This is a genomic window from Sinobaca sp. H24 (assembly GCF_023845525.1).
Window position 1 is genome coordinate 56541 of sequence record NZ_JALBWT010000009.1, and the last position, 57671, is coordinate 114211.

General features: G+C 45.2%; 54 protein-coding genes, 8 pseudogenes and 1 riboswitch (2 of these 63 cut by a window edge). Of the genes and pseudogenes, 60 read left to right on the top strand and 2 right to left on the bottom strand.

Annotation, left to right across the window (positions count from 1 at the left end; translation table 11 throughout):
• From MMY81_RS13565 to MMY81_RS13575, 4 genes and pseudogenes are all read left to right on the top strand, one after another.
• Window positions 1–116 carry the 3' end of a metallophosphoesterase family protein gene (locus MMY81_RS13565; RefSeq protein ID WP_308215325.1) on the top strand. Its footprint begins 487 nt before the window's first position, so 116 of the gene's 603 nt are visible here — the last part of the coding sequence; its start codon lies beyond the left edge, outside the window; its stop codon occupies window positions 114–116.
• Between the two features lie 21 nt (window positions 117–137).
• Complete coding sequence (locus tag MMY81_RS13570) at window positions 138–512, top strand: MerR family transcriptional regulator (protein WP_252313332.1); 375 nt, start codon at window positions 138–140, stop codon at window positions 510–512.
• Between the two features lie 127 nt (window positions 513–639).
• Window positions 640–897 (top strand): annotated as a pseudogene (locus tag MMY81_RS35255) (cobalamin-dependent protein); the annotation flags it as partial.
• A 180-nt stretch (window positions 898–1077) separates the two neighbouring features.
• Window positions 1078–2070, top strand: a pseudogene (locus MMY81_RS13575) (YpdA family putative bacillithiol disulfide reductase).
• Here MMY81_RS13575 and MMY81_RS13580 read toward each other — a convergent pair.
• Entirely contained in the window at window positions 2065–3045 is a 981-nt protein-coding gene (locus MMY81_RS13580; RefSeq protein ID WP_252313333.1) for an asparaginase, read from the bottom strand. The pseudogene MMY81_RS13575 and the gene MMY81_RS13580 overlap by 6 nt on opposite strands.
• 65 nt (window positions 3046–3110) lie before the next feature.
• Between MMY81_RS13580 and MMY81_RS13585 the strand changes: the two genes are divergently transcribed.
• The 42 genes and pseudogenes from MMY81_RS13585 (at window position 3111) to MMY81_RS13785 (ending at window position 43071) form a co-directional block, all read left to right on the top strand.
• A complete protein-coding gene (locus MMY81_RS13585) occupies window positions 3111–3776 on the top strand; it encodes a PrsW family glutamic-type intramembrane protease (protein WP_252313334.1) in 666 nt (221 codons plus the stop codon).
• A 253-nt stretch (window positions 3777–4029) separates the two neighbouring features.
• Window positions 4030–4136, top strand: a riboswitch (SAM riboswitch).
• 120 nt (window positions 4137–4256) lie between these two features.
• Complete coding sequence (locus tag MMY81_RS13590) at window positions 4257–5360, top strand: methionine biosynthesis PLP-dependent protein (protein ID WP_252313335.1); 1104 nt, start codon at window positions 4257–4259, stop codon at window positions 5358–5360.
• 32 nt (window positions 5361–5392) lie between these two features.
• Complete coding sequence (locus tag MMY81_RS13595) at window positions 5393–7240, top strand: bifunctional homocysteine S-methyltransferase/methylenetetrahydrofolate reductase (protein ID WP_252313336.1); 1848 nt, start codon at window positions 5393–5395, stop codon at window positions 7238–7240.
• A gap of 19 nt (window positions 7241–7259) precedes the next feature.
• Window positions 7260–10616: a methionine synthase gene (gene metH / locus MMY81_RS13600; protein ID WP_374561871.1), complete on the top strand. Its 3357-nt coding sequence runs from the start codon at window positions 7260–7262 to the stop codon at window positions 10614–10616.
• Window positions 10526–10720 carry a vitamin B12 dependent-methionine synthase activation domain-containing protein gene (locus MMY81_RS35260; protein ID WP_374561915.1) on the top strand — a complete coding sequence of 65 codons (195 nt, stop codon included), beginning with the start codon at window positions 10526–10528 and terminating at the stop codon, window positions 10718–10720. The genes metH and MMY81_RS35260 overlap by 91 nt, the downstream gene beginning before the upstream one ends.
• Before the next feature lie 129 nt (window positions 10721–10849).
• On the top strand, window positions 10850–11530 hold the full coding sequence (cmk, locus tag MMY81_RS13605) for a (d)CMP kinase (RefSeq protein WP_252313337.1): 681 nt from the start codon (window positions 10850–10852) through the stop codon (window positions 11528–11530).
• Window positions 11527–12117 carry a lysophospholipid acyltransferase family protein gene (locus MMY81_RS13610; protein ID WP_252313338.1) on the top strand — a complete coding sequence of 197 codons (591 nt, stop codon included), beginning with the start codon at window positions 11527–11529 and terminating at the stop codon, window positions 12115–12117. The genes cmk and MMY81_RS13610 overlap by 4 nt, the downstream gene beginning before the upstream one ends.
• Before the next feature lie 89 nt (window positions 12118–12206).
• Complete coding sequence (rpsA, locus tag MMY81_RS13615) at window positions 12207–13361, top strand: 30S ribosomal protein S1 (RefSeq protein ID WP_252313339.1); 1155 nt, start codon at window positions 12207–12209, stop codon at window positions 13359–13361.
• 15 nt (window positions 13362–13376) lie between these two features.
• Window positions 13377–14432 (top strand): type 2 isopentenyl-diphosphate Delta-isomerase, encoded by a 1056-nt coding sequence (gene fni, locus MMY81_RS13620; RefSeq protein ID WP_252313340.1) that lies wholly within the window; start codon window positions 13377–13379, stop codon window positions 14430–14432.
• Window positions 14433–14572: 140 nt separating this feature from the next.
• Window positions 14573–15886, top strand: coding sequence for a ribosome biogenesis GTPase Der (der, locus tag MMY81_RS13625; RefSeq protein ID WP_252313341.1), 1314 nt, complete (start codon window positions 14573–14575; stop codon window positions 15884–15886).
• A 24-nt stretch (window positions 15887–15910) separates the two neighbouring features.
• Window positions 15911–16534 carry a glycerol-3-phosphate 1-O-acyltransferase PlsY gene (gene plsY / locus MMY81_RS13630; protein ID WP_252313342.1) on the top strand — a complete coding sequence of 208 codons (624 nt, stop codon included), beginning with the start codon at window positions 15911–15913 and terminating at the stop codon, window positions 16532–16534.
• Window positions 16535–16546: 12 nt separating this feature from the next.
• Entirely contained in the window at window positions 16547–17596 is a 1050-nt protein-coding gene (locus MMY81_RS13635; protein ID WP_252313343.1) for an NAD(P)H-dependent glycerol-3-phosphate dehydrogenase, read from the top strand.
• A gap of 39 nt (window positions 17597–17635) precedes the next feature.
• Window positions 17636–17833: a DUF2768 domain-containing protein gene (locus MMY81_RS13640; protein ID WP_252313344.1), complete on the top strand. Its 198-nt coding sequence runs from the start codon at window positions 17636–17638 to the stop codon at window positions 17831–17833.
• A 21-nt stretch (window positions 17834–17854) separates the two neighbouring features.
• Window positions 17855–18595, top strand: a complete 741-nt coding sequence (locus tag MMY81_RS13645; RefSeq protein ID WP_252313345.1) for a hypothetical protein — start codon at window positions 17855–17857, stop codon at window positions 18593–18595.
• A 162-nt stretch (window positions 18596–18757) separates the two neighbouring features.
• Window positions 18758–19303, top strand: coding sequence for a GTP cyclohydrolase I FolE (folE, locus tag MMY81_RS13650; protein ID WP_252313420.1), 546 nt, complete (start codon window positions 18758–18760; stop codon window positions 19301–19303).
• 26 nt (window positions 19304–19329) lie between these two features.
• Window positions 19330–19554 carry a trp RNA-binding attenuation protein MtrB gene (gene mtrB, locus MMY81_RS13655; RefSeq protein ID WP_252313346.1) on the top strand — a complete coding sequence of 75 codons (225 nt, stop codon included), beginning with the start codon at window positions 19330–19332 and terminating at the stop codon, window positions 19552–19554.
• Window positions 19555–19659: 105 nt separating this feature from the next.
• Window positions 19660–20472, top strand: a complete 813-nt coding sequence (locus MMY81_RS13660) for a heptaprenyl diphosphate synthase component 1 (protein WP_252313347.1) — start codon at window positions 19660–19662, stop codon at window positions 20470–20472.
• Window positions 20473–20484: 12 nt separating this feature from the next.
• On the top strand, window positions 20485–21198 hold the full coding sequence (locus MMY81_RS13665) for a demethylmenaquinone methyltransferase (protein ID WP_252313421.1): 714 nt from the start codon (window positions 20485–20487) through the stop codon (window positions 21196–21198).
• A 15-nt stretch (window positions 21199–21213) separates the two neighbouring features.
• Complete coding sequence (locus MMY81_RS13670) at window positions 21214–22074, top strand: UbiA-like polyprenyltransferase (protein WP_252313348.1); 861 nt, start codon at window positions 21214–21216, stop codon at window positions 22072–22074.
• Window positions 22071–22694: a UbiX family flavin prenyltransferase gene (locus tag MMY81_RS13675; protein ID WP_252313349.1), complete on the top strand. Its 624-nt coding sequence runs from the start codon at window positions 22071–22073 to the stop codon at window positions 22692–22694. Before MMY81_RS13670 ends, MMY81_RS13675 begins: the two co-directional genes overlap by 4 nt.
• Window positions 22675–23534 (top strand): annotated as a pseudogene (locus tag MMY81_RS13680) (menaquinone biosynthetic enzyme MqnA/MqnD family protein). The gene MMY81_RS13675 and the pseudogene MMY81_RS13680 overlap by 20 nt, the downstream one beginning before the upstream one ends.
• Before the next feature lie 11 nt (window positions 23535–23545).
• Window positions 23546–24514: pseudogene (gene hepT, locus MMY81_RS13685) on the top strand (heptaprenyl diphosphate synthase component II).
• A 122-nt stretch (window positions 24515–24636) separates the two neighbouring features.
• Window positions 24637–25080 carry a nucleoside-diphosphate kinase gene (ndk, locus tag MMY81_RS13690; protein WP_252313350.1) on the top strand — a complete coding sequence of 148 codons (444 nt, stop codon included), beginning with the start codon at window positions 24637–24639 and terminating at the stop codon, window positions 25078–25080.
• 159 nt (window positions 25081–25239) lie between these two features.
• A pseudogene (locus MMY81_RS13695) lies at window positions 25240–26073 on the top strand (CheR family methyltransferase).
• Window positions 26074–26203: 130 nt separating this feature from the next.
• A pseudogene (gene aroC / locus MMY81_RS13700) lies at window positions 26204–27378 on the top strand (chorismate synthase).
• Complete coding sequence (gene aroB, locus MMY81_RS13705) at window positions 27378–28466, top strand: 3-dehydroquinate synthase (protein WP_252313351.1); 1089 nt, start codon at window positions 27378–27380, stop codon at window positions 28464–28466. The pseudogene aroC and the gene aroB overlap by 1 nt, the downstream one beginning before the upstream one ends.
• Window positions 28463–28839, top strand: a pseudogene (gene aroH, locus MMY81_RS13710) (chorismate mutase). Before aroB ends, aroH begins: the two are co-directional and overlap by 4 nt.
• Window positions 28840–29054: 215 nt before the next feature.
• Window positions 29055–30572 carry an anthranilate synthase component I gene (gene trpE, locus MMY81_RS13715; RefSeq protein WP_252313352.1) on the top strand — a complete coding sequence of 506 codons (1518 nt, stop codon included), beginning with the start codon at window positions 29055–29057 and terminating at the stop codon, window positions 30570–30572.
• A complete protein-coding gene (gene trpD / locus MMY81_RS13720; protein WP_252313353.1) occupies window positions 30565–31590 on the top strand; it encodes an anthranilate phosphoribosyltransferase in 1026 nt (341 codons plus the stop codon). The genes trpE and trpD overlap by 8 nt, the downstream gene beginning before the upstream one ends.
• Complete coding sequence (trpC, locus tag MMY81_RS13725) at window positions 31583–32356, top strand: indole-3-glycerol phosphate synthase TrpC (protein ID WP_252313354.1); 774 nt, start codon at window positions 31583–31585, stop codon at window positions 32354–32356. The genes trpD and trpC overlap by 8 nt, the downstream gene beginning before the upstream one ends.
• Complete coding sequence (locus tag MMY81_RS13730; RefSeq protein WP_252313355.1) at window positions 32337–32984, top strand: phosphoribosylanthranilate isomerase; 648 nt, start codon at window positions 32337–32339, stop codon at window positions 32982–32984. Before trpC ends, MMY81_RS13730 begins: the two co-directional genes overlap by 20 nt.
• A complete protein-coding gene (gene trpB / locus MMY81_RS13735) occupies window positions 32977–34176 on the top strand; it encodes a tryptophan synthase subunit beta (RefSeq protein ID WP_252313356.1) in 1200 nt (399 codons plus the stop codon). The genes MMY81_RS13730 and trpB overlap by 8 nt, the downstream gene beginning before the upstream one ends.
• The gene (gene trpA, locus MMY81_RS13740; protein WP_252313357.1) at window positions 34173–34997 is read left to right on the top strand and encodes a tryptophan synthase subunit alpha; all 825 of its coding nucleotides are present in this window, start codon (window positions 34173–34175) and stop codon (window positions 34995–34997) included. The genes trpB and trpA overlap by 4 nt, the downstream gene beginning before the upstream one ends.
• Before the next feature lie 11 nt (window positions 34998–35008).
• Entirely contained in the window at window positions 35009–36115 is a 1107-nt protein-coding gene (gene hisC, locus MMY81_RS13745) for a histidinol-phosphate transaminase (protein WP_252313422.1), read from the top strand.
• A gap of 28 nt (window positions 36116–36143) precedes the next feature.
• Window positions 36144–37244 carry a prephenate dehydrogenase gene (locus MMY81_RS13750; protein ID WP_308215322.1) on the top strand — a complete coding sequence of 367 codons (1101 nt, stop codon included), beginning with the start codon at window positions 36144–36146 and terminating at the stop codon, window positions 37242–37244.
• Between the two features lie 283 nt (window positions 37245–37527).
• Window positions 37528–38784, top strand: coding sequence for a tetratricopeptide repeat protein (locus tag MMY81_RS13755; protein ID WP_252313358.1), 1257 nt, complete (start codon window positions 37528–37530; stop codon window positions 38782–38784).
• A gap of 15 nt (window positions 38785–38799) precedes the next feature.
• Window positions 38800–39258: a YpiF family protein gene (locus MMY81_RS13760; RefSeq protein ID WP_252313359.1), complete on the top strand. Its 459-nt coding sequence runs from the start codon at window positions 38800–38802 to the stop codon at window positions 39256–39258.
• Window positions 39259–39532: 274 nt separating this feature from the next.
• The gene (locus tag MMY81_RS13765; RefSeq protein WP_252313360.1) at window positions 39533–40033 is read left to right on the top strand and encodes a Rieske (2Fe-2S) protein; all 501 of its coding nucleotides are present in this window, start codon (window positions 39533–39535) and stop codon (window positions 40031–40033) included.
• 14 nt (window positions 40034–40047) lie between these two features.
• Window positions 40048–40722, top strand: a complete 675-nt coding sequence (qcrB, locus tag MMY81_RS13770) for a menaquinol-cytochrome c reductase cytochrome b subunit (RefSeq protein ID WP_252313361.1) — start codon at window positions 40048–40050, stop codon at window positions 40720–40722.
• A gap of 39 nt (window positions 40723–40761) precedes the next feature.
• The gene (locus tag MMY81_RS13775; protein ID WP_252313362.1) at window positions 40762–41601 is read left to right on the top strand and encodes a menaquinol-cytochrome c reductase cytochrome b/c subunit; all 840 of its coding nucleotides are present in this window, start codon (window positions 40762–40764) and stop codon (window positions 41599–41601) included.
• Window positions 41602–41682: 81 nt separating this feature from the next.
• Window positions 41683–42275: pseudogene (gene lhaT, locus MMY81_RS13780) on the top strand (lipoprotein heptaprenylglyceryl N-acetyltransferase LhaT).
• Window positions 42276–42390: 115 nt separating this feature from the next.
• A complete protein-coding gene (locus MMY81_RS13785; RefSeq protein ID WP_374561883.1) occupies window positions 42391–43071 on the top strand; it encodes a zinc metallopeptidase in 681 nt (226 codons plus the stop codon).
• Between the two features lie 60 nt (window positions 43072–43131).
• On the opposite strand, the gene MMY81_RS13790 is transcribed toward MMY81_RS13785, so the two are convergent.
• Entirely contained in the window at window positions 43132–44007 is an 876-nt protein-coding gene (locus MMY81_RS13790; protein ID WP_252313363.1) for a YitT family protein, read from the bottom strand.
• 126 nt (window positions 44008–44133) lie between these two features.
• On the opposite strand from MMY81_RS13790, the gene MMY81_RS13795 reads away from it, so the two are divergent.
• The 14 genes from MMY81_RS13795 to asnS all read left to right on the top strand — a co-directional run.
• Window positions 44134–44475 (top strand): nucleotide pyrophosphohydrolase, encoded by a 342-nt coding sequence (locus tag MMY81_RS13795; protein WP_252313364.1) that lies wholly within the window; start codon window positions 44134–44136, stop codon window positions 44473–44475.
• The gene (dapB, locus tag MMY81_RS13800; RefSeq protein WP_252313365.1) at window positions 44475–45275 is read left to right on the top strand and encodes a 4-hydroxy-tetrahydrodipicolinate reductase; all 801 of its coding nucleotides are present in this window, start codon (window positions 44475–44477) and stop codon (window positions 45273–45275) included. Before MMY81_RS13795 ends, dapB begins: the two co-directional genes overlap by 1 nt.
• Window positions 45276–45285: 10 nt before the next feature.
• Window positions 45286–45693, top strand: coding sequence for a methylglyoxal synthase (locus MMY81_RS13805; protein WP_252313366.1), 408 nt, complete (start codon window positions 45286–45288; stop codon window positions 45691–45693).
• Window positions 45693–46406 (top strand): bacillithiol biosynthesis deacetylase BshB1, encoded by a 714-nt coding sequence (bshB1, locus tag MMY81_RS13810; RefSeq protein WP_252313367.1) that lies wholly within the window; start codon window positions 45693–45695, stop codon window positions 46404–46406. The genes MMY81_RS13805 and bshB1 overlap by 1 nt, the downstream gene beginning before the upstream one ends.
• Window positions 46403–47545, top strand: a complete 1143-nt coding sequence (bshA, locus tag MMY81_RS13815) for an N-acetyl-alpha-D-glucosaminyl L-malate synthase BshA (RefSeq protein WP_252313368.1) — start codon at window positions 46403–46405, stop codon at window positions 47543–47545. Before bshB1 ends, bshA begins: the two co-directional genes overlap by 4 nt.
• Window positions 47529–48701 carry a tRNA nucleotidyltransferase/poly(A) polymerase-related protein gene (locus MMY81_RS13820; protein ID WP_252313369.1) on the top strand — a complete coding sequence of 391 codons (1173 nt, stop codon included), beginning with the start codon at window positions 47529–47531 and terminating at the stop codon, window positions 48699–48701. Before bshA ends, MMY81_RS13820 begins: the two co-directional genes overlap by 17 nt.
• Entirely contained in the window at window positions 48673–49656 is a 984-nt protein-coding gene (locus MMY81_RS13825) for a biotin--[acetyl-CoA-carboxylase] ligase (protein WP_252313425.1), read from the top strand. The genes MMY81_RS13820 and MMY81_RS13825 overlap by 29 nt, the downstream gene beginning before the upstream one ends.
• Window positions 49657–49868: 212 nt before the next feature.
• Window positions 49869–50708 carry a 3-methyl-2-oxobutanoate hydroxymethyltransferase gene (panB, locus tag MMY81_RS13830; protein WP_252313370.1) on the top strand — a complete coding sequence of 280 codons (840 nt, stop codon included), beginning with the start codon at window positions 49869–49871 and terminating at the stop codon, window positions 50706–50708.
• Window positions 50705–51592 (top strand): pantoate--beta-alanine ligase, encoded by an 888-nt coding sequence (gene panC, locus MMY81_RS13835; protein WP_252313371.1) that lies wholly within the window; start codon window positions 50705–50707, stop codon window positions 51590–51592. Before panB ends, panC begins: the two co-directional genes overlap by 4 nt.
• The gene (gene panD / locus MMY81_RS13840; RefSeq protein WP_252313372.1) at window positions 51585–51992 is read left to right on the top strand and encodes an aspartate 1-decarboxylase; all 408 of its coding nucleotides are present in this window, start codon (window positions 51585–51587) and stop codon (window positions 51990–51992) included. The genes panC and panD overlap by 8 nt, the downstream gene beginning before the upstream one ends.
• A 17-nt stretch (window positions 51993–52009) precedes the next feature.
• Window positions 52010–54805, top strand: a complete 2796-nt coding sequence (gene dinG / locus MMY81_RS13845; RefSeq protein WP_252313373.1) for an ATP-dependent DNA helicase DinG — start codon at window positions 52010–52012, stop codon at window positions 54803–54805.
• A 15-nt stretch (window positions 54806–54820) separates the two neighbouring features.
• Entirely contained in the window at window positions 54821–56134 is a 1314-nt protein-coding gene (locus tag MMY81_RS13850; RefSeq protein ID WP_252313374.1) for an amidohydrolase, read from the top strand.
• A gap of 10 nt (window positions 56135–56144) precedes the next feature.
• Complete coding sequence (locus tag MMY81_RS13855) at window positions 56145–56315, top strand: YpmA family protein (protein ID WP_252313375.1); 171 nt, start codon at window positions 56145–56147, stop codon at window positions 56313–56315.
• 514 nt (window positions 56316–56829) lie between these two features.
• Window positions 56830–57671: the 5' portion of an asparagine--tRNA ligase gene (gene asnS / locus MMY81_RS13860; protein WP_252313426.1), read on the top strand. The gene runs 448 nt beyond the window's last position; the window shows 842 of its 1290 coding nt (coding positions 1–842); it begins with the start codon at window positions 56830–56832; its stop codon lies off the right edge, out of view.

The window sequence follows — 57671 nt, forward strand, 5'->3', positions numbered from 1 at the left end:
GGACGCTTACCTTATCTGGTAAGCAATGGATATGGAACGACAACTTCTGCGCTTCGCTTTGGCGCAAGGGCAGAAGCTCATTTTATTACATTAGTACCGGTAGAGCATTGAAATAAAGAGGCGCGGGGGGAAAAGAAATGGAACCTACGGAAGGCAAATATAACATAAAAGCTATTTCCAATATGCTAGGTATCCAGCCGGGCACGCTTCGTGCCTGGGAAAGAAGATATAATATTGTTCATCCGGAAAGAAATTCAGCCGGCCATCGGCTGTATACGGAAAAAGACGCAGCAGTTCTCAAATGGATTCTGGGTAAAACAAGCAGCGGTTTCACTGTCAGTCAGGCGGTGGATCTTATAGATAAATTTGAAGATATAGACAGCACGACTGTTCATCCAATGGAAATAGACCATACGTATGCTCTTGCAGAAGAAATTCTTAGCCACCTGCTTCGTTTTAGAGAGGCTGATGCCAGGAAGCTCTCAATAAAGCTTTTTCAATGTTTACATTAGAAAAGGTAACGACGGATATATTGGAACTCTTTTAGTGAAAGTAGGTACATTATGGGAAAACGATCAGATTACTATCGCCCATGAGCATTATATAACTTCTTTTCTACGTACGAAAATTGGAAGTATTATGCACTCCTATAATGTGAAAGGATTTCTGCCTAAAGTGGTAACAGCTGCAGGTCCAAATGAAAGTCATGAACTTGGGCTGCTTTTTTTCACCTTATATTTAAAACGAAAAGGATTCGAGGTCGTCTATCTGGGTGTAGGTATCCCGGAAGAAGATTTAATACAGGTTATGCATGAAATAGACACTAATATCTTTTTTACCTCCTGTACACTGCTTGAAAACCTGGAAACGTCACTGAACTTCATTACGGAGATGGAAAATGGAGCATCCTCATTTAAACATTGGAATGGAGGGCATGCCGTTCAATACATGGATGTGGATAAAGCGCAGAAATACAGCCGTTTTCTGGTTGGTTCAAATGCGGAGGCATGGGAAAATGGATCAGCAACATATTATATAAGCAGATGGAAAACAAAAAGAATTAAAAGGGTGCAGCATATGAGTAGAGAAACAGTAGTAATTGTAGGAGCAGGGCCATGTGGAATAGCAGCTGCTATTGAGTTAAAACGCAGAGGATAGATGCGGGTTATCATTGAGAAACAGAATATCGTAGACGCTATTTACCAGTATCCAGTGCACCAGGTTTTTTTCAGCTCCAGTGAAAGGCTGGAGGTTGGGAATATCCCTTTCACATCGATTAACCGAAAGCCTACCCGCCAGGAAGCACTGGTATATTATAAGCGTGTAGTGGAGCAGGAAGATCTGGCGTATTCATTCATATGACAGTGGATTCGATTGAAAAGACATCCAGCGGTTTTTCTTGTTTCGTCCTGCACAATGACCGGTATACAAAAGGCAGTACACACCGGACTATGTTATTTATAGCGACCGGCTATTACGGTCAGCCGAACAAACTTGAAATTGAGGGAGGCAGCCTTCCGCATGTTTCCCCTATTTTAAAGAAGCCCACCCTTATTTTCATCGGAGTGTTGCCGTAATCGGCGGGAAAAATTCCGCCGTTGATGCAGCGCTTGCGCTTGAAAAAGCTGGAGCATTTGTAACCGTTCTGTATAGGGGCGCTTCCTTTTCAGAGCATGTGAAGCCTTGGATACTTCCGGACTTTGATTCGCTCGTCAGACAGGGGAAAATACATCTCTTATCCGAAGCAGACGTTACGGCTATTTCGGAAGAGGCCGTCGAGTATACACAATGACAAAAACAGAGCGTGGCCGGCAGATTTTGTATTCGCCATGACAGGCTATCATCCGGACCATACATTTTTGGAAAGGGCAGGAGTGCTGAACGGAGAAGCGGGGCGCCCTCATTTTAATAAAGAAAACAATGGAAACAAATGTTTCTGGGCTCTATGTTGCTGGCGTCATCGCAGCCGGTGATAATGCTAATGAAATTTTTATTGAAAACGGCAGATGGCATGGGGAACAGATTGCCTCTCATATTAAAGAAAAAGAAAGCTGGCCTTCGTCATTATGACGGCCAGCTTTCAAATGTATTGGTAAGTTCTGTTCCGGTAATTCCTGCTTCGAGGGCAATCATTAATTTAAGCCGGGCTTTTTGGCCATTTAATCCATTTGAAAAAATAACCCCTTTGTTTTTCAGCTGCATGCCTCCACCGGCATACTCATAAGTTGCCTGGACAATGCCGCTGTAGCATCTTGATACAAGAACAACGGGGATATTCCTTGCTATAAGCGACTCGATAGCGGGCACTATAGCGGGCGGGACGTTTCCCTGGCCGAATGCTTCAATGACGAGGCCGGAAGGAGAGGCGGACTCTAACAAGTCTATCGTTTCTCTTTCCATCCCCGCATAAGCCTTGAGAAGAAATACTTTCTTCGTTAAAGAGGAAATAGAAAACTGCTCTCTAACGGAAGGACTGTGATGAAAAAGAATACCGCGCCGCGTGACGAGACCGATTGGTCCAAATTGAGGACTCTGGAATGTAGCTACATTAGAAGAGTGCGTTTTCGTTACGTTGATTGCAGAATGAACTTCATCATTCATCACAACGAGCACTCCCTTTTCTCTAGCCTGCTCAGAAGAAGCCGTTCTAATGGCAGCCAGAAAATTGTAAGGACCGTCTGCCCCTAATTCATTGCTTGAACGCATAGCACCTGTCAAAATAATTGGTATTGGGGAACGATGAAGAAGATCGAGAAAGTAGGCTGTTTCTTCAAGCGTATCCGTTCCATGCGTTATAACAATCCCATCGTACAGGCCTTCAGCTAGTTTTTCGTTAATAAAAGCAGAAAGCTCGAACATATTTTCAGGCGTAATATGAGGGGAAGGAAGATGAAAGAACGGGATCACGGTAATGTCAGCTACCTGCTTGGCTTCTTCATGCCATTGATCCAGAGGGTTTTTTTCCCCCGGCGCTACGCTTCCAGTCTGCTTGTCTTCTTTCATGGAGATTGTGCCCCCGGTATGTATTGTTAAAATCCGCTTCATAAGAATACCTCTTTTCTATTAATGGTTAGCCGGCAATTACAGAGCAGGAAAGGACGGATGCGCGAGTGTTTGCTATCATAACTGCGGCCCTGGCGCCTTCGATCGCATTTTTAAGCTACTATTATCTAACACAGGAGACAACTTCTGGTTCCTTTTACAAAACGGTCCGTACTTTTCTCTTTGGCATGCTGCTTGTTTTTCCAATTGTGACAGTGCAATATGCGCTTACAGAAGAGACAAGTACGGAGGCTTCCGTCTTCTTTCAGGCTTTTTTATATGCCGGGCTGCTCGAGGAATTTTTTAAATGGTTTATTTTGTGCGCTGCCGTTATTCCTTTTATCCGGATCCATTCTATTTACGATACGACCCTTTATGCGCTTGCTGTAGGGCTTGGTTTTGCTGCAGCAGAAAATATTCTTTACCTCGCAGCGTATGGCGTGGATATAGCCTTTGGAAGGGCATTTCTGCCGGTGGCCAGCCATGCTCTGTTTGCCTGTACTATGGGATATTATATAGGGAAAGCCTCCTTTTTGAAAGGCGCTGCCGGAAAAATGTTCTTGTTTTTAGGCCTGGCGGTCCCGTTCGTTTTACACGGCACGTACGATTTGCTATTATTAATCGACCGGCAGTACATAGTCTATTTGATGCTGCCTCTAGGGTTTCTGATATGTTGGATAGCTGTAAGAAAAGAAGAAAAGGGAAAAAGGTTTAGGCAGATGGAAGGGGAATAGACGGCCTATGATAGAGGAAAAACGATATCGCGTCGTCATACGATGCCCGAGGTGCGGGGAGAAATTTGTTCTTAAAGGAAGCAGGAAAGAAGACGGTACGATCCAAACTGGTTTTGTCCGCTGTGTCTGCGGAAATAGCAGCCGTTTATATGTAGATACTGCTCCTGAATAAATTCAACAAATTCGCACAATTTGATTGCATTTCGATCGTTAATCTTGTAAGGTTTTACTACACAACTATATAAATAAAGCTTTCTTATCCAGAGAGACGGAGGGATCAGGCCCTATGAAGTCTCAGCAACCAGCCTACACAGGTCAGGTGCTAAATCCGCCGGGCAGAAGATGTCCGAGAGATAAGAAGAGGTGCTCTTATAAATCGCAGACCTTCTTCTTACTTTTAGAGGAAGGTCTTTTAGCGGAATGATAAATTAGGATACGCAGGCAACTATATAGTAATAAGCCACAAAAAGGGTGACAATAATGGATAAGAAATTTCACATCGAAACAAATCTAGTACAAATTGGAAATAAAGAAGACCCAAGAACGGGAGCCGTAAGCGCCCCTATTCACATGTCTACTGCTTTCCGTCACGAGGGATTAGGCGAGTCGACAGGGTTTGATTACTCCCGTACCGGCAACCCTACAAGAGACATTCTGGAGCGGGCAATCGCCGGATTGGAAAATGGTGCCAAAGGGTACGCATTGAGCTCAGGAATGGCTGCTATTCAAACGCTGTTTGCCATTTTTGATAAAGATGACGAAATTCTTGCTTCCCAGGATTTATATGGAGGAACGTACCGGCTTTTTGAAGAGGGATGGAAAAACTGGGGTATTACGATTGCATATGGCGACCCGAGAAACGTAGAGGCATTTGAACAAAAGATTACCGAACGCACGAAAGCCCTTTTTATAGAAACGCCGACCAATCCATTAATGCAGGAAGCCGATATTTCTGAAATGTCAAAATTGGCCAAGAAACACGGTCTCTGGCTGATTGTGGATAACACTTTTTACACACCGATTCTGCAGCGTCCGCTCGATATGGGTGCCGATATCGTTATACACAGTGCTTCGAAGTATCTGGGCGGCCATAATGATATTATTGCCGGATTAATCGTTACAAAAGATGAGCAGTTAAGCAGCCGGATTACGGCTTTTCATAACGGGATGGGTACAATACTGTCGCCTATGGATTCCTGGCTGTTAATGAGAGGGATGAAAACATTGTCCCTGCGCATGGAAAAGCATACAGAAAACGCACGGGCAGTAGCGGAGTTTCTGGATACACATCCAAAAGTGACGGACGTATTGTACACCGGAAAAGGCGGTATGCTTTCCTTTCGGATTGAAAATGAGCAGTGGGTCGACAGCCTGCTCCGCGGTCTGAACCTTATCACATTTGCAGAAAGTCTGGGCGGTGTAGAGAGCTTCATGACATATCCGGCCACACAAACACATGCTGATGTTCCGGAGGAAGTCCGGATTGCCAACGGCGTCTGTAACCGGCTGCTCCGTTTTTCTGTAGGTATTGAAAATAAAGAAGATATAATCGCGGATTTAGGGCAGGCGCTCGACCGCCTGTAAAAGAAAATCACGAATCAGGGGAGTGGCTCGTTGTGAATTTGGCAGAGGAATATTCAAAACGCATGTTAATTGGAGACGGGGCAATGGGAACGTATCTATATGAAAAAGGATACAGCGGTTCCTATGAAGCATTAAATATATCTGAGCCCGGCCTGGTTAAAAACATCCATAAAGAATATGTAGAAGCAGGGTCGGATATTATTCAGACCAATACGTATGCAGCAAATCGTATTAAGCTTGCCAAGTATCAGCTGGAAGATAAAGCAGCTGATATAAACAGACTGGGCGTTGAAACAGCCCGGGCAGCTGCAGAAGGCAGAGCTTTTGTTTTTGCCACAATAGGCGGTATAAAGGGCCTTCAGAAAATGGAAGAAAACGATGAAGATATACGCAGCGCTTTTTCTGAACAGCTGGACGCTCTGCTGAAAGCGGAACCGGACGGCATTATTCTGGAAACGTTCTATGATCTTCAGGAAATTTTATCGGTCATTAAGCTTGCGAAAAGCAAAACAAACCTGCCGGTGATCGCCCAGGTAGCGCTCGGTGAAGTAGGCGTTATGCACAGCGGGATGCCGCTGGGAGAAGCATTTAAACAAATGACGGCGGCCGGCGCGGATGCTGTGGGAGTGAACTGCCGAATGGGGCCGTATCACATCCTGCGGTCCCTGGAAATGACACCCCTCGATGAACATACCCTTTATGCGGTACATCCAAATGCAAGTCTTCCGGATATCGATGATGGACGTTTTGTTTACCAATCAAATCCAGACTATTTTTATGAAAAAGCCCTTGATTTTCAAAACCAGGGGATTGGTATTATCGGAGGATGCTGCGGTACAACACCGGAGCACATAGCTCAAATAGCTGCAGCTGTTAAAAACACAGCTCCAAAAACGCGGACGGCGCAGGCCGTGGCTCAAAAAGCCGGACAGTTTTCTATTGTAGAACCTCCTTCATCAGAGCCCAGCCTCAGAGAGAAAGCAAAGCAATCTGTAACGGTTATTGTAGAGCTTGATCCACCCAAGAAGCTGGCCACATCCAAATTTGTAGAAGGAGCTCAGGCTTTGTATCAATCCGGTGCAGACGCTGTTACAATGGCGGATAACTCATTGGCAAGTCCACGGATTGATAATTTGGCAATGGGAGCACTCGTTAAAAGCATGACACAGGCGCGGCCGCTGCTTCACGTAGCCTGCCGCGACAGAAACCTTATCGGTCTTCAGTCCCATTTGATGGGAATTAATGCTCTCGGCATTCATGATATTCTTGCTGTAACGGGTGATCCCACGAAAGTCGGGGATTTCCCCGGAGCTACTTCTGTATATGACGCTAACTCTTTTGATTTAATTCAATTAATGAAAGAAATGAACAAAGGATTGTCCTTTTCGGGAAAGTCGCTCGGCCAAAATACCACGTTTACAGTTGGCGCGGCATTTAACCCTAACGTGCGGAATGTGGACCGTGCCGTGCAGCGCCTTGAAAAGAAAATCACTGCCGGAGCCGACTACTTTATGACGCAGCCGGTTTTTGGAGAAGGACAGTTTAAAGAAATATACGAAGCAACAAAACATATGGATGTGCCGGTATATATCGGTATCATGCCCCTGGTGAGCAGCCGGAATGCTGAATTTTTACACAATGAAGTGCCCGGCATTAAGCTGACAGATACAATCCGCCGAAGTATGGCCGATTGCGGGGAGGACCGCGGCCGGGCAGCAGAAGAAGGTATCGCAATAGCGAAAACACTGATCGACGAAGCGATGGAATATTTTAATGGCATTTATTTAATCACTCCATTCCTTCGTTATGATATTACGTGCCGTCTAACTGAATACATTAGAGAAAAAGCATCGGTACGAATAGAAGAAAAAAGCAAGTGAACAGAGTGGAGGGGATCAAATGCTTAAAACAGCAATCCAGGACAGGCTGAAAACATCTATTTTGATTTTAGATGGAGCCATGGGAACGATGCTTCAAAACGCTGATTTAACTGCAGAAGATTTTGGCGGGGAAGAATATGAAGGGTGCAACGAGTATTTAAACGTGACCGCACCTCACGTTCTTGAAAAAATCCACCGTGACTATCTGGAAGCAGGGGCGGATATTATTGAAACCAATACATTTGGAGCAACAAGTATTGTACTTGCAGACTATGATCTGCAGCATATGGCAGAAGAATTAAATATTGCGGCAGCCAAGCTGGCTAAAGATGCGGTAAGAGAAATAGAAACAGAAGACTTTCCGCGTTACGTTGCCGGAGCCATGGGACCGACGACAAAATCTCTTTCTGTAACCGGTGGAACAACATTTGAAGAGCTCACGGAAACCTATCGGGAGCAGGCCTCCGGACTGATCAAGGGAGAAGTTGATTTATTTCTGCTGGAAACAAGCCAGGACGTCAGAAACGTGAAGGCAGCTTATTTAGGTATTCAGGAGGCTCAGAAGGAGCTGGGAGTCGAACTGCCGTTAATGATTTCAGGAACGATCGAACCTATGGGAACTACGCTTGCCGGTCAGTCCATGGAGAGTTTTTATATATCAATAGAACATATGAATCCGATCGTTGTCGGGTTAAACTGCGCCACAGGACCAGAGTTTATGCGAGATCACCTTCGCTCTCTTTCTGAGCTTTCGACGACGTATGTTCACTGTTATCCGAATGCGGGACTTCCGGATGAAGAAGGACATTATCACGAATCGCCGGAATCCCTGACGACTAAGCTCGAAGGCTTTGCTGAGAAGGGCTGGCTGAATGTAGTTGGCGGCTGCTGTGGTACGACTCCGGAACATATTAGAGTAATGCGCGAGGCATTAACTAAATTTGAACCTCGTACACCATCCGAGGGGCATCCTCACGTTGTATCCGGAATTGAGCCGCTTGTGTACGAAGAAGACATGCGTCCGCTTTTTGTAGGGGAACGTACAAACGTCATCGGTTCCAAAAAGTTCAAAAGACTGATTAACGAAGGTAAATTTGAAGAGGCTTCCGAAATTGCAAGGGCGCAGGTGAAAAAAGGAGCCCACGTCATTGATGTGTGTCTTGCTGATCCGGATCGTGAAGAGATGGATGACATTGAAGTATTTTTAAGCCACGTGATTAATAAAGTGAAAGTTCCGCTTATGATTGACTCCACGGATGCAGCGGTCATTGAAAAAGCGCTGACATACTCTCAGGGTAAAGCAATTATTAACTCCATTAACCTCGAAGATGGAGAAGAGCGCTTCGAGGATATTGTACCGACCTTAAAAAAGTTTGGAGCCGCTGTAGTAGTAGGGACAATTGATGAAACAGGAATGGCTGTCACGACGGAAAGAAAAGTAGAAGTGGCCGTGCGCTCCCATGATATTCTCGTCAATCAGTACGGGATGAATCCAAAAGATATTATATTCGATCCGCTTGTTTTCCCGGTCGGCACCGGAGATGCTCAGTACATCGGTTCCGCCGAAGCAACGATTAATGGAATTAAAGAAATTAAAAAGGCGCTTCCTGACTGTTTGACTATACTTGGAATAAGCAATGTGTCTTTCGGTCTGCCGCCTGTAGGAAGAGAAGTTCTCAACGCTTCTTTTATGTATTACTGCACCAATGCCGGACTGGATTACGCTATTGTTAATACGGAAAAGCTTGAGCGCTTTGCGAGTATTCCGGAGAAAGAAAAAAAGATGGCTAAAGAGCTGTTGTTTGAAACATCAGACCAGACTTTGGCTGATTTCACCGCACATTACCGCGGTAAAAAGGCAGAAAAGAAAACAGTCGAACAAAATCTTTCTTTAGAAGACAGGCTGGCTGAATATATCGTAGAGGGAACAAAAGAAGGCCTTTATAAAGACCTTGATGAAGCCCTGACCAAATACGATGAGCCATTAAGCATCATTAACGGTCCGCTTATGGTAGGGATGGATAAAGTAGGAAAGCTGTTTAACAATAATGAGCTTATTGTAGCAGAAGTTCTGCAAAGCGCCGAAGCGATGAAAGCAGCGGTATCTCACCTTGAGCCGTATATGGAAACAAAAGCAGCCGATGATACAGGTAAAGGGAAAATACTGCTTGCTACCGTTAAAGGGGATGTACATGATATTGGGAAAAACCTTGTGGACATCATTCTTTCCAATAACGGCTTTAAAATAGTGAATTTAGGTATTAAAGTGACTTCCAATGAACTAATCGAAGCGATCGCTAAAGAAAATCCGGATGCGATTGGCTTAAGCGGCCTTCTTGTGAAATCGGCCCAGCAGATGGTACTGACTGCCCAGGATTTAAAAAACCAGCAGATTTCCATTCCGGTTATGGTAGGCGGAGCTGCTTTGACTAGAAAATTCACGGAAGAAAAAATCAGTGCAGAATACGACGGTATGGTTCTTTATGCAAAAGATGCCATGAACGGTCTTGATCTGGCCAACAGGCTGGCACGCCCCGATGACATGAAACAGATGCAGGTGGAGTGGGCGGAAAAGCGGGAGAAGCGGCTTAACAAAGCAGTTGAAAAGCCAAAAGCGGCCACGGCCGTTGCGGAAGCTCCGGCCCGTTCGGAAGTTTCTACAACTACGCCTCTGCTCGTGCCGCCCGATCTTAAACCTCACCTGCTGAAAGATTACAGTATCAGTCATTTGCAGCCTTACGTTAATATGCAGATGCTTTTAGGGAGGCATCTCGGTGTGCAGGGAAAAGTCAGCCGTCTGCTCGCTGAAAATGATAAAAAAACGGTAGAGCTTAAAGAAAAAGCAGACGACTTAATGGAGCGTGCGAAAAAAGAGCAGATTCTGCGTGCGCATGGAATGTATCAATTCTTCCCGGCACAGGCAGATGGAAATACGATTATTGTGTATGCCGATAACGAAGGAACAACAGAATTGGAACGTTTTACGTTCCCTCGCCAGAATAAGCCGCCCTTCTTATGCCTTTCCGATTTCGTAAAGCCCAAAGAGAATGGCGTTATGGATTATATTGGATTTCTGACGGTCACAGCTGGTGAAGGAGTCCGTGCCAGAGCCAATAAAGCGAAAGAAGAAGGCGATTATTTATTCAGCCATCTAATTCAGGCGGCAGCGCTTGAATTAGCGGAAGGCTTTGCAGAGCGCGTTCATCAGATTATGCGCGATCAGTGGGGATTTCCGACCCTACAGATTTTACAATGGAAGACAGATTTTCTGCGAAATACCATGGGATTCGTGTCTCCTTTGGGTACCCGGCCTGTCCGAACCTCGAAGACCAGGCTAAGCTTTTCCGTCTGTTACAGCCGGAAAAGATCGGTGTAGAATTGACCGATGAGTACATGATGGAACCGGAAGCATCGGTATCAGCAATGGTATTTTCCCATCCCGAAGGCAGATACTTCAGCGTATTATCTTCCGGAAGGTGATGGAGAAAGAATTTGAAACGAAAAAGCAGCCGCCTGCTTTTTCGTTTTTCTTATTTCTGTCAAAACAGTACAGGGGATAGTATGTTAAAATTCAATGGAGCATACGTGAATAAATAGTAGAAGAGGAGCTTGAAAATGACAGTTAGTATTGCAATAGACGGCCCGGCAGGGGCAGGAAAAAGTACCGTAGCAAAAAAAGCAGCCTACCTCCTTGGTTATACATATATTGATACCGGTTCCATGTATAGAGCGCTTACGTATCTGGTACTGAAAAATCAGGCAGATCCGGAAAAGGAAGAAGAGGTGCTGCCGTTTCTTCAGGATCTTGAAATTGAATGGAAGCAGGAAGAAGGAGAAAATGTTATTTATATTAACCAACATGAGGCAGCAGCTGCAATCCGTACACCGGAGGTGACCGCAAACGTGTCGGCTGTGTCGGCTCATCCGATTATCCGGGAGCGGATGGTGGATAAACAGCGTGAACTCGCTGCAGCAGGGTGCGCTGTGCTGGATGGGAGAGACATCGGGACGACGGTTCTTCCCAATGCAGAAGTGAAAATTTTTATGACGGCGAGCGTAGAAGAAAGGGCACGCAGGCGCCATGAAGAAAACACAGCGAAAGGAACCGCTTCTGAGCTGGAAACCATTCAGAAGGAAATTGCCGAGCGCGATTTAAGAGACTCTACCAGAGCCGTGTCCCCTCTGATCAAAGCAGATGACGCCTTAGAGCTTGATACAACGAATTTGTCGATAGATGAAGCGGTGGAACAGATTTTGGAATTGGTTAAGGAAAGGGTGCATGAATCATGAGGTTATATACGGTAGGAAAAGCGTTATGCGGAATTTTTTTCCGGGCTGCCCTTAGAGTCGAAGTAGAAGGAAAAGAAAACCTCCCGGCGGAAGGACCGGTTTTAATTTGTTCCAACCATGTAAGCAATTTTGACCCCCCGCTTGTTGGAACGTTTATCAAAAGAGATGTCGTGTTTATGGCAAAAGAAGAATTGGTGACCAACCGGTTCGCAGGGCCGATTATATCCAGACTGGAAGTAATGCCTGTGAAAAGAGGAATGGCGGACAGGCAGGCTTTGAAGCAGGGTCTGCAATTACTTAAAGATGGAAAGGTTTTATGTTTGTTCCCAGAGGGTACTAGAAGTAAGACTGGTGCAATAGGAGAAGGGCTCTCAGGGGCAGGTTTTTTCGCGCTCCGCTCCTCGGCTGTCGTCGTGCCTGTTGCCATAACGGGAGAATTTAAGCCTCTTGGAAAAGTAAAAATCTCTTACGGAGCTCCTGTCAATATGTCGAAGCTCCGCAAGGAAAAAGCCAATGCTGAAACAGCCACTAAAGTAATTATGAAGCGTATTAAAGAGCTGAAAGAGTCTCAAATTCTATTGAAATAAGAAAGAAATAGGTATTTTCTTTTGCTTATGGCCTGTTTTTTATTATAATAGATATAGTAGCGAGGAATAGTAGAAGGAGGCAATGGACAATGGTCGATGAAATGAACAACGAGTTAGCTGGAATGAATGATATTAAAGAAGGAGATATCGTCAAAGGCAAGGTAACAAAGGTTGAAGAAAAGCAGGCCTTTGCTGATGTGGGATACAAGGTGGATGCAGTAATTCCAATAAGTGAGCTGTCCGGTCTTCACGTGGAAAAAGTGGAAGACGTCCTGAAAGAAGGGGACGAGATTGAGTGCAAAGTGACAAAACTAGAAGATGATGAACTGGTTATTTCAAGAAAAGCCGCGCTTGCCGACAGAGCATGGGGAGAACTTGAATCTACGTTCGAAAATGGAGATATTATTGAGGCAGAGGTAGCAGAAGTAGTCAAAGGCGGCCTTGTAGTCGATCTTGGAGTACGCGGATTTATCCCTGCTTCTTTAGTAGAAAGACACTTTGTTGAAGATTTTTCCGATTACAAAGGCCGCACGCTATCTTTAAAAATTATCGAAATTGATTCTGCGGATAACAAATTAATTCTTTCCCAAAGAGCGGTATTGGATGAACAGGCGAACCGCCAGAAAAAAGACGTACTGGAGCAGCTTCAGGTTGGCGATACCGTAAAAGGTACCGTACAGCGTCTAACAGACTTTGGTGCATTTGTTGACGTAGGCGGTGTAGATGGACTTGTCCATATTTCACAGATGGCGCACCATCGTGTAGAATCTCCCGGCGAGATTGTGAAAGAGGGCGAAGAAGTGCAGGTGAAAATTCTTGCAGTGGATACCGACAGTGAGAGAGTTTCCCTTTCCATTAAAGATACTCTCCCAGGACCATGGACCACAATAGAAGGACAGCTGGAGCCCGGCGATATTATTGAAGGCCAGGTAAAGCGTCTCGTTTCTTTTGGAGCCTTTGTTGAAGTAGCACCAGGTGTGGAAGGTCTTGTTCACATCTCTCAGATAGCGGACCGCCATATTGGTACGCCTGGAGAAGTGCTTGAAGAAGGTCAGGCTGTAAAAGTGAAAATACTTGATATCACTCCTTCGGAGCAGCGGATCAGTTTAAGTATCCGTGAACTCGAAAAGGCAGATAAACCAGATCAAAAAGTACAGCAGGAGTATGACGCGCCGGAAGAAGATCATTCAGGATTTTCTCTTGGTGATATGATTGGCGACCAGCTGAAAAAATATAAAAAATAAGGGGTTCGATGTGTCGTGTTAAGAGCACAACGTAAACAGGACCACATCACTCATGCATTAGCGACAGGGTTCGCTGATGCATCGAGTTATGATGATCTTCGTTTTGTACACAACAGTCTCCCCGGCTCTTCAGTGAGCAATATAAGCTATACTACTAATGTCGGCGGACTTTCCTTAAGTTCGCCGATTATTATTAATGCGATGACCGGAGGCGGCGGAGAAAAAACAGAATCAATTAATCGGATGCTCGCTCAAGCGGCAAAAGCTACAGATACTGCGATGGCAGTAGGATCTCAGATGTCAGCGATTAAAGATACAGCAGAAGCTGCTTCATATCAGGTCGTACGCAGCGAAAATCCTAATGGGATTATTTTTGCGAATTTAGGAAGTGAAGCAACACCAAAGCAGGCGGCGCAGGCTGTAGATATGATAGAAGCTGATGCTCTGCAAATTCACTTGAACGTCATTCAGGAACTGGTTATGCCTGAAGGAGATAGAGATTTTAAAGGCGCGCTGGATCGGATTATGGAAGTGCAGCAGAGCCTGAATATACCTATTATTGTAAAAGAAGTAGGATTTGGCATGTCAGCGGAAGCATTTCGAACGCTTGAAAATGCTGGTATTACAGTGATTGATACGGGCGGAAGCGGAGGCACCAATTTCTCTGCTGTGGAAAACAGCAGACGGGAAGCTAAATGGTCTTTTTTTGATCAATGGGGTATCAGCAGTGCAGCTGCCGTGGCAGAGTCTGCTTTTGTACATAATCAGGCGGATATTATCGGCTCCGGCGGTATTAGACATGCGTTGGACGCTGCTAAAGCTATCGCACTCGGTGCTTCAGCTGTAGGTATTGCCGGGAAAGTACTAGAAGCTGTTCATGAAAATGGTGCTGAAGGGGGTACTGCTTACTTGAAAGCGGTTCTCGAACAGCTGACATATATTATGGCGGCCGTCGGTGCAGAAGACATTCATTCGCTGCAGCAGTCTCCTCTTGTTCTTTCAGGTGAAACAGCACACTGGTTAAAAGAAAGAGGATTTGATACGAAAAGCTATGCTGCAAGAGCAAAATAGCGGTACAAGGAGGCCGGTTCTATGAAAAAACATAGAACCGGCTTTTTCTATGGTTATGTAGAGGGTAAAAATCTAGTATAATAAACGAGGAACAAATAAATGACAGAGTTTTTGTTAAGGGATAGGAATGAGGGAGTAAGATGGCAAAGCCAACAATAGCAATAGTAGGAAGACCGAACGTAGGAAAATCAACCGTTTTTAACCGGATTATAGGAGAGCGGGTGGCTATCGTCCAGGATGAGCCGGGTATTACCCGTGACCGTTTATATAATAACGCGGAATGGCTGAACAGAGAATTTTTTGTCATCGATACCGGTGGAATTGATCTCGGGGATGAGCCGTTTCTTGATCAAATGAGAGCTCAGGCTGAGATTGCAATCGACGAGGCAGATGTTGTCTTGTTTGTTGTAAACGGCCGTGATGGAATTACTACAGCTGACCAGGAAGCAGCCAATCTTCTGCTTCGGTCTAAGAAGCCGGTGGTAGTAGCAGTAAATAAAATTGACAGCCCGGCTATGCAGACTCAAATGTATGAATTTTATTCATTGGGATTTGGGGACATTTACCCGGTATCCGGCTCTCACGGTATCGGTTTAGGGGATCTGCTTGATCGTGCCCTTGAATTTTTTCCGGATCAAACGGAAAAAGAATACGACGAAGATACCATTCAAATGGCAGTAATCGGGCGGCCGAATGTCGGTAAATCCTCTCTTGTCAATGCACTTCTCGGTGAAGAACGAGTGATTGTAAGTGAGATTGCCGGAACCACACGCGATGCCATTGACACGCCGTTTGAAAAAGACGGCCAGGAATATGTCATCGTTGATACCGCCGGAATGAGGCGCCGCGGCAAAGTATATGAAGCTACGGAAAAGTACAGTGTACTTCGTGCTATGAAAGCGCTGGAGCGCGCGGATGTTGTGCTCACCTTGATTGACGGGGAGCAGGGGATAAAAGAGCAGGATAAAAAAATTGCCGGCTATGCACATGAAGCGGGGCGTGCTATCGTCATCGTCGTAAACAAATGGGATGCGATGGAAAAAGATGAAAAAACCATGCAGGAATTCACGCAGAAGATACGGGAAGAATTCCAGTTCCTTTCCTATGCTCCGATTGTATTTTTATCTGCTAAAACGAAAAAAAGAATGAAAAATCTGCTTCCGATTGTAAAAACAGTAGCAGAAAACCACAGCCTCCGCGTACCGACAAATGTCTTAAATGACGTTATTTCCGATGCGGTTGCGATGAATCCAACCCCAACGGAGCACAATAAGCGTTTACGCATTAATTATGCAACCCAGGTAGCGATTGCACCACCGGTAGTCGTCCTGTTTGTAAATGAACCGGAACTCATGCACTTCTCTTACAGACGCTATCTCGAAAACAAGCTGCGCGAAGCTTTCCATTTTGAAGGTACCCCGCTCAAGATATATGCAAGAAAAAAGAACGAATAGTCTACTGTAAGGGAGCAGAGTAGAATGGGAGTCATTCTGTCCATCATTATAGCCTACTTGATCGGTTCGATTAGTTTCAGCTATGTGATCGCTAAAAAAATAAAAAAAATCGATATTAGAAAGCATGGCAGCGGAAATGCCGGAGCGACCAATACCCTGCGTGTTCTCGGAAAAGGCCCGGCCGTACTGGTTCTGCTGCTCGATATAGCAAAAGGAATCGCGGCGGTCTGGATTGCAGTGGGTCTTGAGACCGTTCCTTTCCTGTCTTCGGGTGCTGAGGGGCTTGCGCCTGCTGCAGCCGGACTGGCTGTCATTCTTGGTCATAACTGGCCGATATATTTTGGGTTTAAAGGCGGTAAAGGGGTAGCCACCACAATAGGCGTTATCAGTACACTGTTTTTCTTTCCGGCAGTTTACGCTGGTATTGCAGCTATCCTTGTAATTGTTATAACGCGTTATGTTTCGCTGGGTTCACTGCTGTTTATTCTCGGCACGTCCTTACTGTTGATTATTACAGCTGGGACCGGCAATCATCCGGTTTCCTATATTATTCTCAGTATTATCTTGTCCGTGCTTGCTGTATGGACCCATCGCTCCAATATAGACCGGCTTCTGAAAGGGCAGGAAAATAAACTGGGAGCAAAATAAAGGAGGATCACTATGTCAAAAGTGAAAGCTGCTGTAATCGGAGCAGGAAGCTGGGGGACAGCACTTGCCCAGGTGCTTGCTGATAATGGGCACAGCGTTCAGCTCTGGGGCAGAAGAAATGAACTGTCTGCAGAAATTAATGAGACGCACGTGAACTCCCGCTATCTGCCTGATGTAGTATTAGATCCTGCTATTAAGGCTTACAGTGATTTGGCAGATACTGCTGCGGATAATGATTATATCGTCTGCGCTGTGCCAACTAAAGCTATCAGGGATACGATTAAACAGCTTCGACCGCTCCTGCACGCGAACAGCATACTTGTTCATGCCTCAAAAGGTATCGAGCCTGGAACATTTAAGCGGATCTCGGAGATGATGGAAGAAGAGCTTGAAGGTGTCACATATAAAGCGGTAGCTGTATTATCAGGGCCAAGTCACGCGGAGGAAGTAGGAATCAAACAGCCGACGACGGTAGCTGTTTCCTCTAAGGATGCGGAGGCAGCAGCCTCTGTTCAGGATTTATTTATGAATAACTACTTCCGTGTGTATACAAATGAAGATATGATTGGCGTGGAAATCGGCGGTGCTTTAAAAAATATTATTGCACTCGGGATTGGTATGACGGATGGTCTGGGTTACGGTGACAATACGAAAGCGGCTTTGATGACAAGAGGGCTTGCGGAAATTACGCGGCTTGGTGTTGCTCTTGGCGCCAACCCGATGACGTTTATCGGCCTTTCCGGTCTTGGCGATTTAATTGTAACCTGCACGAGCGAACACAGTAGAAACTGGAGAGCCGGCCGCCTTCTTGGTCAGGGCAAAAAGCTCGATGATGTACTTGATGAGATGGGTATGGTCGTAGAAGGAGTCCGGACGACAAAAGCTGTGTTTGAACTGGCAAAAACAGAGAATGTAGAAATGCCGATTACATCAGCTCTATACAGCGTTCTATTCGAAGAAGAGCCGCCTTTGCAGGCAGCGGACCGGCTGATGGGACGAATGAAAAAAAACGAAGAAGAAAGCTCTTTTATGGGAAGAAACGAAGGCGGCCGGAAAAATTAGGCCGCTTCTTTTCCTTTATAGAAAAAAGGAGGATATAAAATGACAGCGCTTCAAAATATGTGGGTGTCGTTTATCGGATTGTTTTTAATGTTTGTTTCTACAGCTGCTGCAGTATTGGGTAAAGAAAAGCTGACAGGAGTTCTCCGGTTTATTGTAATGACTTTTTCCTTTATTTGTCTGGTCATTGCGGGACTTATTGTCTTTATTGTTGTATTTAGAGGGCCTCTGGCAGAATAATATTAGAAAGGGGGATTCAAAATGAATAAACAAAAAAAAGCCGGCTTTTTAGGTTTTATTCCTCTTTTGATGCTGGGAGGGTGTTTCTACCCTAACAGCGGAGCCGAACAAAGACAGGGGCCTGACGAAAGTCAGATTGCCGCTGTGCAGCAGGCCGTAGACCAGTATAGAGAAGATGAAATCAATTTACTGCCTATCCGTACCCCGGAACATAATCCTCCGTTGTATGAACGTTACGTCATTGATTTCAGAGAATTAATGCCGCGTTACATACAGGAGCCGCCGGCCAACTCTTTCGAAAGCGGAGGAAGCTATCAGTATATGATTGTGGACCCAGAAGACGAGGCGGAAGTAAAAGTAATCGATCTCCGAATGACCCGCGAGATCAGGGAATTTGAACAAAGAGTAGGTGTTTACATAGCAGAAAATGAATTTGCTCCTATTAAAGAAGCGGTAGCTCCGGGCATATTTGAAGCTGACCTTGAAAAATTGGAGTATGATGAACAGCCAACGATAGCAAGTCCCTACTTTAACACCAGCCTTCCGCTTCTTATAAATGCGGACGGTGAAGCGCTCGTAGACTATTCGATCGATATTAACCGAGCACTTGAAGTACATGATGCCTCGATTAATGAAGGAGAAGATGCAAGAAACGTACTTGTCGAAAACTATCCTGTCGTGCCGGCTTTTTCCGGTACTTACGAGTTGGATGAAAACGATGAGCCGGTATTAACGGGTGAAGAAGAGCCGGGCGAGCTGTAATGTCCGACTTTAGTTTACATAATATGAATATTGTTTACTAGATTCCTGCCAATCCCCTGAAGTGCTAGCTTTGCTTTATAAATAGCGGTATGCTAAAATTTTCAAAGACAAAGATAAAATAAAAGTAGGGGGAAGAGCAGTGGCTCCTTTTGATCATAAAAAATAGAACAGGCCGTTACATTAATATTAGAAGCAGTAGGAGAGGATCCCAACCGTGAAGGTTTGGAAGACACGCCGAAAAGAGTGGCAAGAATGTACCAGGAGGTATTCAAAGGCATTCATGAGGACCCATCCACTCATTTGAAGACAGTCTTCGGTGAACAGCACGAAGAGCTCGTATTAGTAAAAGATATTGACTTTTATTCGATGTGTGAACATCATTTAGTCCCATTTTTCGGTAAAGCCCATGTAGGTTACATACCTAAAGGCGGCAAGGTGACTGGACTCAGCAAGCTGGCAAGAACAGTAGAGTCCGTAGCAAGCAAGCCACAGCTCCAAGAGCGGATTACATCAACGATTGCAGATACAATAGTAGAAACGCTTCATCCCCATGGAGCGATAGTCGTTATTGAAGCAGAACACATGTGCATGGCAATGCGCGGAGTGAAAAAGCCGGGAGCAATGACCATAACCTCAGCCGTAAGAGGGAGTTTACAAAAGGACGCAGCCGCTAGGGCTGAAGTCTTTTCTTTAATAAATAAAGGTTAAAAATATAAAAGGCAGGGGAACTAAAAATGAGTGGAGCGCAGGATTTTTTTGTAGTTAAAGCAGAGGAAGACGGAGTAAATGTGATCGGCCTGACCAGAGGTACAGATACAAAATTTCATCATTCCGAAAAGCTAGATAAAGGCGAAGTGATGGTAGCACAGTTTACAGAGCATACTTCCGCTATAAAAATAAGAGGCCGGGCTCTTGTACAGACGAGCCATGGGGAAGTCCACACCGACTCCCAATCATAAGAGAAAGGCGCATTGCATGTATAAACTAACGGAGCAGGCGCCTTTTTCCTGCTTTAAATGAACACGAGGGCATTTTTCGAAAACATGTCAATGGGGGACAATGCAATGACTGATCAAACATTCAGGGAAGCTGATATAGAAAGGATTGAAGCGTTGTTTCGATCCAAAGCCTCTCATCAATATGTATCAACAATCACCGGTGAAATCCACGTAAATAAAAGTATGATCTATTTTCTGCTTCATAGTTTGCAGCATGTTGACTTAGATCCTGCTTATAAAGAGGAGCAGATCGTAGCCGCACTTATGGTAGATGGAGCTTTTGAAACACATGAACATGTGCAGATTGCTCCCGTGCAGTCTGCGCTGCAGAAAAAAAAGCGCCAGCTTACAATACTGGCAGGAGACTATCATTGGAGTCTTTATTATTCGATGCTTGCCCATGAGATACATGCACCAATTTTAAAAGTATTCAGCACGTCCATTCAGCTTATCAATGAAGAAAAAATGCGTCTTCATCTTGCAGAAAACACGGATAAAGATGATTTTCTAAAGCGCCTGGAAACAATTGAATCCGGCTTTCTTCAGAACATCGCCATTTATTACGGGCAAAAAGAGACGGCGGAAGCGGCGAATGCATTTTTTATGTTCAAGCGTCTTAATGATGAACTCCAAGTTCAGGAGCAGCAGCCGTTATCAGCCTTCATGGCTGCAGTTCATGCGTATTGGACAAATGATGTCGAAGCTTCCCTGCAGAAAGACGCCGTTCTCGGACTTGAAGAGATTCACTGGCTTCAGGAGCTCCGGGAGAGCTATTTTCTTGAACTGCAGCGGTATGCAGCCCAAATGCCTGAAACCTCTATAATCGCAAGCCATTTAACCAATATCATCTCACAGTATGAAAATAAATTTATCCAGTAAGGAGGTTGTATGTTGGTGCAGTCTAAAGAAGAACGCGTGCATGACGTTTTCGAAACCATTTACGAAAAGTACGATTCAATGAACTCGATTATCAGTTTCAATCTGCATAAGTCATGGAGAAAAGAAGTGATGCGGCAGATGAACGTTCCGAGTGGGGCGTCTGCACTGGATTTATGCTGCGGCACAGCTGACTGGACGCTCAGCCTGGCTGAAGCTGCCGGGCCCGAGGGACAAGTGAAAGGTCTTGATTTCAGCGCGAATATGCTGAAAATTGGGCAGCGTAAAGTAACACAGTCCGGCTGGAAGACGATAGAACTGGTGGAAGGGAATGCTATGGAGCTGCCTTTTGCTTCCAACAGCTTTGATTTTGTTACGATAGGATTCGGACTGCGCAATGTCCCGGATTATGATAAGACATTGCAGGAAATGCATCGTGTATTGAAACCGGGAGGCGTCGCAGTGTGTCTGGAGACGTCCCAGCCGGAAAAAAAGTCCATAGAAAAAGTATATTCTCTCTATTTTAAGTATATTATGCCAAGGCTTGGAAAGTATTTAGCCGGCCGTTTTGACGAATACTCCTGGCTTCAGGAATCCACCATGAATTTTCCAAACAAAATGGCTCTTGCTGTTATGTTTAAACAGGCCGGTTTTAAAACCGTAACCGTTCATTCTTTTTCAATGGGGGCGGCTGCGGCGCATTTTGCACATAAACAATTGGATCAATAGATAGGATGCTTATAAATGAAAAAAATTAAAGTAATATTGGAAATGATAAAGTTTGAACACACGGTGTTTGCTCTGCCATTTGCTTTCCTGGGTGCTATTCTTGGAAGCATGACTGTAGAGGGAACCTGGCCGACTATTATGGAATGGATCTTTATTACGCTGGCGATGGTCGGGGCGAGAAGTGCCGCGATGACACTTAATCGGGTTATTGATGCAAATATTGATAAAAAAAACCCGCGTACAGCAGACAGAGCTATACCGGCAGGGGATGTATCCATTCCTCAGAGTCTGCTGTTTATTGCAGCCTCCTTTGCTCTTCTGTTTATTGCGGCCTTTTCGCTTAACCTGTTAACTGTACTAATGCTGCCGCTTTTTGTATTTCTACTCACTTTTTATTCCTATACGAAGCGCTTTACGTGGCTCTGTCACGTATTTCTTGGTGTTACAATAGCGATGGCGCCGGTAGGGGGATGGATTGGAGCAACCGGCCAGTTTTCAGTAGAACTGCTTTTTCTCTTTTTAACCGTAGCCTTCTGGACGGCTGGGTTTGATGTAATTTATGCTACCCAGGATGCTGACTATGACCGCAGAGTTAAGCTGCATTCCATTCCGGCACGGTTTGGCATTGCAAAAGCTCTTCGTATTTCAAAAGGTTTCCACCTCATCAGCTTTGCTTCACTGCTGCTTCTGAGCTTGCTTTCTCCGCTCGGCTGGCTGTTTTTAATTGGAGTAATCATAGTAGGTGCTATTATGGTTTATGAACATTCGCTGGTTAAGCCGAATGATTTAACGAAAGTTGGCGTAGCCTTTTTTCAAATGAACGGTATCATAAGTATTACTATGCTGGTTTTTGCTATTGGGGATCTATTGATATGAACAATTCAAAAAGAATATTCACAGTAGCCATTACAGGCGCAAGCGGTGCCGTTTACGGAATAAGAGTCGCCCAGCAGCTGATAGAAGCAGACTGCAAAGTACATTTGCTTATCAGTGAAGCCGGCTGGGAAGTCTTCAGGCTCGAAATGGAGCTTGATACCTCCAACCGGCAGGAATGCTTAAACGATTTATTTGGAAAGTATGATGAAAATGACCTTCTTGTGCACGGCCTTAGAGACTTTACGGCACCGATTGCAAGCGGTTCGTATAAGACAGAAGCAATGATCATCGTGCCATGCTCGATGGGAACACTTTCCAAAATTGCGAATGGCAATTCAGGAAATCTGCTTGAGCGGGCAGCGGACGTTACTCTGAAAGAAAAACGAAAGCTCGTCATTGTGCCAAGAGAAACACCGTTAAATGGAATTCATCTTGAAAACCTCGTTCGGGCAGAGCGGGCCGGTGCTCATATTATTCCAGCCATGCCAGGCTTCTATCATCTGCCCAAAAGCATGGATGACTTGATCAATTTTGTAGCTGGAAAAGTACTCGACAGTGTTAACGTAGAGCACACGTTGTTTACAAGATGGGGGATAAGCGATGAGCCTGCATCTCGGTGAAATAGCCTATACGAATATTCTCCCTTTTTTTCATTATCTGAACAGACAAGAACTGCGGGGCAGAGGCGTTCAGTTTTATTATGAAGTGCCGTCTTCACTGAATCAGTCGCTTGCGCAAGGGACAATTGATATTGCGGCCGTATCGTCATTTGCGTATGCTGAAAACTATGACAGGCTCTGCCTGCTTCCTGATTTGTGCGTATCTTCAAGAGGAGAAGTACGTTCGATCTTTTTAATTTCCAAAAAGCCTATTCTGGAATTGGAAGGAGCAAACATTGCGCTCACATCAGCCAGTGCGACCTCGATCCACTTAGTGCAGATTCTGCTTAGAGAATTTTATCATTATGAGACACTTCATTTCGAAACGGTTTCGCCGGATCTGGCTCAAATGATGAGTTCGTACGACGCATGTGTGCTTATTGGAGATGATGCCATAGAAGCCCGGAGAGAAAATAAAGAGTATTATTATTATGATCTGGGGAACAGTGGTATACTCATACAGGCCTGCCGATGACGTACGCTGTTTTTGCCGTGCAGAATGAAGCGGTCCGCTCCGACCCCGGCCTGCTTTCCCTGCTTAGCAGAGAATTTGTCCGCAGCCGGGATACGGCCTATGCCGACGAATACAAAGAGCTGTCGGTCGATGTTTCTGAAAATATGGGGGGAGACCCTGCTTTTTGGAAAAGCTACTATAAGGGCATCCATTATAGCTTCGGGGAAGACGAAAAACGTGGACTCCTCTACTATTATTCGTTAGCATATAAGTATGGATTTATTGATAAACCAATACATGCATTGAATATATGGGAGAGCGGAAAAGAGGTGCAGTCTTCAAAGTGAAAGTAAATGCGGTGAAATTAGCAGATTTGTATATGTATTTAAACGCAGATATTAAAAAAATCGAACAAGAACTGGAGCAGTCCGTCCTATCGGAGCACCCTGCCCTTAAACACGCTTCTCTTCATCTTCTTCAGGCAGGGGGGAAGCGTATCAGGCCTGTATTTGTCCTTCTTGGGGCAAAATACGGTGACTACGATATAGATCGTGTAAAACATATTGCCGTCTCACTGGAATTAATCCATATGGCTTCCCTCGTGCATGACGATGTAATAGACAATGCAGAACTGCGCCGGGGATCACAGACGATTAAAGCAAAATGGGATAACGGGTTGCCATGTATACAGGCGATTATATTTTCGCAAAAGCAGTGGAAAAAACAACCTTTTTAACGATGGAAATATTAATTCTATTTTATCCCACGCGATGATTCAAATGTGTCTTGGGGAAATTGAACAAATTCGTGACCAGTACAACTGGAACAGAATATGAGAATTTATCTGCGCAGAATCCGCGGAAAAAACAGCGCTGCTTATTGCAGTCAGCTGTCAGCTCGGAGCAATCAGCGCAGGAGCATCCAAGCAGGAGCAGATCAGGCTTTACCAACGGTTATAATGTAGGGATGTCGTATCAGATTATTGATGATATTCTTGATTTTACCGGTACGGAAAAAACAGCTCGGCAAACCGGCCGGAGGCGACTTAAGACAGGGAAACGTAACGCTTCCGGCTCTTTATGCCATGAACAGGGACCCGGAGCTCAAAAAGGACATTGTTCATTTAATTGAAGATGAAGCATCCAGCTCCCAGGATATCACCCCTATCATAGAAGCAATTAAACAGTCCGGCGGCATTGAGTATTCAAAAGAACTCAGCCGTAAATATTTAAACAAAGCATACAGTGCTCTGGATAGTCTTCCAGATATTAAGGCTACAAAGTCGCTTCGGGAAGTAGCGACATATATAGGCGGCCGAAAGCATTAAAATAGGAACTTTGTCCGTTCAGCGGATAAAGTTCCTGTTTTTAATTGTTCATTGCTAACGCTTACATGGTTTGGTATAATCATAAAGGTTGAACGCTCTTATTTACATAAGGAGGAACAAGTATGGACCAGACATTTGTTATGATCAAACCAGACGGAGTACAAAGAAATTTAATTGGAGAAATTGTGCAGCGTTTTGAGAAAAAAGGATACATGCTCAAAGGCGCTAAACTAATGAGCATTTCCAGAGAGCTTGCAGAACAGCATTATGGCGAGCATAAAGGAAAACCATTCTTCGAGGAGCTTGTAGGATTTATTACGTCATCTCCGGTTTTTGCAATGGTCCTTGAAGGAGACGAAGTGGTTTCCTCTGCGAGAAAGTTAATGGGAGCAACAAATCCGCAGGAAGCTGCTCCAGGGACGATTAGAGGAGATTTCGGCGTTCGCATCAGTATGAATGTGATCCATGGCTCGGATTCATTAGAAAGTGCAGAGCGGGAAATTAACTTGTTTTTCGACGAAAACGAATTAACCAGCTACGAAAAACAAGTGTCCGCCTGGGTATAAACGAATACATCAATGCCGGCTGCTGCAGTTTACTCTGCGGCAGCCGGCATTTATTTTTATGAATAAGCAGTCTCTCCTCTTCTCCGGAAGCTTTTACTCATGATATGATAGAGACTGCGAAATAAACCGCGAATGAGTTGAAAAGGATGAAGAAAACCGATGAAGAGCAGAGAAACCAGTGCTTCCTCTCCACCAAGGAGATCAGTTCCGGCGGCCGATGATTACAGTATGTTTATAGAAAAAGTAAAAACAAGAACGGGCATTGACTTGTCTTTGTATAAAGAAGATCAAATGAAGCGCAGGCTTAAGACTTTTTATGAGAAAAAAGGATTTTCGAGCTTTGTTTTTTTTTCGATGAAGGTTTGATGAAAAAAGATGAGCTGTTTCATCAATTTTTGGAACGAATGACGATAAATGTTTCGGAATTTTATCGGAACCCAGCCAGATGGGAGCAGCTCAAGGAAGTAATTTTTCCTTCATTATGCGATAGTTCTTCTACATTTAAAGTATGGTCGGCTGCCTGCTCTACCGGAGAGGAGCCTTATACGATATCCCATATTTTAAATGAAGCTCCCTATTGCAGTCATTACGCTATCCTTGCGACCGATATTGATACGAATGCCCTGCTCAATGCCGAGAACGGTGTCTACACGTCCCACGCGCTCAGTGCTGTTCAAATGGCGAGACCGGGGCTGCTGAAAAAGACAGAAGGCGGATATGAAGTGCCTGTACATCTTCGCAATAAAGTAACATTTAAACAGCTGAACCTTCTTGGGGATGCTTTTGATCGATCTTGATTTCATCTCCTGCCGAAATGTGCTGATTTATTTTACTGAATCGGCAAAGGCAGATCTCTATAGGAAGTTTTTTCATTCACTTAAAGACGGAGGTATTTTGTTTGTCGGAAGCACTGAACAGATTTTTCAACCGCAGCAGTTCGGGTTTGAAACAGCAGGACCTTTTCTATACAAAAAAAACAGCAGGCTGCTGTAGACAGAATAGATAAAATCTTCAAACACAAAAAATACGTATAGCAAAGCACCATATAAAGATTTATGTTACAATTTAATGCATAAAAGAACTAAAGAGCTCATGGAGCGTATGGAATAGGAGAGAATAAACGATGAGATATTTAACAGCGGGAGAATCACACGGCCCTCAGCAGACGACCATTATAGAGGGGGTTCCATCACAGCTGGAACTGCTTCAGGAAGATATTAATACAGAATTAAAAAGAAGACAGGGCGGCCACGGCAGAGGACGGCGCATGCAGATAGAAAAAGATACTGTGACGATCGCCGGCGGTGTCAGACACGGGAAAACAACAGGCGCACCGTTAGCCTTAATTGTTGAAAACGATGATTTTAAACATTGGACGAAAATAATGGGAGCGGCCCCGCTTACGGAAGAAGAAGAAAAAGAAATGAAGCGTGTTATCAGCAGACCACGTCCAGGGCATGCAGACTTAAACGGGGCAATAAAATACGGCCACCGGGACATGAGGAATGTGCTGGAGCGTTCTTCTGCAAGAGAAACAACAGCTAGAGTAAGCGCTGGAGCCGTAGCCAAGAAATTACTAAAAACATTAGGCATTGAAGTAGGAGGGACCAAGTGCTGGAAATCGGCGGAATTGAGTCGAAGGACCGTGACTACACCGATATTCATGATCTAAAAGAACGCACAGAAGCCTCTCCTGTTAGATGTCTGGACCAAAGTGCAGAAAAAGAAATGATGCAGGCGATTGATGATGCTAAAAAAGACGGAGATTCCATCGGTGGAATTGTCCAGACAGTTATTACCGGTATGCCTGCAGGTGTAGGTAGTTACGTGCAATATGACCGCAAGCTCGATGCGAAAATTGCAGGCGCGGTAATGAGTATTAACGCGTTTAAAGGAGTAGAAGTCGGTCTTGGTTTTGAAGCGGGCCGTATGCCGGGAAGCAAAGTACATGACGAAATCCTTTGGGAAGAAGGCCGCGGTTATTACCGCAGCCGTAATAACCTTGGAGGTTTTGAAGGCGGCATGACAACTGGAATGCCTATTGCGATCCAGGGTGTGATGAAGCCGATCCCGACTTTGTATAAACCGTTACGCAGTGTAGACATCGAAACGAAAGAGCCTTTTGAAGCAAGCATTGAACGCTCAGACAGCTGTGCTGTACCAGCTGCTTCCGTTGTAATGGAAAATGTGATTGCATTTGAAGTAGCTAATGCCATTCTGGAAATGTTTGGAGCAGACCGTATAGATGCGATTCAGGAAAATATAAAGAAACACAACGAATGGGCGCGTGACTTTTAATGGATCAGCTCTTCGTTAATGCTTCGGCTGCCCCTTACCCGGTCTATATCGGGGAGGGTATCAGAGGCGGAGCCGGGGATTTACTCTTTCCCGAGGCTAAAGAGGCGGAAAAAATGTTTATTGTGTCAGACAGTGCTGTTGCTCCTCTGTATTTGGAAGATGTTGTTCAGTCTTTTCCAGACGGTATAGAAGTATTTACGTTTACGGTAGAAAGCGGGGAAGCTTCTAAATCCTTTGCAGTGTATGAACGTATCCTGACAGCCATGCTGGAGAGCGGCCTGGACCGCAAATCTGCAGTTGTTGCCTTGGGAGGCGGAGTAGTTGGAGATTTGGCTGGTTTTGCAGCGGCAACGTATATGCGCGGCATTTCATTTGTACAGATGCCGACGACTCTCCTGGCTCATGACAGCAGTGTAGGCGGAAAAACCGGCATCAATCATCCGCTTGGGAAAAACATGGTTGGGGCTTTTCATCAGCCTGATGCCGTCATTTATGACGTAGAGATGCTGCAGACGCTTTCGGACAAAGAATGGCGCTCTGGTTTTGCTGAAATGATAAAGCATGCGTATATTAAGGACGCTGCGTTTCTTGAATGGCTGCAGACTCATATGACAAGCCTGGAAGATGTAAAATCGTCAGCGGTTTCGATGCTGAAACGATCGATCCAAATTAAAGCCGATGTCGTAGCTCTTGATGAAAAAGAGACGGGAGTGAGAGCTCACCTGAATTTCGGCCACACGCTCGGACATGCAATAGAAAGCACGGCCGGCTATGGCAGATGGGCGCACGGTGAAGCCGTAGCAGCAGGTATGCTATTTGCTATGCGGATCAGCAACGAGGAAGGCTTATCGAACTGGAACATAACAAAGGAGAAAGCGTGGCTGCATTCACTGGGTTACCCGCTTGATATGAAAACAATGAATGCTTCCTCTCTATTGGAGGCTATGAAAAAAGATAAAAAAACCTCAGCCGGAGTGCTGACATTTGTACTTGTGACTGAGCCGGGAGAAACGATGACAAAGCAAATTCCCGACGAAACCGTCCACAGGCTGCTTACGTCATTTATTGGAGAGGCGGAGACTGAATGATTAGAGGACTAAGAGGCGCAACAACGGTTGAAAATAATGACGCGGAAATTATTGCGCAGGAAACAGAAGTACTTCTCAGACAGATGATAGAAAAAATGATATTGCTCCTGAACAAGTGGCGCACGTCTGGTTCACTGTGACCGACGATATAGACGCAGCTTTCCCAGCTAAAGCTGCCAGGCAGTTTACAGGATGGGAGTATGTCCCCGTCATGTGCGCCAGAGAGATCCCGGTGCCGGGAAGCCTGGGGAAATGTATTCGGGTTATGCTGACCGCTAACACACAAAAGGGCCAGCAAGAGGTGCATCATGTCTACTTAAATAAAGCAGTCGTTCTTCGACCTGACCTTGAGTTGACAGATACAAAAGAATAAGGGTAGGATTACTGATAAGATTAGAAGAGCAGTTAGAATAGAAAAAGAGCAGAGTTAAGCAGAGATGAGTGGAGATTAGACAGAGTTAAACCTTGATCCGAAAAATAAAGCATGACTATAAGCAGCAGAACGTGCGGGCTACCCGCCCGCTTTTTGCTGTACCCACACTCATTCTCCTTTTCTGCCGGACTTCTGTTCTTGAGAGGAGCATTACGATGACAGAAACATCGATGGAGACCTTCCAAAAACAGGCTGAAAGCCATCCGCTCGTACCCTACGTTCGTACGTTTTTCACGGATTTATTAACCCCCATTGAACTTTTTAAACAAGTTGAAGACCAGGCTGTTTTTATTCTAGAAAGTAAAGACCCGGCATCTTCGTGGTCCCGTTATTCTTTTATTGGATTGAATCCGTCTTATCGGATCCAGGAAAAAGAAGGCTTATTTCAATTTGTAGAGGAAACTTCCAGACAGGTAAAGGCAGAAAACGCCAGCCTTGCCGTCTTATTTGAAGAAAGTCTGTCCATTATTAATCCAGGCATTCCATCTATTTCGCTTCCCTTTAAAGGCGGCGCTGTAGGAGTAGTAGCTTACGATACAATCGAACAGTTCGAGGATGGAATAGAGACGATAGGGAAAAGCGAAGATGACAGCAATGTGCTGCTGTTATTCTGCGAGACTATTATTGCCCTCGACCATGATACGAAAGAACTTTCCTTTGTCCATTACGAAAACAATGAAAAGGAAAATCCGGAGGTTCGTTACGAGAAAGCCCGAAAAAAAGTGGAAAGCTTAATGGCGATACTGCAGGATAATAAAAAGACAGATACTTTTTTATCTCCATATAATGCTAATCAGGACGTTGATTTTTCCAACGTCGTTTCTAATTATAAAAAAGAAAAATTTCTGGAAGATGTCAGGAAAATTAAAGAATATATAAAAGCCGGCGATATTTTTCAGGCTGTTCTTTCCCAGCGGTTTGAGCGGGATATACATGTGACTGGTTTTCAGCTATATCGTATTTTAAGAATGGTGAATCCTTCTCCTTATTTGTTCTATTTAAAACTGGATGGCCGCGAAGTTATCGGAAGTTCACCGGAACGGCTTATACAGGTCGATAATAAACATGTAGAGATTCATCCAATAGCAGGCACACGCAAGCGCGGGAAAAGCGAGGAAGAAGATCTGGCGCTGGAAAAAGATCTGCTTGCTGATGAAAAAGAAAGAGCGGAGCATTATATGCTTGTGGATCTGGCGAGAAATGATGTAGGAAGAGTAGCAGAGTATGGATCTGTGAAGACACCGGTTCTTTTGGAAGTGGGGCGTTTTTCCCATGTTATGCATATTATTTCCAAAGTGACGGGACGTCTTGCAGACGGTACGCTTCCTATTGATGCTCTACAGGCCTCTTTTCCAGCTGGAACCGTATCCGGTGCACCTAAAATCAGGGCGATGCAGATTTTAAAAGAACTGGAGCCGACGCGCAGAGGCATATATGCCGGTGCAGTATGTTATTTAGGATATGATGGTAATATTGACTCCTGTATTTCTATTAGAACGATGATAGTAGAAGGAGGGAAAGCCCGTATTCAGGCAGGTGCCGGCATAGTAGCAGATTCGGTGCCGGAACTCGAATATGAAGAAACACAAAATAAAGCAGCGGCTCTGCTTCGCGCGATTGAAGTTGCGGAAGATATGTTTTATGAGAAAGGGGAGACGGTAAAAGATGCTTAAAACACTGCTGGCTTCGTGTATAGAAGGAAACAGGCTGACAGAACAGGAAGCTTATGAGGCGATGGACGTTATTATGAAAGGTGAAGCTACAGAAAGCCAGATAGCAAGCCTGCTTTCTATTTTGCGCTACCGCGGGGAAACCGTAGATGAAATGACGGGTTTTGCAAGAGCAATGAAAGAGCACGTTATCCAGATTAACCACATGGAATCGTTTGTCGTGGATACGTGCGGCACCGGCGGAGATTTAAGCTCAACCTTTAATATTTCCACCGCTGCAGCCATTGGTTTGTCCGCTATGGGTGTAAAAGTGGCAAAACACGGAAACCGCTCTGTTTCTTCTAAAAGCGGAAGTGCGGATGTGCTGGAGAAATTAAACATTTCTGTGCAGTCCACTCCGGAAGAAGCGGCACGGTCGCTTAAGGATAAGCAGATGGCATTTTTATTTGCTCCTTTGTATCATGTATCGATGAAGCATGCCGTTGCTCCCCGAAAAGAAATAGGCTTTCGTACCATTTTTAACCTGTTGGGGCCGTTAACCAACCCGGCCAATGCAGATGCCCAGGTAATTGGTGTTTTCAAAAAAGAAGCCGGCCTGCAGATGGCTGAAACATTGCAGCGCCTCGGAGCAAAGCGGGCCTTGCTTGTCACTGGAGCAGACGGTCTTGATGAAATTACAATCACCGGTAAGACATATGTAGCTGAGCTCAAAGATGGGAAAATTTTTGAATATACGATAACACCGGAAGAGATGGGAGCAGTCTCGGCTCCTATTAACGAAGTCCAGGTAGATACTTCTGAGGAAAGTGCCGCATTAATTGAAAAGATTTTTGCGAACCAGGCCAATCGTGCTGCCATAGATATTCTGCTGTTGAATACAGCGGCTGCTTTGTATGTTTCAGATGAAACGGCTTCTATTAAAGAAGGATATCAAAAAGCTAAAGCGGCGCTCGAAGAAGGACTCTTTTTAAAGCAGCTCTATCGGTTACAGGAAAGCGGGGTCAAAGAAAGTCATGCTTGATAAAATACTTGCGACAAAAGCAGATGAAATAAAGGATATCACGCTGGGAAAACGGGTCGAGGTGCCCTTTTACTCGCTGAAAGAAGCACTCGAGAAGAAACAGGGTGTGATCCGTGTTATCGCGGAGGTAAAAAAAGCATCTCCTTCTAAAGGGGTGATCCGTGAACATTTTGATCCGGTTTCTATTGCTGAAAGCTACGAAGCAGGAGGCGCAGCCGCACTGTCAGTATTAACAGACGTGACTTATTTTCAGGGCGCCAAAGAATATGTCACCGCGGTAAAGCAGGCCGTTAACCTGCCGGTGCTTCGCAAAGATTTTATTATCGATGAAAAGCAGATTGAAGAAAGCCGTCGCATAGGAGCGGATGCTATTCTGCTCATTGCAGAAGCGATGAAGCCGCAGCGTCTCCATGAATTGTATAAAGAAGCAAAGAACTCCGGTCTGGACGTTCTTGTGGAATGCCATTCCAAAGATGAATTAACGGCGCTTCTAGATGTATTTGAACCAGAAATTATCGGTATCAACAACCGGGATTTAAAAACCTTTTATACGTCACTCGATACGACAAGGGATTTATCTGCTTTGCTGCCGGAAGGAAGTCTCTTAGTCAGCGAGAGCGGTATTGCTACGTATGAAGATGTGCTGGAAGTCAAAAAGGCAGGGGCCCGCGGCGTTCTCGTTGGAGAGTCGTTAATGCGGCAGCCTGATGTGGAACAGGCACTGCGAAAGCTGTTGGGAGAATCTGATGACTCAACCGGTATATAAGTTCTGCGGGGTGCACTCAGAGACAGGGCTGAGAACGGCAGCTGATTCGAAGGCTGCCTACATTGGCTTTGTAATGGCAGAAAGCAGAAGGTACGTTTCCCCGGGTCTGGTTAAAGAATGGCTGGAAGCCCACCCGGAACTGGAAAAAAAGATTGTCTTTTTATTCGTGAATGAAACAATGGATACGATAAAAGAGGCAGTGCAGACCGTCCGTCCGGATGTTATCCAGCTGCACGGTTCTGAATCACCACAGCAGACAGCGGTTGTAAAGAATGCTTTTCCAGATATAGAAATATGGAAAGCCATTCACCACGAGCCAAACTCTTTACTCGCGCTGGAAACTTATTTTGAAAATGTAGACGGGTTTGTTATTGATGCAAAAACAAAACACGCATGGGGCGGCAGCGGAGAATCATTTGACTGGTCGCATGCCGGCCGATATATAGAATACGGAAACCGTCAAAATATACCTTTGTTTATTGCCGGGGGGATCACGCCCGATAATGTGCAGGAGCTTTTAGATCATAAACCATGGGGAATAGATCTTTCGAGCGGTCTGGAGAGCAATGGAGAAAAAGACCCGGAAAAAGTACGACAACTGGAAAAGAGGTTATGTGAAAATGAGTAAAGTATATCCAGACGATAAAGGGCGCTATGGCGCTTTTGGAGGGAAATTTGTTCCGGAAACCTTAATGTATGCTCTTGAAGAATTAGAAAAAGCTTTTGAGGAAGCCTGGAATGATGAAGCTTTTATGAACGAATATCATCACACGCTTGAAGAGTTTGCCGGCCGGCCGACGCCTCTAACGTACGCCGAGCGCCTTACGGAAAAACTTGGCGGTGCTAAAATCTATTTGAAGCGCGAAGACCTGCTTCACACCGGGGCACACAAACTAAATAACGCTGTAGGCCAGGCACTTTTGGCTAAAAGAATGGGAAAAAAGAAAATCGTGGCAGAAACCGGAGCTGGACAGCACGGGGTGGCGACGGCAACAGTTTGCGCGCGCATGGGACTCGAATGTAAAGTGTTCATGGGAGAAGAAGATATGAGGCGCCAGTCGCTGAATGTTTTCCGCATGGAACTGCTTGGTGCCGAGGTTGTCCCTGCACTTTCAGGCAGTAAAACGTTGAAAGATGCGACAAATGAAGCAATCCGTTACTGGGTATCCAATGTGGAAGATACCTTTTATTTGATTGGTTCTGTTGTAGGCCCTCATCCATACCCGAAAGTCGTCCGCAATTTCCAGCGCATTATCGGAGATGAAACAAAGCAGCAGCTTCAGGAAGTAGAGCAGTCCCTGCCTGATGCAGCAGTAGCATGTGTCGGGGGAGGCAGTAACGCTATCGGCATGTTTTACCCATTTCTGGAAGATGGCGTAAAGCTTTACGGCGCTGAAGCTGCTGGTATGGGAGTGGAAACGAGCCAGCATGCTGCCACGATCAGTAAAGGTACAAAGGGTGTCATTCATGGTTCTCTTACCTATCTAATACAAGACGAAAATGGACAGATTATTGAACCATATTCCATTTCGGCTGGTCTTGACTATCCCGGCATCGGTCCGGAACATTCCCATCTTGCCGAAAGCGGCAGAGTGCACTACGAAGCGGTAACAGACGATGAAGCAATGGAAGCTCTTAAAGAATTGACCCGGACGGAAGGCATTTTTCCAGCCATTGAAACGGCACATGCTCTTCATTTGGCTTTTGCACAGGCAAAAAAAATGTCCAAAGATCAAATACTCGTAATCTGCGCTTCCGGCCGCGGCGATAAAGATGTAAATACGATAAAAGAATCATTGGAACAGGGGGATAAATCATGACAAGACAGACCGTCCGCGAGGCCGCTGAAAGTGCCTCCTACCCGCTGTTTATTCCTTTCATTATGGCAGGGGATCCAAATAAAGAATCAACGATCGAGCTGGCCATGACAATGCAGAAAGCAGGGGCACATATTCTGGAGCTCGGGATTCCCTATTCTGACCCGCTGGCTGATGGTCCCGTGCTGCAGCGCTCTGCACTTCGTGCGTTGAAACACGGAATGTCGCTTACAGCTGCTATTGAATTAATACCTGAAATGAGAAAAAGAGGACTAACGATTCCGGTCATTATATTTTCCTACTATAACCCAGTTCTGCGGATGGGAATTAAGACATTTATAGAAAAATTGAAAGACAATGAAGCAGATGGCGTGCTTATTCCGGATCTTCCTCTGGAGGAAAGTGAAGAATTAAGTACCCTTACTAAAAAAGAAAACCTGGCGAACATTTCTCTTGTAGCCCCTACATCAAGTACAAGACTGGAAAAAATCGCAGCGCAGGCAGAAGGGTTTTTGTACTGTGTATCCAGCCTGGGCGTTACAGGTACAAGAGATGAATTCCCTCCGGAAGCCTATACCTTCATTGAAGAAGTAAAAGCGAGCAGTGAAGTGCCGGTTGCCGTAGGATTCGGCATTTCTACCCCTGAGCAGGTGCAGAGGTTGCAAGGCTCAGCTGATGGGGTTATTATTGGTAGTGCGATTATGAAAAAAGTGGAAGGGCTTCAGGCTGAACTAGAGCATGAAGCGAAACGCCGGGATGCGCTTAATTCCATACAGCAGTATGTAGAAGATTTATTAGCGGTCCCTTCCTCCCACCAACAATAAATGGGGGAATTCTGATGAAAGCTAAAAAGCAGATATACGGCATGACACCGTACCAGCCGGGTAAACCGATAGAAGAAGTCAAAAAAGAGCTTGGACTTTCAGAAGTTATAAAGCTTGCTTCCAATGAAAATCCGCACGGGGCCTCTGACCGGGTAAAGCACACCCTTGAAGAAACAGCAGCTCTATTGGAAATTTATCCGGACGGCTACGCAGCAGCTTTGCGTAAAAAAACAGCTGATTTTCTTGGTGTGAAAGGAGAACAGCTTGTATTTGGAGCAGGCTCTGATGAAGTGATTCTAATGCTCTGCCGTACATTTTTGGACCATACGACGAACACCGTGATGGCTACGCCTTCTTTTTCCCAGTACAAACACAATGCTTTAATTGAAGGTGCTGAAATCCGTGAAGTTCCTCTAAGTGAGGGAGTACACGACCTGGATGCCATGCTTGAAGCAATTGATGAGCAGACGCGGATCGTTTGGGTATGCAACCCGAATAATCCGAGCGGGACGTATGTAGACGATAAGGCATTTCGGAAATTTGTGGAGCAGGTACCGGAGCACGTACTGATCGTATCAGATGAAGCGTATATTGAGTACGTTACGGCGGACGATTATCCGCAGACGATGTCAATGCTTGCTGATACGCCTAATTTAATGCTTCTGCGAACCTTTTCCAAGGCGTATGGAATGGCTTCACTGCGGGTTGGATTCGGTATCGCGTCAGAGGAGCTGATTTCTCTTGTTGATAGAGTGCGTCCGCCGTTTAACTTAACAACAACAAGCCAGGTTGCAGCGATTGAAGCGCTGGAGGACCAGGAGCATATTAAACAGTGTGTGGCAGATAACGAAGAAGGATTGAAAGAACTGCAGGCTTTCTGCAGCAAACACGATCTTACGTATCTCCCCACCCAGACTAACTTCCTGCTGATTTACGTTAAAGTACCGGGAGATATTATGTTTAATGCACTGCTGAAAAAAGGCTTTATCGTTCGGTCCGGTCAGGCACTGGGATTTCCGGAAGCCATTAGGGTAACGATAGGGACAAAAGAACAAAACAAAGCATTTATGACAGCATTCGCTGCCTGCTTAGATGAAGTCAACGTATCCTCTAAGTAACAAAGGATATGTTTAAAGGAGTACAAATGTGGCAAATAAAAAAGTAAGTGTCATCGGAATGGGCCTGATAGGCGGGTCCATTGCTTTGGCGATAAAAAAAGAACATCATGCTGAAGTAACGGGTGTAGACGTGGACAAAAACCAGCTCCGTCTGGCTAAGTCGCTCGGTGTTGTTGATGTCTGCGCTGAATCTCTTGAAGCGGGAGTGAAAGAAGCAGACCTGGTCGTCGTAGCTGTACCCGTTACAAAAACAGTCAACATACTAAAAAGACTTCAGGATACGGAGCTGAAACAAGGAGCTATTATTACTGATGTAGGAAGCACGAAACAGCAGATCTGTGCAGCGGCGGATTTTGCAGATCAGGGAGTTACCTTTATCGGAGGCCATCCTATGGCAGGATCTCATAAAAGTGGTGTTCAGGCGGCTAAACCTTATCTGTTTGAAAACGCTTATTACGTGCTTACGCCAGTAAGCGGTACAGGTATGAATAAAGTCATCCAGCTGCAGAACTGGCTGAAAGGTACGTCTGCGAGGTTTATTGAAATGGCACCGCAGAGGCATGATCAGCTTGCCGGCCTTATTAGTCACTTTCCCCACATCATAGCTGCCGGTCTTGTCCACCAGGTCCGGGATGCCGGTGAGAAAGATGGAATGGCAAGCCAGCTGGCGGCCGGAGGATTCAGGGATATTACCAGAATTGCATCTGCGAACCCTATCATGTGGCGGGATATACTGCTGCAAAATAAAGAAATGCTCCTGAAGCTTCTCGCCGATTGGAAAGTTCAAATGAATAAAATGGAGCTGCTTATAGAAGAAGAAGACAGCGACAATATTCTGGAATACTTTTCAGAAGCGAAAAGCTTCCGCGACACGCTGCCAACTCGGGAAAAAGGGGCGCTCCAGTCTTTTTATGATTTATTCGTCGATGTTCCGGACCATCCGGGTGTGATTTCGGATGTAACCGGTATTCTTGCGAAAAATAATATCAGCATTATAAATATTCGTATTATGGAAACAAGAGAAGATATTACAGGTGTCCTTCAGCTGACATTCCGCTCGGAAAAAGATAGGGAAGAAGGAAGCCGCTTCCTTCAGTATTCCTTATATGATACGTATTTAGCTGAATAATGAGTAGAAAAACCGCCTTATACACAGGCGGTTTTTTCTCATAAAAAGAGTTGACAATATGGAAATTTTTGATAGAATATAGTTAGCGTATGGTTTCTCTCCACTCCTATCCATACTCATTCAATTGAATAGCATTTTTGCTAACCTGATTTGTAAGCGTTTACGAATCAGGTCTTTTTTTCATGTTTCTATATAAAAGGCGCTGGTCGAACTAAGCTGTATAGTTTGATATACTATACGAGGCAAAGAGCAATACAGAAGAACGATGGAGGGTTTTAAACCAGTGGATTTAATAAATATTTACGATATGATAAATAACGGTAAAGTAGAAGAAGGACTTGAAAAGCTCGAAGCGCTTGAAAAAACGGCATCACATCAAGAAAAATATGACATTCTGCAGGTCTATGAGGAGCTCGGTCTTGCAGATAAGTCCAAGCCTATAATCGATGAGCTTATTCAGCATTATCCTGATGAAACCGAGCTGTACTTAATTGCAGCGGAAAATGCGATTGACCTCGACAAAGAGGAAGATGCAATTGAATGGCTTCTGGAAATAGGAGAAAAAGATGAGAATTTCCTGCAGGCACAAATGCTGCTTGCTGATCTATATCAGCTTCAGGGGCTTGACGAAGTAGCGGAATCAAGGCTGCTGCAGGCACTGCAGACAGCACCGGAAGAGCCGGTCCTTCTTGCAGGACTGGGAGAGTATTACTTGGAGAGAGGAGATTTTGCCAAGTCTATACCTTATTTAAAGCAGGCGGAGCAGCATGGCTTTCAATATCCGGAAGGCAGTCTGTCTTTACGTCTTGCCGAAGCTTATAGTGCAACCGGACAATTTGAAGATGCAATGACATACTATAAAACCGGTCTGGAAGAGAAGCGTGAAATGAATGCTCTGTTCGGCTATGCCTATACGGCTCTTCAAGTAAAAGATTATGAACTGGCAGCACAGAAATTTGAAGAATTAAAAGCGATGGATTATGAATACGCCTCATTGTACCCTTACTTAATCAAAGCCTACAAGTTCCAGAAAAAATGGGAAGCGGCATTTGAAGCAGTACAGGAAGGCCTGAAAGTGGACAATTTTAATGATCAGCTTTATGTGGAAGCTGGTATTGTCCAGGGGGCACTTGAAAATATGGAGCTGGCCGAAGGATATTTAAAAGAAGCGCTGGCGCTGAATCCGGCTAATGCAGAAGCAGCTTCCGTTTTGTTCTCTATGTGGCATAACAGTGAAGAGTATGATCAGATGATTGATCTGGCTGATCACCTGCAGAATCTCGGAGAAACAGATGTATTATTTGATTGGAATAAAGCCAGAGCTTATGCAGGCAGAGATGATCTGGAAGAAGGTCTGGAACTTTTTGGTAAAATATATCCTGAATTGAAAGAAAATACGATATTTCTTGAAGAATACGCGGCACTGCTTCTGGAAATGGGTTATAAGGAAAAAGCAATTGCAACGTGGAGGCAGCTTCTTATAGAAGAACCGGATAATCAGGCAGCTGCTCTGCGGCTTGAGGAACTGGAACAGGAATAATAAGGAGGGGTTATATTGAAGTGGACCGCGGATGATGTAACGGTTTTTTTCAGGGAAAAACAGTATATAGATACGCTGCTTCTGCCTCTTCAACCTGTGTCATTTACAGACGACATGAAACAAAGTGCGTCTATGCAGGAATTTGTAGAAGCATTAACCAGAGAAATAGAAAAGCAGTTCAAAGGAAGAGTTATGCTATCGCCTGCCTTTCCGTATTTAAAAAAAGAATCGCTGGAAGAGCATGTCCAGGAAGTTCAAAAGTGGACACAGGAGGCAAAGCGAGGCGGATTTGCTCATATTATCTTTATCACGTCGGATGCCGGCTGGAAGCAGGTGGAAAAAAACCTGGACGGAATGCTATTATGGATGCCGTTTGTGCCTTTTGAAAACCTGGAAAATTCTTATAAAAAGCAGATTATATCAGAACAGATGAAACAGCTGCTGCCTCTGCTTACAATGAAATGGAATGAATAAAAACGAGAGTTGACACGGTTTGCAGACAACGTTGACATAATGTTAAAAGCTGGGATATTATAAATGTATCCCAGCTTTCTTTTTATTCAGAAAGGCAGGAAAGAGGGAGTGTTTTCTGTTATACTATAACTAATGAACCAGGTTGCGAAAGTGATGTAGTTCTGCCTTTAAAGGCGCGCTTTTACAATAATAAAACAAAAAACAGTATAGTTTTCTTTTTTTTCGTTTATTTTGTAAGGGCTTTATTTCTTTTTAAATGGGGGAGGGAAATAGGTTGAGCGAAAAAAAGCATAATGTATCCAGGCGGCAGTTTCTTACATACACACTTACTGGAGTTGGCGGCTTTATGGCGGCAGGAGTGATACTTCCTATGGCGAGATTTGCCGTTGACCCGATTCTGCAGGCTGATGCAGAAAGTGACATGTACGCGGTTGCAGAAGTAGCGGATTTAACAGAAGAGCCGCAGCGGTTTGATTTTTCTTACGAACAGGTGGATGCGTGGTATCAGTCGGAAGTTACTGAAACAGCATGGATCTACAGAGAAGGAGACGAGATCGTTGCACTTTCACCTACCTGTACGCACTTAGGGTGCACAGTAAACTGGGATGCTAACGAAGATTATCCGGATCAGTTCTTCTGTCCATGCCATTTTGGCCGATTTGAAAAAGACGGAACTAACGTAGCGGGAACACCGCCTACAGAACCGCTTCATAAGTTTATAACAGAAGTACGGGATGGCACAGTTTACTTAGGTACAGCAGAACCACAAATATAGGGGGTGAATTACATATGTTGCAGCGCGTTTACGACTGGGTGGACGACCGTCTTGATATCACTCCTATGTGGAGGGACATAGCAGACCATGAGGTTCCGGAGCACGTCAATCCGGCCCACCACTTTTCCGCTTTTGTATATTGTTTTGGCGGTCTCACCTTTTTTATTACTGTAATCCAGATTTTATCCGGCATGTTTTTAACGATGTACTACGTCCCGGATATTGTTAATGCGTATGAATCCGTACGATATCTCCAGGGTGAAGTAGCATTTGGAGTGATTGTCCGCGGAATGCATCACTGGGGAGCAAGTCTTGTTATTGTTATGATGTTTCTTCACACGCTGCGTGTCTTTTTTACCGGAGCCTATAAAAAACCCCGTGAATTGAACTGGGTCGTTGGAGTACTTATATTTTTTGTTATACTTGGGCTCGGTTTTACAGGATATCTGCTTCCGTGGGATATGAAAGCTTATTTTGCAACAGTTGTAGGACTTGAAATTGCAGAGAGTGTTCCTATTGTCGGAGAATTAACAAAAACACTGCTGGCGGGGGATCCTGAAATAATTGGGGCGCAGACACTAACCAGGTTTTTTGCCATTCATGTATTCTTCCTGCCGGGTGCACTGCTCGGATTACTGGCTGCCCACTTTATTATGATTAGAAAACAAGGTATTTCTGGTCCATTGTAAAGGACAGTGAAGAATATATTGATTGGGGGGATATAAACGATGCATAGAGGAAAAGGCATGAAATTTGTCGGAGACTCCCGTGTGCCTGACAATAAAAAACCGAATATCCCAAAAGACTATTCGGAGTTTCCTGGAAACACGGAAGCTTTCTGGCCGAACTTCCTGCTCAAGGAGTGGCTCGTGGGTGCCGTATTTCTTATCGGATTCTTATGTTTAACTATTGCCCACCCGGCTCCGCTGGAAAGGCTGGCTGATCCTACGGATTCAGGCTACATACCGCTTCCTGACTGGTATTTCCTGTTTTTGTACCAGCTGTTAAAGTACGAATACGCTTCTGGACAGCTTACCGTCATTGGCGCCGTTATTATTCCGGGACTGGCTTTTGGAGCACTTCTTCTGGCCCCGTGGCTTGATACAGGACCCGAGCGAAGAGCTTCCAAACGTCCCATTGCTACTTCATTGATGGTGCTGGGTGTGCTGGCTACTGTGTATCTCACGTGGGAATCAGTAGACAGCCACGATTGGGAAGAAGCAGAAGCACAGGGTGAAATGCTTGATGAAGAAGAAATGGAAGCAGCGGAGAGTGTCGATATGGAAGCTGCCGGGTATGAAATATACTCAGAGCAGGGCTGTATCGGCTGTCACGGCGATCAGCTGCAGGGGTCAGGCGCTGCCGGGCCGCCTATCTTTGATGTACCGTATGATGCGGAAGGCGTAGCAGATATCGCAGTTAATGGTATCGGTGAAATGCCGGCAGATCAATTTGAAGGCAGTGATGAAGATCTGCAGACACTCGCTGAATATATCGCTTCCGGCGGAAACCCTGAAGATGGGGGAGAAGGCGGAGAAGAAGGCGAGGAAGAAGAAGCAGAAGAATAAAGCATTGACACCATCGTCCTGTAAACGATATCGTTTATAGGACGATTTTGTATGGAAACTGCTATTGAAAAGAGGGACGAGATGATTATTCTCCGGTGGATGACCTATTCTCCAGTGTTATGGATACTGCTTACAATCAATGTGTTTGGCACGCTTTATGGGTATTACTGGTATGCTTATCAATTGGCGTCCACACCTCCGATATTTATTCCCTTCGTACCTGACAGCCCGACCGAAGTCTGTTTTTTTGTTTTGTTCTATTTTTATTTATCATTCGTAAGCAGAATGGGCTGATAGAAGCGCTCGCTGCTGTGACGCTTATTAAATATGGGATTTGGGCGGTAGTAATGAATACCGCAGCCGGTCTATCCGGAGGGGCACTGGAATGGCAGCATTATATGCTCATCGCCTCTCACGCTGGAATGGCCCTTCAGGCATTTCTTTACATGCCCTTTTACCGGATTAAAGCCTGGCATCTTTCAGCAGCGGCAGTATGGACGGTTCATAACGATATTATTGACTATGTATATGGAATGTATCCCTGGCTGTCTCCTGCATTAAGTGAATACATTTCGCATATTGGATATTTTACATTTTGGCTGGGGATGTTGTCTGTAGGTGCCGTATATATATTCGGCGTACGGAAGCGGAGAAAAACGCTCACTCCTATGTAAACCGCCCCATCGCTGTCATATAATCGTCAAAACCTTTAAGGCGTAGTGATTGACTTTCTCTGACGTTTTACATAAAATTAATGTATACACTAACAATGGAGGGGTCAAAGACACTATGGGAATGGGAGCATTTATTATTTACTTCCTGCTGCTGATGGGAATTCCCCTTTGGGCACAGTCGAAGGTGAAACGAGCGTACAAGAAATATTCCAACGTGCCTAACTCATCCGGAATGACCGGTGCGGAAGTAGCACAGCGGATATTACATGAAAATGCTATATATGATGTGAGAGTGGAGCCTGTAAAAGGAAAACTTACTGATCATTATGATCCAAGCAAAAAAGTAGTGCGTCTGTCTGAAGGGAACTACAATAAGCGCACCGTAGCGGCTCAGGCAATCGCAGCCCATGAAGTCGGCCATGCAATTCAGGATGCTGAAGATTACGCTTTTCTCCGCGTCCGCAGTAAGCTGGTTCCCGCTGCTACGACTGGATCAAACTTTTCGTTTATCTTTATACTAGCCGGTATTCTTCTGCAGTCACAAGGGATGCTTTTAGCAGGTATTGTATTTATGAGTGCGGCCGTACTGTTTCAGGTCGTCACACTTCCGGTCGAATTTAATGCAAGCAGCCGTGCGATGACTCAGGTTGTGAGCACCGGAATCATAAAAAACAATGAAGAAAAAGAAACAAAAAAAGTACTTGATGCCGCTGCATTAACGTATGTAGCAGCAGCACTAGTTGCCGTTCTGGAACTTGTGCGGTTCATCGCCATGTATTTTATGATGGACGACTAATAAATAGTATAGGAAAAAAGCCGAGAAGAGAGATCTTCTCGGCTTTCCTTCTGTTCAAAGCTATGAAACATGGATAGGTTTTTTGTTTTCATCGAGAGTAAAGCCTTCGCCGATTACGTCCTGTACGTCGTTTACCGTTACAAAAGCATGAGGATCGATGTTTTCCACCAGATTTTTAAGCCGGACGAGTTCATTTCGGCCGATAACGCAGTACAGCACTTTTTTATCGGATCCGGTAAAAGACCCAGTTCCGTTAAGCATCGTACCGCCGCGGCCCATCTCTTTCGTAATAGCTGCAGATATTTCTTCCGTATAATCCGATATGATAAAGGACGCTTTGGCAGAGTATGCCCCCTGCTGAATAAAGTCAATAACTTTGGCAGCGACAAAAACAGCCACAAGCGTATACATCGCTTCCCGATAGTTTAGATAAACAAGAGAGCTTGTAATAACAGCAGCATCAAATAAAAACAAGGTGCGTCCCATGCTCCATCCGAAATAACGAAATCCTACTTTTGCAAGAATATCGGCGCCGCCTGTAGTACCGCCAAACCGGAAAACAATGCCCAGACCGGAACCCACAAGAACGCCGGAAAACAGGGCTGCAAGTGTTAAATCTTCCGCAAGAGGAAGGTACACGAGGGGAAAGCGCTGGAAAAGCCACAAAAATAAAGAAATGCTGAACGTACCAATAATGGTATAGATGAATACGACCCGCCCCAGTACTTTCCAGCCAATGAAGAAAAGCGGAATGTTTAGTATGAGATTGGACCAGGCGGGGTCTACGTTGAACATAAAATATAAAATTAATGCAATACCAGTCAACCCGCCGTCAGCAAGATTGTTTTCCATGTTAAAATAGACAAGTCCAAAAGACATCAATGCAGAGCCAAATATAACAAATGCGATGTTCGTAAGATGCGTACTCGTTTTCATAGAGATTTCCTCCTTTATTCCATCAGCCTTTATCAGTATAAGCGAAGAAGAGATTAGAGACAATTTGTTTCGGATTGTCAATAACAAGGGAATCAGATACGATATCAGCAGGAGGCGGATAACCAAATGGATAAAAAAACGATGCAGGATATGCAGCAGGAAGTGGACCGGTATATCGGCCAATTTGAAGAGGGATACTTCAGCCCGCTTGCCATGATGGCCCGGTTGAGTGAAGAAACCGGCGAACTGGCACGCGAAGTGAACCACTCTTATGGAGAAAAGCCAAAAAAGAAAGACGAACAGGAAAATTCAATGGAACAGGAAATGGGAGACATCCTATTTGTCTTAATATGCTTTGCAAACTCTTTACATATTGACCTGGATGAGGCCTTTGATCTTGTAATGGAGAAATTTCGTTCACGAGATGCAGACCGCTGGACAAAAAAAGAACTAGGAGAGAATAAATAATGACTACACCTATACGTATAGCAGTAGCAGGCCCGCGCGGCAACATGGGACAAGAAGCAGTGAAACTGGCAGATCGGACAGAGCATTTTGACCTTCGTGCTGTTATCGACTCCAAAAATAACGGAAGCCGCCTCAAAGATATGGCCGGCATGCCGGAGCTGGATATTCCTGTGTACACCGACATCCACCAGTGTTTTCAGGAAAACGAAATAGACGTGCTCATTGATTTAACCAATCCGGAAACCGGCAGAAAACATCTGGAAGCAGCTCTCGTGCACGGCGTTGCTCCCGTTGTAGGAACAACCGGTTTTACGGAAGCTGATATTGAGAAATTAAGCAGCGAAGCTGAGAAAAAGCAGGTTGGGGTTGTTATTGCTCCTAACTTTGCCATTGGCGCCGTTCTAATGATGAAATTTTCCAAAATGGCAGCAGCCTACATGCCGGATGTCGAGATTATGGAAATGCACCATGACCGTAAACTTGATGCTCCGTCCGGAACGGCGATTAAAACGGCTGAATTGATCAAAGAAAATCGAGAACCTCATAAACAGGGGCATGAAAATGAAACCGAATCTCTAGCGGGAGCAAGAGGAGCAGATATAGACGGAATGAAAATCCACAGTGTTCGGCTGCCGGGAATGGTGGCGCACCAGCAGGTTATGTTTGGAGGAGCTGGTCAGACGCTTACGATCAAGCATGATTCCATCAACCGTGAATCCTTTATGCCGGGTGTGCAGCTGGCTGTAGAATACGTAGTGGCAAACAAAGTACTCACTTACGGTTTAGAAAACATAATGTAGGAGGACCAACATGAATATTGCCCTGATTGCCCATGATAAGAAAAAAGAAGATATGGTCAGTTTTGCACAGGCATACAGCCGCATTCTGCAGAACCATCAGCTCTTTGCAACCGGTACAACAGGAAAAAGAATCCAGAAAGAAGCAGGGCTTGATGTTCACTGCTTCCAGTCCGGTCCAATAGGCGGAGACCAGCAGATCGGTGCCCTCGTCGCCACAAATGAAATGGACTGCATTTTGTTCTTCCGTGACCCTTTAACGGCCCAGCCGCACGAGCCGGATGTGTCAGCTCTGCTCAGACTCTGTGATGTACACGGTGTTCCGCTCGCGACCAATATGGCTACAGCGGAAGTGTTGATTAAAGGAATCGAAGATGGTCTTCTTGATTTCCGTAATAAGCCGAAGAAAGAAGGGTTATAATGGCAGCTTCATTGACTCTGCTGGCGTTTGGCGCCCATCCGGATGATATCGAAATCGGAATGGGAGGAACAGCCGCTCTTCATGCCCAAAAAGGGGATAAAGTGGCTTTTTGTGCGTTAACGAGAGCAGAGCTCTCCAGCAACGGAGATATAAAAACGAGGCAGAAAGAAGCTGCCCGTGCAGCGGAAGTAATCGGGGCAGAGGACCGTTACCAGCTGAACTTCCCGGATCGTAAATTAACAAAAGAGAGCCCGGAGTATGCAGAAATTGTAACGTTGATCCGCTCGCTGCGTCCGGATATAGTATTTTTCCCATGGCATGAAGACCGTCATCCGGACCATATTATGTGCGGCACTATTATTAAAGAGGCTTTATTTGATTCCGGCATCCGCAAATACACAGAAGCAGGAGGCGATGCCTGGCGTGTGCCTTATGCTTATCAGTACAGCATAAACGGTACAATAAGCAGGCCTGGCTTTTATGTAGATATTTCCAGCGTTCAGCAGGTAAAAGAAAAAGCCCTGCTCTGCTATGAAAGTCAATTTATTTTAGGTGAGGAAAGTGTGCAGACACCACTTACGAGCATGTATATTGAATCCGTACGGGCACGAGATCTTTTAATGGGCAAGCAGGCTTCTGTTTCTTATGCAGAGGCCTTCTGCCCTCATTCTCCCGTACTATTAAACGAACTGCCGGGAAGGAAAGAGGAATGAAACTAAATATTGGTATCTCCTGTTATCCGACAGTAGGCGGATCAGGAGTCGTCGCAGCAGAACTTGGAAAACAATTGGCAGAAAGAGGGCATACGGTTCATTTTATTTCAACAAGTATGCCATTCCGCCTGAATAAAACATATCCGAATATTTATTACCATGAGGTGGAAGTAAATCAATACGAAGTGTTTCAGTATCCGCCCTATACATTAACGCTGGCAAGTAAAATGTCGGAAGTAGCCAAGCGGGAAAAGCTGGATATCCTGCACGTTCATTATGCAGTGCCTCATGCAGTCTGTGCCCTGCTTGCAAAAGACATGGCACAGACAGGATTAAAGGTCGTAACTACGCTTCACGGGACAGACATTACAGTCCTTGCAAACGATGCCTCGCTGAAAGAGTCGATTTATTACGCGATAGAAAAATCAGATGCGGTTACAGCAGTATCTCAGTCACTCTCCCGCCAGACTAAAGATATGCTCGGCATCAAAGCCCCGATTGACTGTATTTACAATTTTATCGATCACACAGATGACGTTCAGGAACACAGCAAAAAATGGTGGAAGCAGGAGTATAAAATTCCTGAGGACAATAAGGTGCTGATCCATATATCCAACTTCCGTCCAGTTAAACGCGTAGAAGATGTGATTAAAGCATTTTATACGGTGCAGCTGGAACAAAAAGCGACCCTGTTGATGCTTGGAGACGGGCCGGACCTGAATAAAGCGTGGCAGCTGGCAGAGAAGCTGGGTATTGCAGAGTCTGTTTTATTTTTAGGAAATCAGAAAAATATTTCTGACTTTCTATACATGTCGGACGTTATGTTTTTATTGTCAGAAAAAGAAAGTTTCGGATTGGCAGCATTAGAAGCAATGGCATGCGGGGTTCCGGTCGTTGGAACCAATGTCGGCGGAATACCTGAAGTAATCGAAGACGGCCGCTCGGGCTTAATCGTACCGGCAGCAGAACCGGAAGCTGCCGGGAAAGCAGCATTGCAGATTATGGCAGGGAGTGACACGTTTCAGTCTTTTTCCAAAGAAGCGGAAAAGCGTGCCAGAGAAGAATTTTCAGCATTGAAAATTGTCCAGCAGTACGAGGACGTGTACAAAAGGGTGCTTGCTGATGGGGAAAGTCTATAACGAAGCGACAGCGTTTCTTTCCATATTAAAGAAGCAGGGCATAACGGGCTGGCTGGTTGGAGGCTGCGTAAGAGACTGGGTGAAAAACGGTTGCGACGATATTCCCCGGGACATTGATATAGCGGTGAATGCGTCCGCTGAGTATGTGGAAAGCAAGTTTACCCGATCACATCGTATGTCGAACCGTCATCAAACAATTATAATCAGGCACGGTGGAGGTATTTACGAATTGACAGAGCTCAAAGGTGCGGATATTTACGAGGATTTGTCTTCCAGGGATTTCACGTGCAATGCGATGGCGGTCGATATAGACGGCAATCTATTAGATCCACACGACGGCGTCAGCGCTGTGCGTTCCGGTTTCATTAAAGCTGTAGATCAATCCCGGTTCATACAGGAAGATCCTCTTCGAATGCTGCGGGCTCTTCGATTTTCAGCGCAATTTGGATGGTTTATCGATACCGAAACTGAAGCTGCCTGCAAAAAGGAAATAAAGAAACTGCAGGAGACGGCGGTGGAACGCGTAAAAGAGGAGTGTTCTCTTCTTATAAATGGAGGATGGGCTGCAAGTGCGCTTCGCAAAGCAGATCATTTCGGAATGTTCCATTACTTCCCTTCATCGATTCGGTCTCATCCGCTTTGCTTATGGCGGTATCCGACAGAAAAATTAGAAGACGGGGTTCTGCGCTGGACGGGTCTTCTGCTCATGCTATATGGAGAGACGGCTTCTATCGTTTTAGGAAGCTGGACGTTCTCCAATCAACAGAAAAAACAAATCCGTGAGCTCTTAGATGCAGTAAAAGGCCCTGTGTACAAGCAGGATCTATACACGCTTTACGCATTAGGGCGGGAACAGGCAGTAAGAGGCTATCTGCTTCATCAATGGAAATATCGTTATACTCCTGATGAACAGAAACAGAGAGTATTTTATGAGCGTCTGAATACTGTTTCTATTCAATCGATCAGTGATTTAGCTGTAAATGGAAGAGATATTCAAAGACGGTTTCCAGAGCTTCCATCTTCTCTTTATGGCCCTCTGCTTCGTTTTCTTGAAAAAAAAGTAGTGTTGGAAGAAATCACCAACGATAAACATACGCTTCTGGAGCAGGCAGGGACTTTTATAAGAAATAGAGGGAGGGAAAACAGTGAGAGATAAGCTGTTAGCATTATTGAATGGATCAGACGGTTCTTTTATCTCCGGGCAGGAAATAAGTGACAAGCTGGGAATATCCAGAACGGCAGTCTGGAAACATATCGAAGAACTGCGCAAAAAAGGCTACAAAATAAATGCAGTAACGAAAAAAGGCTATAAAATCGAATATACTCCTAACTCTATAACTGCTGACGAAATCAATGCCCACCTGGAAACAAAAGCATTCGGACGTGTTATTCACTCATTTGATCAAGTAGCTTCGACCCAGATTCCGGCCCATGAAGCTGCAAGAGAAGCGGCGCCGGAAGGAACGATCGTGGTCGCAGAAGAGCAGTTAAAGGGCAAAGGTCGTCTCGGCCGGCCTTTTCATTCCTCAAAAGGAACGGGACTCTGGTGCAGCCTGATTCTGCGTCCTTCCTTCCCTCCCCAGCAGGCCCCGCAGCTGACGCTGTTAACGGCTGTGGCTATTGCAGAAGGAGTAAGAAAAGTAACCGGTCTTCCCGCAGATATTAAATGGCCGAATGATTTATTGATTTCAGGTAAAAAAATAGCAGGAATTCTAATTGAAATGCAGTCGGATCCTGATGAGATCCATGCTGTGATTGTTGGCTTTGGCTTAAATATTAATCATAAAAAAGAAGATTTTCCTGAGGAGATTCAGGATCGCGCCACGTCACTTGCTTTAGAAGGAAACCAGCCCTATAACCGGGCCGTGCTGCTTGCGGAAATATTAAAAGAATACGAATACTGGTATTTTAAGATGCTGGATGAAGGATTCGATCCTGTACGGGAAAAATGGGAGTCGCTTGCGGTAACGATCGGAAAGCAGATTACAGCGGTCACTTCGAAAAAAACGCTGCAAGGTCTTGCCAAAGGCATTACAAAAGACGGCGTTCTTATCCTTGAAACAGCGGATGGAAAGATAGATTATATTTACAGTGCAGATATTCATGAATAGCGCAGGGCTTAATGAAATTTGATATACTAAATGCACCTTCAACAATAAAGGACAGTATCGGTTTCTATCGAACTGTACCGTTGAACAGGCAAGAACAAAGGTTGATCTGCCTTGATCCATAAATGGACAGGGACGGGGAAAGATGAAAGCATATTAAATAGCTGCACCTTGTATTTCATCCTTCTCCCTATAAATTAGGAGGAGAGATTAGCATGCATACTACATTAACATTACGTAAATTAAAACAGCAGCATACGCCTATAGCGATGATGACTGCCTATGACGCACCATCTGCTGCAGCCTGCGCACAGGCTGAAATGGATCTGCTGTTAGTTGGAGATTCTGCCGGTATGGTGATCCATGGATATACGTCTACGGTTCCCGTAACAGTGGACGATATGATTTTGCATACCCGTGCTGTAAAGCGCGGGGCGCCTGAGGTTTTTACCGTGACAGATATGCCCTTTTTAAGCTGCAGCGGGAGCCGGGGTGAAGCCGTGTCTTCGGTCCGCCGTACGATTCAGGATGGCGGGGCAGATGCTGTAAAGATCGAGGGCGCGGGAGGATTTGTGCCTTTGATTGCCGCGCTCACCGAGGGAGGCGTTGCTGTAATGTCCCATCTTGGATTAACGCCGCAGTCTTTTGCTGTGCTTGGAGGCTATAAAGTACAGGGAAAAAGTGAAGAGTCAGCCGCGCGTTTAATTGAAGATGCAAAACAGGTGGAGCAGGCTGGAGCCTTTGCTCTTGTGCTGGAATGTGTTCCCGGTGAATTAGCGGCTTATATTACATCGCTTCTTTCTATTCCGGTCATCGGCATTGGAGCAGGCAGTCAAACGGACGGCCAGGTACTCGTATACCATGATGCTCTCGGTATAGGCAGCGGTCACGTCCCCTCTTTCGTTAAAAAGTTTGCTGAACTGGAGCCGGCCATTCATACAGGACTTGCCGACTACGTAAAGGAAGTGAAGGCGCGCTCTTTCCCTGATCCCTCCCATACGTTCACAATGCCGGCGGCTGTATTGGAAAAAGTAACGACAGGTGCGGGCATATGAAAATCATCCGCACAATACAGGAAATGAAATCAGAGGTCAAACGACTGAAGAGAGAAGGCGGTTCGCTCGGATTCATTCCTACTATGGGTGCACTGCACGAAGGTCATACCTCTCTCTTCCAACGGTCAGCAGACGAAAATGACTATACAGCTGCCAGTATATTTGTTAATCCGCTGCAGTTCGGTCCGAATGAAGACCTGGATGCGTATCCCCGCTCTGAACAAGGAGACATCGCTGCGGCAGACAAGCACGGGGTGGACCTTTTGTTTATACCGTCTGTACAGGAAATGTATCCCCGTCCTATGACGACAGTGATTCATGTGAAGAACGGAGCCGATGTGCTTTGTGGAAAAAGCCGGCCGGGCCATTTTGACGGAGTGGCCACCGTCGTAAATAAACTGCTGCATATTGTTCCGGCAGATCGTGCTTATTTTGGCAGAAAAGATATTCAGGCAGCGGCCGTGCTCACAAACATGATTAGTGACTACCATCTCGACACCGAATTGGTTATCTGCGATACCGTGAGAGAAGCTTCAGGCCTGGCCAAAAGTTCCCGCAACGTGTATTTAAGCGACAGCGAAAAGCAGGAAGCGGCCCATATCTATAAAGCTCTGACAAGAGCTAAGGCGCTCTGGGAAAAAGGTGAAAGGCCACAGGAGACGGTAGAAGTTGTTAAAGAGCATCTGAATAACTCTACAACGGGCCGTATTGACTACGTAGAGGCGCTGCCTTTTCCTTCTCTTGACCCATTGGATACAACCAGTAATATGTGGGTCATTGCCTGCGCTGTTTATTTTAATAAAGCGAGGCTCATCGACAATATAACGGTGACAGCAGTCTCCTCTTATGATCAGACAGGAAAAAAGGAGAAAAGCCATGTATAGAACGATGATGAAATCAAAGCTGCACCGGGCTACGGTTACTGAAGCGAATCTTCACTATGTCGGCAGCGTCACGATTGATGAAGAATTAATGGAAAGCGTTGATCTCCTGGAAAATGAGAAAGTACAAATCGTAAATAATAATAATGGAGAACGGCTGGAGACATACGTCATAACCGGACCACGAGGCAAAGGAACCATCTGTCTTAACGGGGCAGCCGCACGTCTTGTTCAGCCGGGAGATACCGTGATCATTATTGCGTACACGATGATAGAAGAAGAACAGGCTGCGGCGTGGCAGCCAAAAATAGCGGTGCTGGATGCGGATAATAAAATAGAGCAGTATATTAATAAAGAAATACACGCAGCGACGCTGGAGACAGAACGTAACGTGCAACGATAATAACGGGGTGAATGAGCTTGCCAAAATATGTAGTAATTGATACGGAAACAACAGGAAATGCGCCGCAGGATGGAGATAATATTATTCAAATAGGAGCTGTCTTAATGGAAGACGATTCTATTGTTGATACCTTCTCCGCTTATATCCGCCCGGCTCATTCAATCCCCCCGTTTATTATGGAGCTGACAGGGATTACAAACGAAGATGTGGAAAAAGCAGAACCGTTTGCCATTGCAGCCGCACCGATGCTTGCCTGGCTCGAAGATGCGGTGCTTGTGGCTCATAATGTTCCATTTGATTTAAGTGTATTAAATGCAGAACTCTCGAATGCCGGCCTTCCTTTGTTTCAAGGACAGACGCTTGATACAGTAGAATGCGCCCGTTTTATGTTTCCAACAGCGCCCGGCTATCAGCTGACCCAGCTAGCCGACTGGCTCCATATTTCTCATGACAGACCTCATCAGGCTGACAGCGATGCCATTGTTACAGCTGAAATCTGGCTCGCCATTAAACAAAAAATAGAAACGCTGCCGGTTGCTGCTCTTCAGAAGCTGATGACAGCATCTAAATATATGCAGAGCCATTTAGAGCCTGTATTTATGCAGGCAAAAAATAATCTCCGGCTCCAAGAATCAGAGAACATTCATGTTATACACAATATAGCATTAAGGTCACCAGAAGCTTCGTTTGTAAAAGAAACGCCGCCTTCTTTTGACATGAAGCCCCTTTTCAGCAGAGATGGCTACTTTTCAGAGAAGTGGGAGGAGTTCGAATTCAGGGAAGGGCAGCAGGAGATGGCGGATAAAATAACTTCCTGCTTTTCACAGCGTTCGCATGCACTCATCGAAGCGGGACCTGGAACAGGTAAATCGTTAGCCTACTTAGCGCCTGCTGTTTTACGCAGCCTTGAACAGCAGGAGCAGATTGTCATTTCTACTTATACAAATGCACTTCAGGAACAGCTTTATGAAAGGGACATCCCCTTTTTAAAAACGATACTGCCGTTTTCATTTAAAGTATCCATTCTCAAAGGGAGGCAGCATTATTTATGTCTGCGCCGATTTTCCATGCAGTGGCAGGAGCCGGTAGCAACCCATGATGAAGCTCTGGCTCTCGCACAGGTAACGGTGTGGCTGCTTGAAACACAAACCGGCGACCTGAATGAATTAAATCGGGCCGGAGGAGATAATCATGCAATCTGGCAGAAAATGTGCAGTCGAAGAGCCACTGCACCGGGACCCGGCTCTTCATGGTTTCCTTACTGTTTTTATGAGCGTGCAAAAAAGCAGGCAGCTGAAAGTCAGATAGTAATCGTTAATCATGCACTGCTTTTTTCGGATGTGAAACGAAAAAATAGTATACTGCCTCCCTATGAAAGACTTATCATAGATGAAGCTCATCAGATTGAAGAAGCGGCGTCTAAACATCTGGGAGCAGATGTAGATTATTATTCGTTTCAGTATTTGTTGAACAAAATCGATGCCGGTACCGGAAAAGGCAGTTTTTTTAAACTACAGTTAATAGAAGAAGAAACCGTTCATTCTCTTACGGATATCTGGTATCAAAAACGCAGAGACCATATTGCTTTATTGAAATATGAGTGCAGCGAATTGTTTCGGCTGCTTCGGCAGATCTGTATAAAAAACAGCCATTCCGGACGCACCGATGTCGGGCGGATGCTCTACCGCTACGAGCCGGCGGCTCAAAACGGACCGGCCTGGAAAGCCGCAAGGGAAGCGGTTCACCGCCTTGAGATGGTCTTTCGAGAAGAGAATAAAGAATGGGAGTATTTTAAGCAGGTTCTGCAGAAAAATACGGCCCCATCAGATTATAATGAAGCTCTTCTCACAGACTTCAAACAGACGGCAGATGACCTGAGTGAGGCATTCAGCGAACTCAGCCAGGTGACGCTGGAACAGGAAGAAGGACACGTATATTGGATGGAGGCCGATCACAAAGGCGCGGCAAACGGTGTAGCCATTTATAAGCGTCCGCTGGATGTTTCAGACGATCTTGCGGATAAACTGTTCGGAGCCAAAAGCAGTGTTATTATGACGTCTGCTACGTTGATGGTGGAACAGTCCTTTTCATACGTCGTATCGAAATGGGGGCTGGAGGATTTTACACCGGAAACGTTGTATATCCCTTCACCCTATTCATATAAAAACCGTTCGGCTCTCCTCATCCCAAGTGATTTCCCCGGTGTCCGTTCAAACAAGTATGTAGAAGCGATGGCTGATTTTATTTATCATACGGCTTCTGTTACAGAGGGCAGAGTACTTATTCTGTTTACGTCTTTTGATATGCTCTCCGAGACGTATCATATGCTTCGGGAGTGGGATGAAATGAATAGTTTTACGATTATAGCCCAGGGTATTCACAGCGGCAGCAAAAGTAAACTGCTCAAAACATTCCAGCAGAATAAGCGCACCATTCTTTTAGGAACAAATGCTTTTTGGGAAGGCATCGACCTGCCGGGAGATCAGCTGCGCTGTTTAATTATTGCCAGACTCCCATTTTCTCCTCCAGGTGATCCACTTATTCATTCCCAAATGCAGCGGATTGAAAAACAGGGAGGCAGTGCGTTTCAGGAAATGTCTCTTCCGCAGGCAATTCTTCGTTTCAGGCAGGGGTTCGGACGGATGATCCGGGGTCACTCGGACAGAGGAACCGTCGTTGTATTGGATAAACGAATCATGACAGCTCCTTATGGGAATGCGTTTTTAGATTCCCTGCCGGAGATGCCTGTGGTGCACAAACAGGCGGATGCACTGCTGAACTATATACATGATTTTTATAACGAAACTAATTAATAAAGGGGAAAACCGATGCGTTACACTATAAAAAATGTTCATATTGTTCGAGGAGATCAGAAAAATGCTGTTTCTTACGATCAATGGCTTCGAGTGGAAAATGGAAAAATTGCAGCGATAGGCAGCGGCGAGCCTGAATTGCAGGCTGGAGAAGAAATTATTGATGGGAAAGGCCGTTGGCTGACCCCGGGTATGTATAATACACACGGTCACACACCTATGGCACTCCTGCGCGGTGTGTCGGATGATGTCGTGCTGCAGGAATGGCTGGGCAAGAACATCTGGCCAAGGGAAGCTTTGTTTGATAAAGAGGTATCAGAAGCAGGAACGATGCTGGCGCAGGCAGAAATGATCCGCTCAGGAACGGTAGCGTTTCAGGATATGTATCATGTTGATATGGATGCAGTCTTTCAGACGGCACAGGCTTCCGGCTTGAAGGCCGTACTGGCTCGTGCAATGATTGGTTTGGTTGACGAGCCGGAGCAGCAAAGGCGGCTCGATGAAGCAGTCTATCTTGGGGAAAAATGGGATACGGAAGGCGGACCCCGTATCAAGGGAATGATGTTTCCGCATGCGCCTTATACGTGTCCGCCGGATTTTATGAAGAAAGTGGTAAAGGCCGCCCATGAGAACAAGTGGACTCTAGGCATTCACTTAATGGAAACACGTCGGGAGAAGGCAGATTATGAAAAAGAGAACGGTGTCGATTTGTTTAATGATTTGATGAATATGGGATTCTTCGAGGAAAAGACGATACTTACGCACACGGTTCATATGAGTGAAAAGGAAATGCAGCTTCTTAAGGGAAAGCCTGCCTATATTTCACACAATCCCATGAGTAACGCGAAGCTGGGTTCAGGCATTATGCCGATGATGCAGATGAAAGAAAACGGCCTGGCTATTTCTATAGGTACCGACAGCACAGTATCCAATAATAACCTGGATATGTTCGAAGAAATGCGCATGGCCGGCTTTATGCAGAAAGCTTCTCATGAAAATCCGGCTGTCATTTCTTCGGAAGAGCTGTATAGGATGGCGACTAAAAACGGAGCAGAGACCCTCGGATTTGAGAATGCCGGCACAGTGGAACCAGGGGCAGATGCAGACTTTCTGTTTATTCACGCAGAAGAACTTCATCTGCAGCCCAAGCAGAATATTGCTTCGCATCTCGTCTACGCCGCTTCCGGCAAAGACGTAACAGATGTGTTTGTAAATGGGCACCGTTTAATGAAAGACCGGGAACTGCTCACGATGGATGAAGAAAAAATTATCTATAACGTAAACCGTCAGTTTGATAAACTGGAGAAAGTATACCAAAGCAGAAAATAGGAGGATCAGCATGAGTGATCAAATTGAAGTGATGGCAACGACACGTTTTAAAGCTGCGAACGATGTGTACAAAATAGTAGACACATTAAACAGAACGTTAAAGGATGACGATTTAATGTTTGGGCTTGCTCTTGATGAAAAAGACCCGGACTACATGGTATTTACGATCTACCGCACATAAAGGAGGCAGATCTATGCTGAAAAAATGGTATGTTATTCTGCCTGCAGCAGTCGGGTTGTTTTTAATTGCAGCGTTTGTTTTTCTTCTGATTGCCCGAGGGCCTCTTGTAGAAGAACGGGCCCAGGGAGAGGAACTGGCGCTGGAAGAAGAAAATGTTGAAAGCGTGGATGACGTATTTTTATATAATGGAAGCATTTTTTTATACAGTGCGTTAGTCACAAATGAAGATGACAGCCGTGACTGGGTATTTTTAAATGAGGAAGAAGAAACGGTCGAACGAATAAATGCTGCGGAGTCACTTACAGTAGAAGAAGCGGAATCCCTTATTATGGATGAGAATAACGTGGAGCGAATAAACAAAGTAACGCCGGGAATCGAAGACGGCGTTCCGGTATATGAAGGGGTATACGAAGCAGACGGCAGGCTTCAGTATTTTATATCCGTATGGCAGATGGAGAATTTATTAAACGTTACAGCTTTAGAAAAGATTAGAAATGAACAGGAGGTCTGGAAAATGAAACCAACAATCGAACAAATCAGCCGGCACGTAGATCAGACGGTTACACTTGGCTGCTGGCTCGCTAACAAGCGTTCAAGCGGAAAAATTGCTTTTCTGCAGCTTCGGGATGGCACTGGCTTTATTCAGGGAATTGTCGTCAAAAGTGACGTAGGGGAAGAGCTGTTTCAAAAGGCAAAAGGATTAACACAGGAAAGCTCCATATATGTGGAAGGAATCGTAAAAACGGACGAACGTTCCCCATCCGGGTACGAACTGCAGGTAACGGGGCTTGAAGTTATTCATGAAGCCGTTGATTACCCTATTACTCCAAAAGAACACGGGACCGAATTCTTAATGGATCACCGCCATTTATGGATGCGTTCGAAGAAGCAGCATGCTATTCTGCGTATCCGCAATGAAATTATCCGGGCTACTTATGCTTTTTTTGATAAAGAAGGGTTTGTGAAAATTGATCCGCCTATCCTGACTGGCAACTCAGCAGAAGGCACGACAAATTTATTCCATACAAAATACTTTGATGAGAATGCTTACCTTTCCCAATCCGGACAGCTCTATCTGGAAGCAGCCGCGATGGCATTTAACCGCGTGTTTTCGTTTGGTCCTACATTCCGGGCCGAAAAATCAAAAACGCGGCGCCATTTAATTGAATTCTGGATGATAGAACCGGAGATGGCATTTACAGATCACGAAGAAAGCCTGCAGATCCAGGAGCAGTATGTGTCGCATATCGCACAAAGCGTTATCGATCACTGTCCGCTGGAATTAGAAGCGCTGGAACGTGATATTACGAAGCTTCAGCAGATTCAGGCACCATTTCCGCGCCTTACATATGATGA

Excerpts from the sequence above, each read along its gene's own strand:
- MMY81_RS13570 (WP_252313332.1), top strand. The coding sequence starts at position 138 with ATGGAACCTACGGAAGGCAAATATAACATAAAAGCTATTTCCAATATG.
- MMY81_RS13580 (WP_252313333.1), bottom strand. The coding sequence starts at position 3,045 with ATGAAGCGGATTTTAACAATACATACCGGGGGCACAATCTCCATGAAA.
- MMY81_RS13590 (WP_252313335.1), top strand. The coding sequence starts at position 4,257 with ATGGATAAGAAATTTCACATCGAAACAAATCTAGTACAAATTGGAAAT.
- metH (WP_374561871.1), top strand. The coding sequence starts at position 7,260 with ATGCTTAAAACAGCAATCCAGGACAGGCTGAAAACATCTATTTTGATT.
- MMY81_RS13610 (WP_252313338.1), top strand. The coding sequence starts at position 11,527 with ATGAGGTTATATACGGTAGGAAAAGCGTTATGCGGAATTTTTTTCCGG.
- rpsA (WP_252313339.1), top strand. The coding sequence starts at position 12,207 with ATGGTCGATGAAATGAACAACGAGTTAGCTGGAATGAATGATATTAAA.
- der (WP_252313341.1), top strand. The coding sequence starts at position 14,573 with ATGGCAAAGCCAACAATAGCAATAGTAGGAAGACCGAACGTAGGAAAA.
- plsY (WP_252313342.1), top strand. The coding sequence starts at position 15,911 with ATGGGAGTCATTCTGTCCATCATTATAGCCTACTTGATCGGTTCGATT.
- MMY81_RS13635 (WP_252313343.1), top strand. The coding sequence starts at position 16,547 with ATGTCAAAAGTGAAAGCTGCTGTAATCGGAGCAGGAAGCTGGGGGACA.
- MMY81_RS13640 (WP_252313344.1), top strand. The coding sequence starts at position 17,636 with ATGACAGCGCTTCAAAATATGTGGGTGTCGTTTATCGGATTGTTTTTA.
- MMY81_RS13645 (WP_252313345.1), top strand. The coding sequence starts at position 17,855 with ATGAATAAACAAAAAAAAGCCGGCTTTTTAGGTTTTATTCCTCTTTTG.
- mtrB (WP_252313346.1), top strand. The coding sequence starts at position 19,330 with ATGAGTGGAGCGCAGGATTTTTTTGTAGTTAAAGCAGAGGAAGACGGA.
- MMY81_RS13660 (WP_252313347.1), top strand. The coding sequence starts at position 19,660 with ATGACTGATCAAACATTCAGGGAAGCTGATATAGAAAGGATTGAAGCG.
- MMY81_RS13670 (WP_252313348.1), top strand. The coding sequence starts at position 21,214 with ATGAAAAAAATTAAAGTAATATTGGAAATGATAAAGTTTGAACACACG.
- MMY81_RS13675 (WP_252313349.1), top strand. The coding sequence starts at position 22,071 with ATGAACAATTCAAAAAGAATATTCACAGTAGCCATTACAGGCGCAAGC.
- ndk (WP_252313350.1), top strand. The coding sequence starts at position 24,637 with ATGGACCAGACATTTGTTATGATCAAACCAGACGGAGTACAAAGAAAT.
- aroB (WP_252313351.1), top strand. The coding sequence starts at position 27,378 with ATGGATCAGCTCTTCGTTAATGCTTCGGCTGCCCCTTACCCGGTCTAT.
- trpE (WP_252313352.1), top strand. The coding sequence starts at position 29,055 with ATGACAGAAACATCGATGGAGACCTTCCAAAAACAGGCTGAAAGCCAT.
- trpD (WP_252313353.1), top strand. The coding sequence starts at position 30,565 with ATGCTTAAAACACTGCTGGCTTCGTGTATAGAAGGAAACAGGCTGACA.
- trpC (WP_252313354.1), top strand. The coding sequence starts at position 31,583 with ATGCTTGATAAAATACTTGCGACAAAAGCAGATGAAATAAAGGATATC.
- MMY81_RS13730 (WP_252313355.1), top strand. The coding sequence starts at position 32,337 with ATGACTCAACCGGTATATAAGTTCTGCGGGGTGCACTCAGAGACAGGG.
- trpB (WP_252313356.1), top strand. The coding sequence starts at position 32,977 with ATGAGTAAAGTATATCCAGACGATAAAGGGCGCTATGGCGCTTTTGGA.
- trpA (WP_252313357.1), top strand. The coding sequence starts at position 34,173 with ATGACAAGACAGACCGTCCGCGAGGCCGCTGAAAGTGCCTCCTACCCG.
- qcrB (WP_252313361.1), top strand. The coding sequence starts at position 40,048 with ATGTTGCAGCGCGTTTACGACTGGGTGGACGACCGTCTTGATATCACT.
- MMY81_RS13775 (WP_252313362.1), top strand. The coding sequence starts at position 40,762 with ATGCATAGAGGAAAAGGCATGAAATTTGTCGGAGACTCCCGTGTGCCT.
- MMY81_RS13785 (WP_374561883.1), top strand. The coding sequence starts at position 42,391 with ATGGGAATGGGAGCATTTATTATTTACTTCCTGCTGCTGATGGGAATT.
- MMY81_RS13790 (WP_252313363.1), bottom strand. The coding sequence starts at position 44,007 with ATGAAAACGAGTACGCATCTTACGAACATCGCATTTGTTATATTTGGC.
- MMY81_RS13795 (WP_252313364.1), top strand. The coding sequence starts at position 44,134 with ATGGATAAAAAAACGATGCAGGATATGCAGCAGGAAGTGGACCGGTAT.
- dapB (WP_252313365.1), top strand. The coding sequence starts at position 44,475 with ATGACTACACCTATACGTATAGCAGTAGCAGGCCCGCGCGGCAACATG.
- MMY81_RS13805 (WP_252313366.1), top strand. The coding sequence starts at position 45,286 with ATGAATATTGCCCTGATTGCCCATGATAAGAAAAAAGAAGATATGGTC.
- bshB1 (WP_252313367.1), top strand. The coding sequence starts at position 45,693 with ATGGCAGCTTCATTGACTCTGCTGGCGTTTGGCGCCCATCCGGATGAT.
- bshA (WP_252313368.1), top strand. The coding sequence starts at position 46,403 with ATGAAACTAAATATTGGTATCTCCTGTTATCCGACAGTAGGCGGATCA.
- MMY81_RS13820 (WP_252313369.1), top strand. The coding sequence starts at position 47,529 with ATGGGGAAAGTCTATAACGAAGCGACAGCGTTTCTTTCCATATTAAAG.
- panB (WP_252313370.1), top strand. The coding sequence starts at position 49,869 with ATGCATACTACATTAACATTACGTAAATTAAAACAGCAGCATACGCCT.
- panC (WP_252313371.1), top strand. The coding sequence starts at position 50,705 with ATGAAAATCATCCGCACAATACAGGAAATGAAATCAGAGGTCAAACGA.
- panD (WP_252313372.1), top strand. The coding sequence starts at position 51,585 with ATGTATAGAACGATGATGAAATCAAAGCTGCACCGGGCTACGGTTACT.
- MMY81_RS13850 (WP_252313374.1), top strand. The coding sequence starts at position 54,821 with ATGCGTTACACTATAAAAAATGTTCATATTGTTCGAGGAGATCAGAAA.
- MMY81_RS13855 (WP_252313375.1), top strand. The coding sequence starts at position 56,145 with ATGAGTGATCAAATTGAAGTGATGGCAACGACACGTTTTAAAGCTGCG.